The organism is Pseudomonas rustica (genome assembly GCF_018336155.1).
GTDB lineage: Bacteria > Pseudomonadota > Gammaproteobacteria > Pseudomonadales > Pseudomonadaceae > Aquipseudomonas > Aquipseudomonas rustica.
Genome location: NZ_JAGYHF010000001.1, coordinates 169,452 through 227,122, shown reverse-complemented (window position 1 = coordinate 227,122; position 57,671 = coordinate 169,452). Strand labels below are relative to the sequence as shown.

Here is a 57,671-nt window from a genome sequence, read left to right as displayed (position 1 = left end):
CCCGATCTATCTGGGCAACTCCGGTACTTCGATGCGTCTGCTCTCCGGCCTGTTGGCTGCGCAGAACTTCGACAGTACTTTGACTGGCGATGCCTCGCTGTCCAAGCGTCCGATGAATCGCGTGGCCAATCCACTGCGTGAAATGGGCGCCGTGATTGAAACCGCGGCTGAAGGTCGTCCACCGATGACTATTCGTGGCGGTCACAAGCTCAAAGGCCTGACCTACACCATGCCGATGGCCAGTGCTCAGGTGAAATCCTGCCTGCTGCTCGCCGGTCTGTACGCTGAAGGCAAAACCACTGTGACCGAGCCCGCTCCGACTCGCGACCACACCGAGCGCATGCTGCGTGGTTTCGGCTATCCGGTCAGCGTTGAAGGCGCTACGGCTTCGGTTGAATCCGGCGGCAAACTGACGGCGACCCACATTGAAGTCCCGGGCGACATCTCGTCGTCGGCGTTCTTCCTTGTAGCGGCCTCGATTGCTGAAGGTTCGGAGCTGGTGCTTGAGCACGTCGGCATCAACCCGACCCGTACTGGCGTTATCGACATCCTGCGTCTGATGGGCGCGGACATCACTCTGGAGAACCAGCGTGAAGTCGGCGGTGAGCCTGTGGCTGACCTGCGCGTGCGGGCAGCTAAACTCAAAGGCATCGAGATTCCGGAAGCGCTGGTTCCACTGGCGATCGACGAATTCCCGGTGCTGTTCGTGGCAGCCGCCTGTGCCGAAGGGCGCACCGTACTGACCGGCGCTGAAGAGTTGCGGGTCAAGGAATCGGATCGCATTCAGGTCATGGCGGACGGTTTGCTGGCGCTGGGCGTCAAGTGCGAACCGACCCCGGACGGCATCATCATCGACGGCGGCCAGATCGGCGGCGGCGAAGTGCATGGTCACGGCGATCACCGTATTGCCATGGCTTTCAGCGTGGCCTCGCTGCGCGCCACTGCACCGATCCGCATCCATGATTGCGCCAACGTCGCGACATCGTTCCCGAACTTCCTCGCGCTGTGCGGGCAGGTCGGTATTCGTGTGGCACAAGAGGCTCAGTCGTGAACAACATTGCACCGGTCATCACCATTGATGGGCCAAGCGGCTCGGGCAAAGGCACCGTAGCCGGGATTCTGGCCAAGCGTCTGGGCTGGAACCTGCTGGATTCCGGTGCGCTGTACCGTTTGCTGGCATTTGCTGCGCACAACCATGGTGTTGATCTGACCAATGAAGAGCTGCTGAAGAAACTCGCCGCTCATCTGGATGTTCAGTTTATTGCGGCGACCGACGGTCAGTTGCAACGCATCATTCTGGAAGGTGATGAAGTCAGCGATGTCATCCGCACTGAAAGCGTCGGTTCCGGTGCTTCTCAAGTGGCGGCATTGCCGGCCGTACGCGAGGCGCTGCTGCAGCGCCAGCGGGCGTTCCAGGAAGCGCCGGGCCTTGTCGCGGATGGTCGCGACATGGGCACCGTGGTTTTTCCAGGCGCGCCGCTGAAGATTTTCCTGACCGCCAGTGCCGAGGAGAGAGCGCGCCGTCGATATTTGCAGTTGAAGGGCAAAGTCGAGGGTGTTAGTCTGTCGAGTCTGCTAGATGAGATCCGTGCGCGCGACGAGCGTGACACCCAGCGAGCGGTAGCCCCGCTTAAGCCGGCGGCTGACGCCATACAGCTGGATTCCACGGAGTTGTCCATCGATCAGGTGCTTGAACGCATCATGAGCGAGATCGCCATTCGCGATATCGCCGGGTGACCAAGAAGGCCACAGGGGACCAGTCATAGTCCTGCGGCGCTTCTTCTATATGAAACTAACCCACACCGTCTGGGGTGTGGAGATGGGCGTATCCTTCGCCCTCATTTACAGGAATTAAAATGAGCGAAAGCTTTGCGGAACTCTTTGAAGAAAGCCTAAAAACCCTGAACCTTCAGGCAGGCTCCATCATCACCGGTGTTATCGTTGATATCGATTACCAAGCTCGCTGGGTAACCGTTCACGCTGGCCTGAAGTCTGAAGCACTCATCCCGCTTGAGCAGTTCTACAACGACGCTGGCGATCTGACTATCAATGTCGGTGACGAAGTTCACGTTGCTCTGGACTCGGTTGAAGACGGTTTCGGTGAAACCAAGCTGTCCCGTGAAAAAGCCAAGCGCGCTGAGTGCTGGATCGTTCTGGAAGCAGCCTTCGCAGCTGAGGAAGTGGTCAAGGGCGTTATCAACGGTAAGGTTAAAGGCGGCTTCACTGTCGACGTTAACGGCATCCGTGCGTTCCTGCCAGGTTCCCTGGTTGACGTCCGTCCAGTGCGCGACACCACGCACCTGGAAGGCAAAGAGCTGGAATTCAAGGTCATCAAGCTGGACCAGAAGCGCAACAACGTTGTCGTTTCCCGTCGCAGCGTCCTGGAAGCCGAGAACTCCGCCGAGCGTGAAGCTCTGCTGGAATCCTTGCAGGAAGGCCAGCAAGTCAAAGGTATCGTCAAAAACCTCACCGATTACGGCGCATTCGTCGATCTGGGTGGCGTGGACGGCCTGCTGCACATCACCGACATGGCCTGGAAGCGCATCAAGCATCCTTCCGAGATCGTCAACGTTGGTGACGAAATCGACGTTAAGGTTCTGAAATACGATCGCGAACGCAACCGTGTTTCCCTGGGCTTGAAGCAGCTGGGCGAAGATCCATGGGTTGCTATCAAAGCCCGTTACCCAGAAAGCACTCGCGTTACCGCTCGTGTAACCAACCTGACCGACTACGGCTGCTTCGCTGAGCTGGAAGAAGGCGTTGAAGGTCTGGTACACGTTTCGGAAATGGACTGGACCAACAAGAACATCCACCCTTCGAAAGTCGTACAAGTCGGCGACGAAGTGGAAGTTATGGTTCTGGACATCGACGAAGAGCGTCGTCGTATCTCCCTGGGCATCAAGCAGTGCAAATCTAACCCATGGGAAGATTTCTCTGGCCAGTTCAACAAGGGCGATAAAATCTCCGGCACCATCAAGTCGATCACCGATTTCGGTATCTTCATTGGTCTGGACGGCGGCATCGACGGTCTGGTTCACCTGTCCGACATCTCCTGGAACGAAGTTGGCGAAGAAGCTGTTCGTCGTTTCAAGAAGGGCGACGAGCTGGACACCGTTATCCTGTCGGTTGACCCAGAGCGCGAGCGCATCTCCCTGGGTATCAAGCAACTGGAAAGCGATCCGTTCTCCGAGTACGTTCAAGAGAACGACAAAGGCGCCATCGTTAAAGGCACTGTGAAAGAAGTTGACGCCAAAGGCGCCATCATCGTTCTGGCCGACGATATCGAAGCGACTCTGAAAGCCTCCGAAATCAGCCGTGACCGCGTTGAAGACGCGCGCAACGTTCTGAAAGAAGGCCAGGAAGTAGAAGCCAAGATCATCAGCGTTGATCGCAAGAGCCGCGTAATCCAGCTCTCCATCAAGTCGAAAGACGATGCTGAAGAGAAAGAAGCTATCCAAAGCCTGAAGGCTGAAGAAGCTCCTACTGGCGACACCACCATGGCGGCACTGCTGCGCCAGGCAATGGCCAAACAGAACTAAGTTCTGCTTGATCATTAAAAAGGGCGACTTCGGTCGCCCTTTTTTGTGCCTGCGATTTGGTGGAGAGGCACCTCTCGCGTGAAACCAATCTTGTTACTCAATTGTCTGTTTCTTTATTCGGATCAATCGTCTATTCGCGACTAGGCTTAGGCTGAAGATCGCAGTAGTCGGGCAGATTGCCTGGCATAAGGAAGTGAATGAACAAGTTTATCGTGTTGGTCGGTGTGCTGATGTTGGCGGGCTGCGCTACGAGCGCCAAGACGCATGTGGTGCGCGGCGTCAGCGGCATCGAGGTTGATTGCTCGGGGTTGGGCTCGAGTTGGGAGAAGTGTCAAAAGCGCGCCACAAAAGAATGCAAAGGCGCAGGCTACAAGGTTATTACCAGATCGGATGATGCCAAGGATGATGATCAGTATCCTTTTGGCTTCAATCCTGCGGGCTACCTGACGCGCACGATGTTGGTGATGTGTCGATAGGGTGGATGTTTATAGAGCTTCTGCCCTGAAAACGGGCGTTTCAATGCGCAGGAAGATATGTCAATCCCTGGGCTGTTCAAAATCTTCCGGGCGTGCTAAAACCTTTCAAGCGCTGATCTAGCTGCTTGAAAAAGAAGGGAAAAATATGACGAAGTCGGAGTTGATCGAACGAATTGTCACCCATCAAGGGCTGCTCTCATCCAAGGATGTAGAGCTGGCCATCAAGACCATGCTTGAACAAATGTCTCAATGTCTGGCCACCGGTGATCGAATCGAGATCCGCGGTTTTGGCAGCTTCTCCTTGCACTACCGCGCGCCGCGCGTTGGGCGTAATCCTAAAACCGGTCAGTCTGTGAGTCTGGACGGAAAATTCGTTCCGCATTTCAAGCCAGGCAAGGAATTGCGTGATCGGGTGAATGAAGAAGAGGAGGAGGGGGTTTGATCTTCGCGAAAGAAGTCCGAGGAGGCGCTAATGCGTAATCTCAAGCGCATGTTGCTTGGTGTGTTTATTCTGATGCTGGCGCTGATTATCCTGGCATTCATTCTTGAAAACCAACAATCGGTAGCGCTGTTGTTTTTTGGGTGGTCTGGGCCTCAACTTCCAGTATCGCTCGTTGTGGTTGTAGCGCTTCTTGCGGGAATGTTAATTGGCCCGGTACTCGGTTGGTTTTTGGGGCGCTCGTCCAGGTCAGCGCGCAAACGTCTCGTGTAAGAAGCATTCCGTGAGAGGCGCTCAGTGTTTTGCATCGCTGTTTGTCTATATCCATTAGTAAATCGTTCATTAAGCTGTAAAATGCAGCCCTTGTTCGGTAGTGGCAAATTCCCACATCGTTTCAGATAGGCTCTGCCAGAGGCCTGATGTTCGGTGGTTTTTTTGCATTCATGGATTGGACGGTGCTCGTTGGTGACACTGTCAGCAACTCAAGGGTATGGTTTCGCGTGAAAATTCTAGTTACCGGCGGCGCCGGTTTTATCGGCTCGGCAGTCATCCGTCACATCATCTCCAATACTCTCGACTCGGTCGTTAACGTCGACAAATTGACTTATGCCGGTAATCTTGAGTCCTTGGCTGACGTGAGTCAGAGCTCGCGTTATGCATTTGAACGCGTTGATATCTGCGACCGTGAACAAATCGATCGCGTGCTGCGTGAGCACCAACCGGATGCGATCATGCATTTGGCTGCCGAATCTCACGTTGACCGTTCTATTAGTGGTCCGTCCGAGTTCATCCAGACCAATATTATAGGCACTTACACCCTGCTGGAGGCTTCGCGCCACTACTGGGCGGCCATGGATGATGCACGCAAGGCCAACTTCCGCTTCCACCATATTTCCACTGACGAAGTTTATGGTGATCTCGAAGGCCCGGAAGATCTCTTCACTGAAACCACTCCATATCAACCAAGCTCGCCGTACTCGGCGAGTAAGGCGAGTTCCGACCACTTGGTTCGTGCTTGGGCGCGCACTTACGGTCTGCCGACATTGGTCACCAACTGCTCGAATAACTATGGCCCTTGCCACTTCCCTGAGAAATTGATTCCACTGATCATTCTCAATGCACTGGAAGGCAAGCCGTTGCCGGTTTACGGGAAGGGCGATCAGATTCGCGATTGGTTGTATGTCGAAGATCACGCACGTGCTTTGTACAAAGTCGTTACCGAGGGTGTCCTGGGTGAGACTTACAACATCGGCGGTCATAACGAAAAGCAAAACATCGAAGTGGTGCACACGCTTTGTGCACTGCTGGATGAGCTGCGTCCTGATTCCGCTAACCGCCCGCATGCAAGCTTGATTACTTACGTTCAGGATCGCCCGGGTCACGACCTGCGTTACGCGATCGACGCGAGCAAGATTGAGCGTGAACTTGGCTGGACGCCGGAAGAAACTTTCGAAACCGGTATTCGCAAGACAGTTGAGTGGTATCTGACCAACACTGAGTGGGTTGAGCACATAAAGAGCGGCAGCTATCAGCAGTGGATCGACCAGAATTACGCCGATCGTTCGAATAAGGCATGAAAATCCTTCTTCTGGGAAAAAGCGGTCAAGTGGGCTGGGAGCTGCAACGCTCGCTTGCACCGCTAGGCGACCTGGTCGCACTGGATCGCCATTCGGCCAATGGCTTGAGTGGAGATTTGTCGGATCTGGAAGCATTGCGTGCGACTATTCGCCGGGTCAAGCCTGACTTCATAGTCAATGCAGCGGCTTATACAGCGGTCGATAAAGCTGAGGCCGAAACCGAGCTGGCTGACCGTGTCAACGGCCAGGCCAGTCAAGTGATGGCCGAAGAGGCTTCGGCACTGGGGGCGTGGCTGATCCACTACTCCACTGACTACGTTTTTGATGGTAAAGGGCTGGCACCATGGTTGGAAACAGCTGCAGTTTCTCCTGTGAATCACTACGGTGCGAGCAAGCTGGCGGGCGAGCGGGCGATCATTGCTTCGAAATGTAAGTACCTGATTTTCCGAACGAGTTGGGTCTATGGTTCACGGGGCAATAATTTTGCCAAGACGATGTTGCGCCTAGCCAAAGATCGCGAGACCCTCAGCGTAATCGCCGATCAGATTGGTGCTCCGACCGGGGCGGATCTGATTGCGGATGTGACCGCATTGGCTATTCGGCAGGTTCAGCACCAGCCCGAGTTGGCTGGCGTGTACCACTTGGCGGCGGCAGGCGAAGTGTCTTGGCACGGGTATGCTACGCATGTCATTGATTTCGCCAAGGCGAACGGTGAGGAACTGGCTGTTACGGTTATAAACCCAATCGATACCTCCGCCTACCCGACGCCAGCACGACGCCCGCTGAACTCACGGTTGGACACTCAGAAGCTGCGTAATAATTTTTCTCTACACTTGCCGGATTGGCAGAGTGGTGTAACCCGAATGCTTAGGGAAGTTCTGAACAAATGACCACGACAAATCGTAAAGGCATCATTCTCGCTGGTGGATCGGGCACTCGCCTTCATCCGCTGACTCTAGGTGTGTCTAAGCAGATGTTGCCTATTTACGACAAACCTATGATCTTCTATCCACTTTCGGTGTTGATGCTTGCAGGGATGCGCGAAGTTTTGATCATTTCAACTCCTGAAGACTTGCCTAGTTTTCGCAAGCTTCTCGGTGATGGTGATCAGTACGGTATAAAGCTATCGTACGCTGTACAACCTAGCCCAGACGGACTTGCGCAAGCTTTCATTCTTGGAGAGGAGTTCATAGGAAATGACCCTTGTTGCCTCATTCTTGGAGACAACATTTTCTATGGTCAGCATTTTTCAGATAATTTGCGCTCGGCTAGCGCGCAAGAGCAAGGTGCCACGGTTTTCGGCTATCGCGTTTCTGATCCAGAACGTTTTGGTGTTGTTGAGTTTGACTCGGCCGGTCGAGCCTTGAGCATCGAAGAGAAACCGCTCATTCCAAAGTCTAACTACGCTGTGACCGGCCTATACTTCTATGACAACAGCGTTGTCGAGATCGCCAAGAGTATCAAGCCTTCATCGCGAGGTGAGCTTGAGATTACTGACGTGAATCGTGCTTACCTCGACCAGAAAACACTCCATGTTGAAATGCTCGGCCGTGGTTTTGCATGGCTGGATACTGGCACCCACGATTCACTACTTGAAGCAAGCCACTTTGTGCATACCATTGAGCAAAGACAAGGGCTGAAAATCGCTTGCCTAGAAGAAATTGCTTATAACAATGGATGGATTAATACAGAACAATTGGCAGCTCAGGCGGAATCAATGAAAAAAACGGGTTATGGACAATATCTGAAACGACTGTTGGATTCCAACGCGCACTGATATTGATGTTTATTTTCGCTCCTAAGTAGGCAATTTGCAGGATTAAAATGTCGGTTAGATCCCGAAAAGTCGCAGTCTTGTTAGCTGCCTACAATGGAATGGAATGGATAGAGGCGCAGCTGACCTCTATCCTCCATCAGTCGCTCGTGGATGTTACCGTTTACATAAGTGTTGATCCGTCCTCTGATGGAACGGAGTCATGGTGTGCACACTACGCGAAAATGCATCCTGAGATAGTCGTTCTTCCAGAGCATGGAAAATTTGGAAGTGCTTCACGGAATTTTTTCCGGTTAATTCGTGATGTGGATTTCGATACTTACGACTTCCTTGCGTTTGCTGATCAAGATGATTTATGGCACATCGATAAACTGTCGCGGGCAATTGAAGCCATTTGCGAGAAAAAAGTAGATGCTTACTCCAGTAATGTAACAGCGTTCTGGTCAGATGGTAGAACTCATCTACTGGATAAAGCACAACCCCAGGTTGCGTGGGACTACTTGTTCGAAGCGGCTGGCCCTGGTTGTACATACGTCATGACGAATGAACTTGCCACCTCCATGAAACATGCGGTTTGCCAGAACTGGATCAAGATACAAGATGTCAGCCTGCATGACTGGTATTGTTATGCCTTTGCTCGTAGCAATGGCTTTACCTGGTACATTGATCCAAGGCCGTCTATGGACTACCGGCAACACGCACGTAATCAGGTAGGTGCAAATAAGGGGTGGAAACCCTTACTGGCACGCTACAGTATGATTAATGACGGTTGGTGGTTCGGTCAAATCAAAATTTTATCACAACTTTTTGGGCGTGCTGCCTCACCAATAACTCATGATTGTTTGCGCTTGGGATGTCCGCAGTTAATACGTCTATCTTTTAAAGCGTGGCAATGTCGTCGCAGGAAACGCGATAAAATTTTATTTTTTATAATCTGTTGGGTCGGTGCATTTTCAGTGAGTAAGTTGAAATGACTGCATCGAGAGTATTGGTGACTGGAGCAAGAGGGCTGGTCGGCGAGGCATTAGTTTTTCGATTGATGGTGGACCAGAAGCATATACCCGTCGCAGCGGTCCGGGGTGTGACAAGATTAAGTGGCCTCTGCTCAGTATTGCCGCTGGAATTGACAGCTCCTGCAGATCTGCCTGATTTTACTCATATAGATGTAGTGGTGCATGCGGCGGCCCGCGTGCATGTGATGCGTGAAAACGTGACCGACGTCATGGAAGCATTTCGCAAGGTAAATGTAGAGGGAACCGTTCGTCTTGCACTCACTGCTGCAGCTGCAGGAGTGAAACGTTTCATTTTTATCAGTTCTATAAAAGTCAACGGTGAAAGCACATTGGCGGGCAAAGCTTTCCAGGCGGATGATTTACCTTACCCCGAAGATGCGTATGCCATTTCCAAATATGAGGCGGAGCAGAGGTTAAGACAAATAGGACAGGAAACGGGCATGGAGATTGTAATTATCAGGCCTCCGCTAGTCTACGGTCCCGGCGTAAAAGCTAATTTCCTGACGATGTTGAAATTCGTTGGGAAAAATATTCCTTTGCCGTTAGGAATGATAAAAAATAGAAAGAGTTTTGTTTCGATCTATAATCTTACTGATTTTATTGTGACGTGCATTGATCACCCAGGTGCAGCTAACAATACTTTCCTTGTCAGCGACGATTGCGATGTTTCAACAACAAAATTAATGCGGCTTTTGGCGTCCGCGATGAAGAAAAAGTCTCGGCTGGTGCCAGTCCCTAGTGTATTGCTCAAGACAGTCGGCATGCTGCTCTGCAAACGCGCGGTAGTGCATCGTGTTTGTGACTCATTACAAGTTGATATTAATAAGAATCGAATATTGTTAGGTTGGAGTCCACCGGTAAATATTGAGGTGGCGATACAGCGTACTGTGCACTTTTATCAGGAAAAAAGATAAAATGATGCTTTCTTTATTGCTGGCTGTATTGCTGGGGTCATGGGTATTAACATTTTTGATGATGCGCTATGCATTAGCCAAAAAAATGATCGATGTACCCAATGAGCGCAGTTCGCACACGACTCCGACCCCGAGGGGCGGAGGCGTTGCTATTGTAGTTGCCTTCAACTTGGCTCTACCGTGTCTTTCTCTACTGAATGTTTTAAGTCTGAACGCACTTTATGGGTTGTGGGGTGCGGGTATTGCGGTGGCGGTAATAGGATTCGCTGATGATCACGGACATATCCCTGCTCGCTGGCGCTTGCTAGGGCATTTTTCCGCCGCCTCTTGGGCGTTATATTGGATGAACGGGTTCGCACCACTGACTATCTATGATGCTCCAGTTGATCTAGGAGTGATGGGGACATTGTTAGGAATGTTTTATCTGGTGTGGTTACTTAATCTTTATAACTTCATGGATGGTATTGACGGACTGGCAAGCATTGAAGCCATTACTACTTGTTTAGGGTTGGCGCTTGTTTATTGGTGTAGCGGTTATTCAGATCAAATTTGGTTGGCTCTTCTGTTGGCGGCATCCGTTCTGGGTTTTTTATATTGGAACTTTTCTCCGGCGCGCATCTTTATGGGTGATGCAGGCAGTGGTTTTCTGGGTGTTTCATTAGCAGTCATTATTTTGTACGGTGCTTGGTTGTCTCCAGAATTATTTTGGAGTGGCCTTATATTGCTTGGTGCGTTCATCGTTGATGCAACATGGACGCTCATCGTCCGACTTGTAAACGGCGAAAAAGTACACGTTGCTCACAGTAATCACGCTTATCAGCACGCTGCGCGATACTTCGCCAGCCATAAACTCGTGACTCTTGGTGTTATCAGTATAAATATTGTATGGCTCCTGCCTTTGTCTCTGATGGTTGGATTGAAGATGCTGAGTGGGATAGTAGGTTTAATGATTGCGTATATCCCTATATGTATCTTGGTTTGGAAATTTAAAGGTGGGAGGCCGGCCTGATGGGAAGTAATACTAATCGAAAACTTGATGGTGCATGGCGCCAAATTATGGATAACACTCTAATTAAATTTTTGCTGACAGGTGGGCTCGCGACCTTGCTTCAGTATTTCATACTGTGGTGTGGAGTCGAATTTTTAGGACTGCTTGCTGCTACGGCATCCGGAATAGGGTACATGGCCGGCTCCATCGTTAGTTACTTTGTTAACTATTACTACACGTTTAACAGCACTCAGTCTCATACGGGAGCAGCAGCCAGATTTTACATCATGGTGTGTATTGGCTGGCTTATGAATACTGTGATTGTCGGCTTGCTGGCTGATTTTATGAACTGGAATAAATGGATTGCACAAGGAATCGCTACGGCGATCGTTTTGATTTGGAACTTTTGTTCCTCTCGCTACTGGGTTTTTAAATCGGTGTGACATGAAAAAATTAATATCTGTTGTGGTGCCCGCTTATAACGAAGAAGAAGTAATCGAGCTTTTTCATAGTCGCATGAGTGAAGTCTTTGAACAGTTGTCAAACTATAATTGTGAGATGATTTTTGTTAATGACGGAAGCACTGATAAAACACAATTTTTAATGAATCAGTTGGCGAATCGAGATGATCGTGTCAGTACGGTCAATTTATCAAGAAATTTTGGTAAAGAAGCCGCTATGAGCGCCGGTCTGGATGTGGCGAAAGGAGACGCAGTCGCTATATTTGACGCGGACTTGCAAGACCAGCCAGAGTTGTTGCTAGCGTTTGTTGATAAGTGGGAAGAAGGTTTTGACGTAGCTTATGCCAAACGCACTCACCGCGACGGTGAATCTTGGTTAAAAAAATTTACGGCTTCAATTTTCTATAAGTTAATGCTGAAGATATCCAGGGTGAATATTCCGCAGGATACAGGTGATTGCCGCCTCATGAGCCGGCGTGTAGTTGATGCCTTGATCTCACTGAGGGAGCATCACCGCTTCATGAAAGGCCTGTTTGCTTGGGTGGGCTTTCCTTCGGTAGCGGTAGAGTATCGCAGAGATTCGCGAGCAGCCGGTGTTACCAAGTTTAACTATTGGAAATTGTGGAATTTTGCATTGGAAGGCATCACATCCTTCACAATTGCACCATTGAAAATAGCGAGCTATCTCGGTTTTATCGTCGCTTTGACCGCTTTTCTATTCGGTATTTTTATTATCTTGAAGACGTTATTCCTGGGCGATGTGGTCCGAGGGTACCCAACATTGATGGTGACAGTGCTATTTATAGGTGGTATCCAATTGTTTTTTATTGGCGTCCTTGGCGAGTATATCGGTAGGGTGTTTGGTGAAACCAAAGCAAGACCGCTGTACCTCATAGCAGAGCATAAGATTTCCCGTATTGCTTCAACGGCGAACGAGGTTGGCGATGAAAAATGATACGCTCGGGGAACTGTTTAAGAACAAAACTAACAATTTGAATTTAATGAGGTTGATTGCTGCTCTTGCCGTAATTTATGGTCATGCCTCAGCGGTTACTGGCAAAGGCCCTGCCGATATATTTTTACAATGGGTGGGTTATAAGTTTATCGGAGGCGTCGCCGTTGATGTCTTTTTTGTAATCAGTGGCTATTTGATCACCCAAAGTGCGTTGAGTAAAAATGGATTAATTTATTACTGTGCTTCAAGGATTCTTCGAATTTACCCTGGCTTGATAATGTGCGTGTTTTTCACAGTTTTCATTTTAGGTTTGAGTCTGACGAAAGCTCCCGATTATTTGCATTCCCAACAGGTGTGGGAATATTTTTTTGTGAATATCAGTGCTTTTAATACTGCATATTTTTTGCCGGGGGTGTTTGAAAATCTACATGACAAAGCCATAAACGGTTCTTTATGGTCTCTCGTGGTAGAAGTTCGACTGTACATTATCGTACTGGCGCTGGCGGTTTTGGGTGTTCTGAAAAAACGTTCAGTTTTCAATTTTCTGTTCTTTTTTAGTATTATCGCTGGTTACTTAAATCCCGAGTTCTGGAAGTTTCTGTTCCTCTATGAAAATCACCAGCATGTTGCCTTGATGTTTCTGATAGGTAGTTTTTGCCTTATCAATAAAGACGTCATTTATATCGGCCCGGGCGTTTTGCTGCTGCTGATGTTCTTCGCGGCGTCACAACACGGTACCCCCTCTTTCGGTGTTGCTTATACAATACTAATACCTTATTTGGTATTCTATTTGGCTTTCGCGCCAGGCTTTGGATGGTTTAACAAGTTTGGAGACTACTCTTATGGTGTTTACCTATACGGTTGGATATGCCAGCAACTTGTGGTCATGTGGTTACCTGAATCTACCAATTTTTCGTTGACCATACTAAGCAGTTTGCTGGCGTTCTCTTTTGCCTTTGCGTCTTGGCACCTGGTGGAAAAACCTTCGATCAACTGCCGTAAGTACTTTAAACCATCCTTTTCTAAACCTGCCTTGACTACTGAAGTTTAGAATCTTTTTGGGGAGTGGAATGCAATGAATTTGTTCCGTGAAAGAAATATTGATTATTTGATAATATTTAGTTTTGCAATAGTTGCTTTATTGCTGCTCATTGCTAACCCTGGTTATTTTAATCATGATGAGTTGCAGAAACTTGATCATATAAAAGCGAGCGGGCTTATAAGTTATCTCGAAACATATGTTGCATTACAGCAAGGAAGCAATTTTGGCGTTCCCGTACGTCCGTTCTCCTTTTTGATTCAGGGACTATTGGCTTTGTTCATGGAACGATTGCCAGTCGTAGTGCATCTATTTGCCGTTCTTACCCATGCTGCGGTTGGCTGTCTTATTTATAGTGCATGCAAGCAGTTAAACGTTAAGCGAACCTTGGCATTAACGATCTCTTTGATTTTCATCATCAACCCTCTGGGTATATTGGCAACAGGCTGGTCAGCTGCATTGATGGATCGGTGGTATATTCTGTTCGGTATTGCAGCCTTTATCTGCGCTGATCAGTACGTACGCTTGGGAAACAACTTATTCAGATTGTTATTGGTCTTTCTTTTTTCAGGCCTTTCAATGCTGTCTAAAGAAACTGCGGTTATTCTACCTGCGTTAATGGGTATTATCATTCTGGCAGACCCGCAGGTCATCAAAACAAAACGGTTTTGGCAAGCGGCTATTGTTTGGTGTTTGCCAGTTTTGTTGTTCATGCTCTATCGATTGCCGGCGCTGATTGCATCGTTTGGTAGTCCTGATGTTAGTGCTTATAAAGCATCTATACATAACGTGCCTGAGGGCGTTTTTGTATATTTGGCCTACCCGTTTCTTATCCTGACTGGTGAAGCAGGAAATTGGGTTTTTGTTTCAACGGTTAATATGTACGCGGCAATTGCCCTACACGCGCTGGTATGCCTGGCGCTTGTGCGTGTTTACGGGTTGAAAGCTTTTTTCATATATGTATGTGGTTATTTTTTATTCCTCGCACCTGTTCTTCTAATTCCAATCAAGGCTGCGCATTATCTTTATGGCTCATCAATAATTTTGAGCGTTGGTGTGGGGGTTCTTATTATTCAGAACTGGAAAGAGTATCCAATTCCAAAAATAATAGGACTGAGCGCGCTTGCAGTTCTTTTTAGTCATACTATCTTTAATCAAGCATTTGTATATTCCATTGGCCAGTGCATGAACACTGCTCAAATTTCGACTGAGTCCGCCTATGCATCGAGTAATCGACCTGCTCGTGTTGATTTTCAAGCGGACGCCGGTGCTCCAGAGCACGTGCTTTATAGAATGGTGACCGGAAGGAATCGCATTGGCGATAGTTCCTCGTTGGAACTCAGTGTATCGAAGTCAGGCGCAGAGCTTCCAGACAACACTTTGGGTTTAAGAATGAATTCTCAATGCGTTGTATATTCCCCAATTAAGTAGAGAATTACTTATAGAGGGTTGGCTAAAATAGGCCCTTTGGAAAACGCTTATACAATTTGTTGGAACACTTATGTTAAACCGGCCCCTCATTTAGGGCCGGTTTGAATTGCAGGTGATGTGCATGCGGTACAGTCGTCTGGTTGCGTCTTGGTCAAGTGTATTCATACTCAGCGTAACGCTATGGGCATTAATTTGGTGGTTTGACCGTATTTCGCTTGGATTAGAGCCGGGCGTATACTTGTTTACATGGGGAAGTGTTGGTAACTTTTTGCCTTTTTTTATAATTTTCATATCCCTTTTGTTGCTAATTAATAGATTAGTTGCTCCTTTTTTGATCGCGTTAGCGTCGGGGGCTTTATTCTATTTTGCGAGTTTCAAAAAGAATGAATATCTTGGCCGACCCTTGTCAAGTGAAGATATTCTTTTTGTCCGATATTTGGATCGTGGGGCGATTGATTTATTCAAAAGTTATATCGATATAAAATGGCTAGTGTTGTCGATTGTGATGGCGCTTATATTTGTATTTGTATTCATTTTTGTTGAAAGTAGGGTGTTTAGAAAGAGATCCATTGCAAGGCTTTTAGTTTCGTGTGTTTTTACCGGTATGTTGGCTATTGCGGGTTATTTTGGTTTTCCTGATAAATTTTACGATTTCAGACTGATGCGCTTTTCGTGGAACGATCAAACCAGTGTTTTGCACGCAGGTGTGATTAGCAAGATTATTTATAATTTTATTAAAGATAAGGCTGCCAACGATGAACCAGTGAATTATCGGGATGTTGATTATATCGTTGACAAATATGGTTCGGATCAAGGTGTATCTGCTTCTGTTTCCGACCAAGAGAATATGCCCGATATTATTATCGTACAGAGTGAAGCATTTTCCGATCCGGCTCTTTTTAAGGGGGCGGATGAACTGCGCGCTGCCGTACCTGTTTACGCTGCCGCGGTTGAACAAGGGAGGGCAGGCTATATGAAGGTTCCTACGTTCGGTGGTGGCACTATACGGACGGAATATGAAGTTCTTTCAGGCTGCCCTTTATTGGCTTATCCAAAAATCGAGTTTCCTTACATGCAACTCGATTCTACTGATGTTGACGGACTCGCAGCTCAGGCAAAAAAAACGGGATATTCTACACTCGCGATTCACGGTAACACCGGCAGTTTTTGGAACAGAACCGAGTTTTTCAAGAAAGCACATTTCGATAAATTTCTAACTATCACCGATTTTTTGGAAGATTCGAAAAAAAACGGTTTCTTTATGTCGGATCAGAGTTTGACAGATTTGATTATTCATCAGTTTGATAATCATAACGAAAGGAAATTTGTTTTCGCTGTGAGCATAGAAGCGCATGGTCCTTATTCTTCAAAAGACTCCACCTTAGATAAGTATGGCAATAGCGGTATTCTTCGATCGTTAAGTCCAGAAGCACAATCTGAGTTGCAGACCTATTTGGGGCACATACATAACGCAGATGCACAATTGGGTAGGCTTCATGATTATCTAGAGAAACGAAATAAGCCTTATATACTGGCTTTTTATGGTGATCATCTCCCTTCATTTGTTTCTGTATACAACGAACTATCGTTCAAGAATGGTCTTCCTGCAAAGTCACAACAGGTTCCATGGGTGGTATTCACAAATGTACCTGGTGAAGCTTTCAATATTCAGACTTCTTGGGCCCTTGGCGCAGCGATATTTAATAGGGCCGGAATAAGGTCGTCTCAATATTTAAATTTACTGAATGCTTTTGCACGAACGGAAGGGGCAGTGCTTCAGAATCTGAACTTCAGGCACTGCATTCAGTGGTTAGATTACAAGTGCAGGGAAAGTTTTCCGAATATATTAACCAAAGAGTATTGGGTAAGTGAAACTCAAACTTATTTTACTTGTATTTTTGATTTTTGTGGCTTGTTACAAGTTTGCAGGTCGGGATGTAAATTTTGATGTGCAACCGCATCGTTTTGACTCATGCACCCAACCCGCTAATATTTCAGAGTTAAGCTGGGCTATTACTAAACCGGGCGTGACGTCTGTAGCTGTCTATGTGACGAAAGTCGGGGAGCCAGAGACGTTGTGGAGTTCTGGACCACTTATTAGAACGCTTAAAACGGGTGCATGGGTATCTGATGGGCTAACTTTTGTACTGAGGGATCAGAATAATAATTTCTTGGCTAGACGAACCGTAGATACCACGCGCTGCGTGGGCGCTGAATTCGGCGAATGATGAGAGTCATGATGGGTTAACTCAGGGGATATACAGCCTGCTAGATCATTTCGAATAACTCCGCAGCGTCGAACCTTGCATCCCAGTCATTCGCAACTCTGAACACTTCAGATTCTGCAGCGGTGGTTGTGTAATTTAGTGCGGATGAAATTGCTTCATCCATTTCAAGTCTGTGATCGCAGAGGTATACACCTTTTTCACTGCAATGCTGGTTCATTTCACCAAAGCGAGTTGAAATTATCGGCAAACCTAACGCTTTGTATTCATAATATTTTATAGGATCAACGGAGGCAGTTAACTCATTTCGTAAAAAAGGAATTATTGCAATGTCAAATGACAGCATTCTTACCAAAGCATCTTGATGGCTGCAAGGAGCGAAAATTTTCAGGTTCTCAGGGAGTCTTATGCTCGAACGGTTAAATACCGGTCCTATAACATGAACTAAATCATTTGGGCGCGATTCAGCAAGATCAATAACCCACTGCCAGTCAAACCAAGCACCGATTGTGCCTAAGTAGCCGAATACCTTGGGCGAGACTGTACTCATTGTGCTCAACTTCGCCGGCAATAAAGATGAGTCAAGGCCATTAGGTACTAACTTTACATTGTTATGTTGTTTGCTCCACTTTGTTTTTAACTGCGTCGAAGATGCCATGACGACATCAGCAGTCTTTGCTATCCGCAACTCACGACGAGCCATAGCTGATCTTGAGAGCCCCTTGAAAAAAGTCGGGAAGTCATCCATTGCATCGTAAACTGATTTGCAGTTCTTAAGTTCTTTGAGGATTTGCAATGCTAGTACGGTGGGTTTGCCAACAACCAGCAAAGTTTCTTGCTGGTTAGAAAATTTTTTTATTTCTTGTATAAGTTCGGACCAATATAGCGTTCTGTTGAGCAGTCCAGATGCCGGAAGTGGTTCTAACGGTAGCGCTCGAGGTTTGAGCACGCTTAACCAAGGCTCTGAATGCTCGCCGTCAATTTTGTCGTTTACCCCAATTTTTTTGAAGTCGGCCAAACAAGGAAAACGACTTGGATAAGGTTCAACCCACAAAACATCGCCGCCGGTTTTCTTGTGAAACCAGCGGGCGAATTTTTGCGGTCTTTGCGCGAAACTAGTCCAGGCGACCGGTGACAGGTAAACCAGCCTTGTCAAGCGCAGAACTCTTTGAGAACTTCAACGATACGCTGAGCGCCCTTACCATCACCGTAAGGCGAAACGCCCCGTGCCATTGCCTTATAGGCTTGAGGGTCGTCTAGCAACCTTTGGGCTTCATTTAGAATAAGATCGTAATTTGGGCCTACGAGTTTTACTACGCCCATATCAACCGCTTCTGGTCGCTCAGTCTCGTCGCGAAGTACAAGTACCGGAATTCCCAGTGCTGGCGCCTCTTCCTGTACACCACCGGAGTCACTGATAATCAGGTAGGATTTTTTCATTGCGGCAATGAATGGCGAGTAATCCAGTGGGTCGCACAGAATGATGTTCGGCACCTCCGATAGCATCTCGTAGGCGATGTCTTTCACATTTGGATTAGGGTGAACTGGATACAAAATCTGCACATCCTGATTTCGCTCGGCGAGTGTTTTCAGGGCACGGCAAATATTTTTGAAAGGGGCGCCAAAGTTTTCACGACGGTGCGAAGTCACCAGTATCAATCGTTTGCTGTCGTCAAGTTCGATTCCCAGGGTGAGATCTTTTGCAGCTGTCATTAACAATGCATCGATGACGGTGTTACCCGTCACGGTAATATCCTGATTAGCGATACCTTCACGCAGCAGATTGTTTTTTGAACTTTGGGTCGGGGCAAAATGCCATTTTGTCAAGCGCCCCGCCAACACGCGATTGGCTTCTTCCGGAAACGGGTTCTGCATATCCCACGTGCGGAGGCCAGCCTCCACGTGACCAAACGGTATACGGCGATAGAAGCAAGCGAGAGACATCGCGAAAACTGTCGTCGTATCACCTTGGGCGAGAACAACGTCAGGTTTTTCTTCAAGTAATACCTTATCCAGCTCCAACAGCAACCTGGCCGTCAGCTCGGTAAGTGTCTGGTTAGGCTTCATGATGTTCAGATCAATGTCGGGAACGATCCCGAAGAAACTCATCACTTGATCGAGCATGTGACGATGCTGTGCTGTTGCCAGCACCCGAACTTCGGCCCAAGACTGTTCCTTGAGGGCGAGGATCACGGGTGCCATCTTGATCGCTTCTGGCCGGGTGCCAACAGTGCACATAATTTTCATACAAACGTTCCTATGTAGATTTTATTAAATGACGAGCCATCTTGCTCGACGCATTGAATATCGAGTTAGCTGTTAGTTTCGTCATTTTTGTAGGCGTGTGGAGTCCAAGTGCCCCACTTTGCTTCATACGTAGCTTTATTTTGATCGAATAACGCCTGACGATCGGCACTTTTAAGCTTATTGAATGAAGCTGAAAGATGGTGATGGATAAATACGTCTTCAGCACAAGCAATCGTTAAGCCAAGTTGTTCGATTCGGCGGCAGTAGTCGTCATCTTCAAAAAAACCTCGCCCGAACGCTTCATCCAGTGGTCCTACATCCTCATAAACTTTGCGTGGAAACATGACGCAGAAAAATGCGACCGTTTGAATGGGCTGTAATTTTCCGATGTGGCTAAGTGTGTATTTAGCTGCTTCAACCTGCATTTCTTCCATGTTTTGGTATGCAATCTGGATTTTTGCTTCATTGCCTATGTTGTTGGTAACTGGACCAACAATACCGACTGATTTGTTACGCTCCAGGTGGCGGTACATCGTACGAATCCAGCCAGGGGTGACAAATGTATCGTTATTCAGAAGAACCAGAAACTCACCGTCAGCAATGGCCAAGCCTTGGTTATTCGCTGCGGCGAAACCGCGATTATCATCGTTCAGAATGATTTTACGATTTTCACCCTGAGACACCCAGTCCGTGAGGAGAGCGGGGGTTCCGTCAGCGGAAGCGTTGTCGACGACAATGATCTGAAGATTTTCGTGATTGGAGTACTCGACGATACTGGCCAAGCAGGCTTTGGTGAGTTCGATGTTGTTGTACGTCACTACAACCACGCTCACTCGGGGTACGCACCGTTCTTGCTCAATGCGCTTGATCATCTGTACCGCGCGATGTCCCCATGTCTGATTTCTGGCAAATGCCTGGCGCGCAGGAATGCGCTCGGATGCATTTGGTGCCTCCAACTCTTCACTGATTGCACGAATGAAATCCTGAGTGGTCGGGCATGCATGTACCAGATTTTCGAATTGTTTTATCTCTGGCAAATCTACGGATACCACTGGTTTTCCGGCGCTAAGATACTCATAGACCTTGACTGGGTTGGTTGCAAGAGTCAGAGGAATCACTTGAAAGGGAAGTAAGCAGACGTCAAATGCGTGAACGTATTTTGGTAATTCGCCATAAGGCATTTCGCCTGTAAAAATCACGTTGTCCAGATGAGCAAGCTTTTCGCGAGCGCCAACAGTATCTGCACCAATCATCAGAATGCAATGTTGTGGAAACGCCCTGGCGACGTTCTCCATCAGCGTTACGTCGAACCACTCGGCAATTGCACCGTAATAACCGATGATCTTACGTTGCTGCGGATCGGTGTAAACGTTGCCAGGACGGTTGGCAAAATGGTCGTATTCTCCAGCGTTTCGGATCAGAACCCTGTTCTGTGTGTGTTTTGAAACAATTTCATCAAGCCACGTAGAGGTTGTAATCGTAATGTCTGCGTTGCGCATCAAAGCGCGTTCAATAGACAACACTTCTTCGGATACATTACCAAACCCTTCGTGGTGATCCATGCAGTCATAAACTACTTCGCTATCAGGAAGCATGTTGCAGGTTTCGTACCAGAACGGATGTTGAATCATTGAAACGATTTGGCGGGTGCCTGCCCAGTTCAGTACCTGTCCGATCGAACCTCTGAGTTGCTCTGAAATGTCGAAACTTGGCGCGGTGGTGTAGATTACCGGAGAGCCCTTAGCGTAAAGATTGATTTGGAACAGGCGGCCGTGCGTATCCAGCTGCTCAACATGGAAGCCAGGTCTCGGGTCGTCAATCAAATTTACGGAAACATAAAAGACCCTGCGACCTGCGCCTGCCAGTGCTTGAGCTAGTTGTTGTGGTCGTTGATGACGGAAGTGCCAGTCAATTACCCCCCAAAATATATAGTCGGCAAGACCTTCCTGTTGGGGAGCGGGACGCAGGGAGGGTAGCTCAAATAAATTAACGCTCATCAGCTGCGTTTTTACGGCGGAAATCGGAGCTTCAACAATCGTGGAGTATGAATGACGAACAGTTTTTTTCACTGCTGTCGAAAGCGGAAGCCTATGGTAGACACCACGCAGTTTGTTTTTTAACGAGCGTTTGTCTCCTGCAGTTATACCGTGGCGCGCGATGCGCATGGCGAGCCGCAGGGGCTTGGTCAGCATCCAGGACTTACTTTCGATGACCTTCGTATATTGAGCCTCAATAATATGAAGGTGTTCAACCTCGCTATTCAGCTTCTTGGCATCGGCGTAGAGCTGCTCAACAGTATTGTTAAGCTGTTCAACTTGGTTATGCAATTTCTCAGCTTCACTGTGAAGTTGTTCAGCTTTGCTATTAAGCTGGTCGACTACGAGGTTGTGAGCTTCGGCAGTGATGCGCTGCGTTTCTTCGCTCGCTTTTAATGCTGCTTGCGTTTCAGCATGTATCAGCAACAGCTCTGTCTGGCGTGCCTCAAGGCTTTCGCGAACCTTTTCAAATTCGTCATATTGTGTTTTCAGTAGTTGGCGGTGCAGGTCCATCTTGTCCCTTAACTGGCTGTTTGGTTCGATATTCAAATTTTTTAGATAAAGCTTCGTAGCTTCGTGGTTGTCCAAGTTGGAGTAAACGAGAAGTATTTGCTCGCCTGGCCAATAATTCGGCTGATCCTGGGAGGTATCTGTAATACTGCTATGTGTCAGTGCCCAAGTCCCGAAGCTCGCAGGTATGTTATCGAAGTCAAACGAATAAAAATGCTCGTCGATCAGGTCTTTCTCTCTGAACGGTAGCAGGAGAGCGATGAATTTTTTCGCCTTTGTGCGCACCTTGTCCAGTACGTCCCATGGTTCAGCGAAATGCTCGAGCGTGTTGGATGAAAACAACACGTCCCATGCAGGACTGGAGCTTTCCCCGAGGAAGTCGTCACAGATAAACAGATTTTTGGGGTAAGCAGCGCGCGCTTTGGCGATTGCCTCGGGAGAGAAATCGACGCCAACGAGTTCTGGTAGTTGTAAACGGTTGGCGAGGTTTTGTGTTCCGTCTCCTTGCGCGCAGCCCCAATCGCACATCGTGAGCTGTTGATCTTTTATCTGATCTGTCAGCCAAGCCGGAAAACCGTTGACGGCAACTTCGCTGAAAAAAATGCTTTGCTCGCGGCCAAAATTTTCTTCCCAATCATTTGAGAACCGATAGTCCCAGTAAGTCTTGGAGTTAACTTCACCAGCCGGCTTTTTATCATCTGTCGTTTTTTTCATGGTGTAAGTGTTCCTGTTCTCACGGAATCATTTGAAATGACCATCGAGATTCTCGGCATGAATTGCCCGGAAGCGTTACCTATAAATGAAGAAGAAAAGTACTGTGCCCCTTCCACGTACTCATAGTAATGAATCGCTGCTGATGATCGGTTTTCAATGGCTGCAACCAGAAGATAGTCACCGGAGCACAAGTAATTATCAACTTCAAAGCAAACTTCCTGAGTGTTACCATTATCAGCGGTGAAACTTAGTTTTTGATTCCAGGTGCTGCCAACGATAAGATCGCTACCTGCGAGATTTTTAAATGAGAACGAAACAGACAGTCCCTCAATTGTATTTAACGATTGAGTTTTAAATTTTATCTTGATGATCATCTTTTCGTGATCAGTGTAAAGATTCTTTTGGACACCTTCAGCATCGTAGACGCCAGCGCTCTGGATAATTCCAATGTGCGAACCCCATTGATTGATCGGTTGAAGTACCTCTCGTTTTTGGGGCTTGGCTTCGGGTGAAGAAATGTCAGGGGCTTTCTCGGGCTTGCGGTCGAAAAGATGTTCGGTGTATTGCGCGGTAACAGGAAATACTTCACCGATGGCCCGAACAGTTCCTTTATCAAGCCACAGAGCACGGTCACATAGAGTCCGGACGGCTGCAACATCATGCGATACGAATAAAATGCTGACGCCGGACTCCTTCATCTGCTTAATGCGATCCAGGCATTTCGCCTGGAAGCGCGCATCGCCCACAGAAAGGGCTTCGTCAACGACTAGAATACTTGGTTTGGTATGCACGGCGACTGAAAACGCGAGGCGCACATACATCCCGGAGGAATAGGTTTTTACAGGCTGATCGATGAACTCGCCGATCTCTGCAAAAGCTTCTATGTCAGCGTACGCCGCTTCAATTTCCGCAAGCGTTAACCCTAGAATAGCGGCATTGAGATAAACGTTTTCCTTTCCGGTAAATTCGGGGTTGAAACCGGCACCTAGCTCAAGCAGCGCAGCGATACGTCCGCGTACGTGGATCTCGCCGCCACTCGGATTCAACGTGCCGCAGAGCATTTGTAATAGCGTGGATTTTCCGGAGCCGTTGCTTCCAATTATACCTACCGTTTCGCCGGCTCTAACTTTGAATGAAGCATTTTTAAGAGCCCAGAATTCGTTGAAGTACTTTCGCTTTCCACGGAAGAGCATTTGTAGCAACCGCTGGTGCGGCTTGTTATACACTTCATAACACTTGCTCAGATTTTCGACGCTGATTACTGGATCAGAGTACATCGGCAAACCCCTTGCGCGTTTTTTGAAACCAGGCAAAACCACACCAAGCGACGACTCCGCCGATCACTAACATTATGCTCCAAGTAAGAAGGTCTGGTACTTGACCGAAAATGAGCACGTTACGACTTTGCTCAATAATGTACGCCAGCGGGTTGATGCGTATCCAGACCTGATATTTCTCTGGAAGCGCTGTAATAGGAAAAAACACAGCGGACATAAACAACATGACTGTCGTAAACATTACTGTTATTTGGGTAATGTCTCGAAGGTAAACGCCAAGCGAAGCAAAAAGCCAACTAAGTCCCATGATGCTGAGGAACAGTGGGAGTAAGACAAAGGGGAGTAGTATCGCTGTCCATGGAATGCTGTGTTTGAACACAAGCTGTGCCAGTAATAATACGACTAGACTGATCGCGGCGTGAAACAGCGCCGACATAAAAGCAACCCATGAAAGAACCTCGACCGGAAAAACTACCTTTTTCACATAGCTGACGTTTGAAGTTATTAGTCCGGGGGCTTTGTTTATGCACTCTGCGAATAAGCCATGGATGAGTAGTCCTACGAATAGAATGATTGCAAAGTCAGTTTTGCTTTCGTCGGCAGATACACCCCAGCGTGCTTTGAATACGACCGAAAATACGAAGGTGTATATAACAAGCATCAAAATCGGGTTGAAAAAAGACCATGATAGACCCAGCGTCGAACCGCGGTAGCGTCCGAGGACTTCGCGTTTGCTCAATTGCATTATCAAACGCTTGTTGCACCAAAAACTATTTATCATTTCTAACGGGCTAGCTGAATAATTTTTCATCAGTGTTTGACTCGATTTCTAATGCAGAGGCTTTGCGGCATTCAATTTTGGCAGTGATGAAATGCTACCCGTTTATTGAGCAAGACGGAAAAAGCTCAAATTGTTGGTACGAATCCATGCGTATATTGCCTTGAAAAAAGGAGCGACAGGTCGCTCAAGGGCTCGCCCGGTTCGGTGAGCTCAGGGTTACGTTCGAGACGCGCATGGTATCGTATCAGGCTATGGAATTTCACCCTGTAATCGCCGTTTTTGATGTATTTAAAGTAGGCTCAGAACCCCCACGAGAATTTGGCGCTAAAGCCGTTCGGGCGTAGATAAACGCGGGCCATGGGAGAACGATGTCCTGTAATTTCGACGAAGGGTAGGCCTTTTGCGTGGGCTGGCAGTAGGCCGTATCAAAGGAAGCAGGGCTATGGACGAACAAATTCGATGAGTTTTTGAGTTTTTTCCCGACCCTACGTAAGGTTTTGAAGGCTCTGGCTACATTTTTTTTCCCGACGCTCACACATTTTAAAGTCGGAAGCTCTGGAAGTGACGCTGGCATATTGCCTTCTTTCAGGTGTCGCTGGGGGGCTCCCCCCCTCGAAGCCCAGTCGCCGCTGTTCGCGAGCCGCGTGGGGCACTTATTTCGTGTAATACTACATTTGATTCTGCAAAGAAAAATTCGATGAGGTGAGGGGAGCGCCAGACTTATGGATAAATTCAGGGTTTTCTTGCTGAGTCTGCCTCGACGGCAAAAACGGCTGCTGCAAGTGACGACGGACTGCTTGCTTGTTTGGTTAGCGCTGTGGCTCGCCTTTATCGTCCGCCTCGGCATAGACGATATGTACAATCCTTTTCGGGTTCACTTTTGGCTATTTCTCTGCGCTCCCTTGGTCGCCATTCCATTGTTTATACGATTTGGCATGTACCGGGCGGTAATGCGTTATTTCGGTAATGATGCGTTAGTTGTCATCATTAAGGCGGTGAGTCTTTCGTCTTTGATTCTGGCATTGGTGGTCTATTGGTACAGCAACCATGAAGCGGTGATTCCGCGTTCCATTATTTTCAATTACTGGTGGCTGAGCCTCGTGATTATCGGCGGATTACGCTTATGTATGCGTCAATATTTCATGGGTGACTGGTTCATTGCTGCCCAGCACGTACCCTTTACCAGTCGGGATGACGGCCTCACCAAGGTCGCAATTTACGGAGCCGGTGTTGCGGGTAATCAACTGGTTGCTGCGCTTCGAATGGGGCGCACCATGCGCCCGGTGGCTTTTGTTGATGATGATGCCAGTATCGCCGAACGTTCTATTTCCGGACTTCAGGTCTACAAGCCCAGACACATCCAGCAGATGATCGACGTGACCGGGGCTGAGGAAATACTTCTGGCGCTGCCGTCTTCTACCCGCGCTAGACGTCGCGAAATCCTTAATTTATTGGAGGGCTTTCCCCTTCATGTCCGAAGCGTACCTAATTTTACTGACCTGGCCAGTGGCCGAGTTAAAGTCGATGATATACAGGAAGTTGACATCGCCGATCTTCTTGGGCGAGATGCGGTGCCAGCGCAGCCTGACCTTCTAGCGCGCTGCATTACGGGAAAAACTGTCATGGTCACGGGCGCAGGGGGATCTATAGGATCCGAACTGTGCCGTCAAATTTTTTCACTCAGCCCGACAACGCTGTTGTTGTTTGAACACAGTGAGTTCAATTTATACAGTATTCTTTCTGAACTTGAGCAGCGTGGATGTCGGGAAGCTGTCGCCGTGCGAGTGCTGCCTATTCTTGGCTCAATCCGCCATGTAGAAAAGTTGCACGACATCATGCAAACGTGGAGGGTTGATACTGTCTATCATGCGGCAGCCTATAAGCACGTACCCATGGTTGAGCATAATATCGCTGAGGGCGTTCTTAATAATGTCATCGGCACGCTCAATACAGCACAAGCGGCATTGCAGTCAGGTGTTTCTAACTTTGTTCTTATCTCGACCGACAAAGCCGTCAGGCCAACCAATGTAATGGGAAGCACTAAGCGGCTTGCAGAGTTGATTTTACAAGCGCTCAGCAGGGAAATTGCTCCGGTCATGTTCGGCGATAAGGCGAATGTCTCACAGGTCAACAAAACCCGCTTCACAATGGTGCGTTTCGGCAATGTGCTAGGCTCGTCCGGCTCGGTGATTCCGTTATTTCACAGTCAGATCAAGTCTGGTGGGCCACTGACAGTTACACACCCGAAAATCACTCGTTACTTCATGACTATTCCAGAGGCCGCGCAACTGGTTATTCAGGCCGGTTCAATGGGACAAGGTGGCGACGTCTTCGTACTGGACATGGGCGAGCCGGTCAAAATTGTCGAACTTGCCGAGAAAATGATTCACCTGTCCGGCTTGAGTATTCGCTCTGATCGTAATCCGCATGGTGACATTTCTATTGATTTCACCGGATTGCGCCCCGGAGAAAAGCTCTACGAGGAGCTTTTGATCGGGGATAACGTCGCAGCGACTTCTCACCCGATGATCATGACGGCCAACGAAGATCATTTGCCTTGGGATGTTTTGAAGGGACGCTTGAACGAGCTGTTGGTTGCTGTCGAGAAGGATGACTACACCCGCGTCCGCCAACTCCTACGCGAAACCGTGAGCGGCTACACCCCCGACGGCGAGATCGTCGACTGGATCTACCAGCAACGCCGCCTCGAGCCCTGATTGTTTCACATCCTGTAACGCTCGCATTTTTGACATGTACTCACCATGACCTAGGGTTGAAGAGCAGCTTGGGAAAAGCTGCTTCTCAATTCGATGACATGGAGCTTCAACTATGCGTACCGGTTACTTTTATTCTCTGATTTTTGCACTGTTCACCAGCGTCTCGATCGCCGCAGTTGCTGCGCCTGCGACGCCCACAGAGTCTCTAAAAGCGCCTCACTCAATTGAAGTGTCAGCAGCGCCAGAGCATGCAAAACTCGATCTCAATGACGCTGATGCGGCGACGCTGCAGAAGGAGCTGTCCGGCGTCGGCGAAGCCAAGGCTAAAGCTATTGTTACTTACCGTGAAACAAATGGCCCGTTTGCATCGATTGATGAGTTGCTCGAAGTGAAAGGTATCGGCAAGGCGATCCTTGATCGCAACCGTGAAAAGCTGGAAGTGAACTAAGCTGATTGTTCAACGCCAAGGGGCCGGTCATTGACCGGCCTTTCTGTTTTCTGGCGGGCAGATCCAGCAGGGGATTTCGCGAGCGTTCGTCGGACAGCTAAAAATTACGGCTATCATATTGCGTTTAAATTATGCCTATAATAATTTCGCGATCAATGATCGAAACCCATTTTCCCTTTGTGAATTTCAGGAGTACCGTCATGAATGCTGTCAAGCCCCAAGGTACCGCTCTCGTCACCGGCGCATCGTCCGGCATTGGTGCGATTTACGCAGAAAGGTTGGCTACCCGCGGGTTCGATTTGCTGCTGGTGGCGCGTGACAAGGAGCGTCTGGAAACCACCGCGAGTCATTTGCGCAATGCCCACGGCATTCAGGTTGAAGTGCTCAAAGCGGATCTGACGGACAAGGACGAAGTGCTCAAACTTGAGCAGCGCCTGCGCAGCGACTCAAGCATCAGCCTGTTGGTGAACAATGCCGGGGTTGCCGCTGATGGTCTGTTGGCCAATGCCGATATGGATAAGCTCGAGCGTCTGATTCAGCTTAACGTCACCACAGTGACTCGTTTGGCTTCGGCTGCGGCAGCGAGTTTTGCCAAAGCCGGACGCGGCACGATTATTAATATCGCCTCGGTAGTGGCGCTGTTCCCCGAGCGTTTCAACGCCACGTACAGTGCGAGCAAGGCTTATGTTTTGAGCCTGACTCAATCGCTGCACGCTGAACTCGACGGCACGGGCGTCAAGATTCAAGCCGTGCTGCCTGGCGTGACCCGAACCGAAATCTGGGAACGCTCCGGCATCGATGCCAGTGGCATTCCTGCAGAAATGGTCATGGAAGCGGGCGAGATGGTCGATGCTGCGTTGGCGGGCCTGGATCAGGGCGAGTTAATCACCATTCCATCCTTGCCTGATGCGGGCGAGTGGCAAGCCTTCGTTGCGGCCCGGCATGTCATGGCGCCGAACCTGTCCCGCAGTGCTGCGGCCAGTCGTTATAAGTAAGTCCCTTGCAAGTTGGTCAGAGGAAAGCGCGGTATGAATCAGCGTCGAATTGTAGTTACCGGGATGGGTCTGGTTTCGCCTTTGGGCAGTGATGTCGAAGTCGTTTGGCAGCGGTTACTGGGCGCGCGATCTGGTTTGCGCACTCTACCGGAAGCGGTGAGCGCCGATTTGCCCACCCGCGTCGGCGGCATAGTGCCAACGCTGGCGGAGGACGCCGAAGGCGGTTTCGATCCCGATCGCGCCACGCCGCCGAAAGAACAGAAGAAGATGGATCGCTTCATTCTGTTCGCCATGGAGGCGGCGCGGCAGGCGTTGGAGCAGGCAGGATGGCATCCGACCGACGCTGCGGGTCAGGAGCGTACGGCGACGATCATCGGTTCCGGCGTAGGTGGCTTCGGTGCGATCGCCGATGCAGTACGCACCACGGACAGCCGTGGCCCGCGACGTTTGTCGCCGTTCACCATTCCGTCATTTCTGGTCAATCTGGCGGCGGGTCATGTGTCGATCCAGCATGGTTTGAAAGGCCCGTTGGGCGCACCGGTCACGGCATGTGCTGCTGGTGTTCAGGCAATCGGCGATGCGGCGCGCATGATTCGTGCGGGCGAAGCGGACATTGCTGTGTGCGGCGGGGCGGAGGCGGCGATTGATCGGGTCAGCCTCGCTGGTTTTGCGGCAGCCCGAGCCCTGTCCAGCGGCTACAACGACACGCCGGAACGTGCCTCGCGTCCATTCGACAGTGGTCGTGACGGTTTTGTGATGGGCGAGGGCGCCGGGCTGCTGGTCATTGAGTCACTGGAGCATGCGCTCGCGCGCGGGGCAAAACCGCTGGCCGAATTGGTCGGTTACGGTACCAGCGCTGATGCGTATCACCTGACTGCCGGGCCTGAAGACGGCAGCGGTGCGCGACGGGCGATGGAGCTGGCACTGGCTCAGGCCGGCATTAAAGCCTCTGATGTGCAGCATCTCAACGCCCACGCCACTTCAACGCCAGTCGGGGATCTGGGCGAGTTGGCGGCGATCAAGAGTGTGTTCGGCGCAGAAAACAAAATCCCCGTGACCTCGACCAAATCGGCAACCGGACATCTACTCGGTGCGGCAGGCGGCCTGGAGGCAATCTTTACGTTGCTGGCAATCCGTGATCAGGTGGTGCCACCGACACTCAACTTCGACAACCCCGATCCGGCGAGCGAAGGTGTCGACATCGTGCATGGTGAGGCACGTTCAATGCCAATCGAATATGCGTTGTCCAACGGCTTCGGCTTTGGCGGCGTCAATGCCAGCGTGCTGTTCAAACGCTGGAAAGACTAGTCCTGCTGATTTTTCAGATGCGCGCGCGTAACGCCGAGAATGCGCTGGGCCAGCTCAGGATCTTCGACGCTACGCGCAAGTACCAATGCTCCCAACAGAGTGGCCATGATCACGATGCTGCGATCAGCGGCACTCTCGCCACCGAGGGTGTTCTGCACTTGCTCGAGTCGCGCATTGAGCACCGCGTCGGTGGTCGGGCTTGGTTGTCCGCGCAAACCGAGCTCCGAAGACATGGTCGGCAACGGGCAACCTTCATGGGGCGAGGTGTAGTGCCATTCGGACAGGTAACTGTCGATGAAGGCTTCCAAAGGTTGCTCTTCAGAAAACAACATGGCGCAGTGCGCATCGAGCTGAGCGCCGGCTTCTTGCAGGGCCTTCTCCACCAATTCGTCCTTGGATTTGAAGTGCGAGTAGAAGCCACCGTGGGTCAACCCCAGTGCCTTCATCAAGGGTTGCAAGCCTGTGGCGCCGATTCCGTCCTTGCGAAATCGTGCCGAGGCTTCCTTGATGATGCGCTGATGGGTCTGGGCTTTATGGTCCTGCGAGTAACGCATCTGAAACTCTCTCCGCAACAATGCCCACATCTTAACCACACAAAATTAAATGGTGACTGTACTTCTACTTCTAAAAAGCATGCAGATAAGTCCAAAGCGCGTAAAAAACACAAACCCCGCCGATTGGGCGGGGTCTGGTTCAGCGGTCTTGCGCTTCTTTGGCGTCCGCTTCGGCGTTGCGTGCAGCCACGCGTTTGCGTTCTTCATCGGTCAGTTCGACCTTGTTGGCGGTGTCTCGCAACATCATCAAACCGCCAACGATCGAGCCGATTGCAACGACCAGAATCAACCAGGCATACCAGGGCATAACGGCTCTCCTTAATGGCAGATCGATCGACGAGGATTTCGCCGTGCGACGCTGCTTACCACTTTTGAGCGAAGCGACTTCGCAGTGGTTCCATTCTAGGCCTGATATCCCCGCAGCACCTTAATTCCCTGTAGGAGCTGCCGAAGGCTGCGATCTGTTGATCTTTTGTTTTTAACAAGCAAAGTCAAAAGATCGCAGCGTGCCGCAGCTCCTACAGGGGGCTTATTGGCCCGTGAGCATGGCGTCGGCCGGCGCATTGGCGCGCAACTGGCCGGTGAGCAGGAAGTAGCCGAAGCCCACGGCCATGAAGCCGAGGAAAATCAGCCCGATCAACGCGTTGAACCACGCCATCGCCACCAGGCACACCACCGCCAAAACCAGCGCGATCATCGGGATCAGCGGATAGCACGGCGCGCGGAAAGTGCGTTCCAGGTTCGGCTCCGATTTGCGCAGTTTGAACAGGCTGAGCATGCTCATGATGTACATGACGATCGCGCCGAATACCGCCATGGTGATCATCGCGGCGGTGAGGGTCATGCCGCCGAGATTGATCAGGCCGTCGCTGTAGATCGCCGCGATGCCAATGATGCCGCCGACAATGATCGCGCGGTGCGGTGTCTGGAAGCGCGAGAGTTTTGCCAGCGAAGCGGGCAGGTAACCGGCGCGGGCGAGGGCGAAGAACTGCCGCGAGTAGCCGAGGATGATCCCGTGGAAACTCGCCACCAACCCGAACAGGCCGATCCAGACCAGCATGTGCAGCCAGCCCGAATTGTCGCCGACCACGGTTTTCATGGCTTGCGGCAGTGGATCGTTGATGTTGGCCAAGGTGCGCCAGTCACCGACGCCGCCGGCAAAGAACATCACGCCCATCGCCAATAAAACCAGAGTGAGAATGCCGCTGATATAGGCCTTGGGAATCGTGCGTTTCGGATCCTTGGCTTCTTCGGCGGCCATCGCCGCGCCTTCGATGGCGAGGAAAAACCAGATCGCAAACGGAATCGCCGCGAACATGCCGGCAATCGCTGGCGCACCGAATACGTCGGAACCGGCCCAGCCATTCAGAGCGAAATTGCTGAAGCTGAAGGCCGGCGCGACCACGCCCATGAACACCAGCAACTCGGCGACGGCCAGCACGCAGACAATCAATTCAAACGTCGCCGCCAGTTTCACCCCGAGAATGTTCAAGCCCATAAAGACGATATACGCGCCGACCGCTGCGTGTTTCGGATCAAGTGCCGGAAACTGCACATTCAAATAAGCGCCGATGGCCAGCGCAATCGCCGGTGGCGCGAAGACGAATTCGATCAGCGTCGCCAACCCTGCGATCAGTCCTCCTTTCTCACCGAAGGCGCGACGGCTGTAGGCAAACGGCCCGCCAGCATGGGGAATCGCGGTGGTCAGTTCGGTGAAGCTGAAGATAAAGCAGGTGTACATGGTCGCGACCATGAACGAAGTCACCAGAAAGCCCAGCGTGCCAGCGACGCCCCAGCCGTAACTCCAGCCGAAATATTCCCCGGAAATCACCAGGCCGACGGCGATGCCCCACAGGTGCAACGTGCCCAGCGTGGGTTTGAGTTGTGTGTTCATGCGCTTGCTCCCTGAACGGTTTGGAAAGCTCGGGGGAGGGCGCGTGCAGTGGGCGTGCCATTGCGGTGAAACAAGTCGTAATAAGTTGAATGGGGTCGTATCGGGGATGGTTGCAGTGGGATAGCTGCATTTTGTGCGCCAGTTGAGTGCGATGTTGGCGGTTATGCCGTCTTCGCGAGCAGGCTCGCTCACAGGAGAATGCATTGTTAGGGCGAGCGCATTTCAAAATGTGGGAGCGAGCTTGCTCGCGAAGAGGCCTGGCCTGACGACGCAAATGCCTGCTGTAACGCCCGCATAAACCCACTCTTTACGCTTTCTTTATGCCCAGCCAACCCCCTCGGTCTCGTTCCTTTACAGCCTCCTTTCCGACAATCACCCCACACGCGGCAATACGCCGTAACACGGAGATCTTCCATGAGCGTTCTGGACGGGGTGTCACTGCTACTGGCAGTGGGGCTGTTCATTTATCTGTTGGTTGCGCTGTTGCGCGCGGATCGGAACTAGGAGCGGCTATGCACAGTTATGACTATTGGCTGATCCTCGCGTTTTTTGCGTTGGTCTTGCTGCCGGCGCCGTTCCTCGGGCGCTTCTACTACAAAGTGATGGAAGGTCAGCGCACCTGGCTGACGCCGATTCTTGGCCCGGTCGAGCGCGGTTGCTATCGCATCTCCGGTGTCGATCCCGAGGCTGAACAGAGCTGGCAGAAGTACACGCTGGCGCTGCTGGCGTTCAACCTTGCCGGTTTCCTGCTGCTGTTCGCGATTCTGTTGTTCCAGGATCACTTGCCGCTGAATCCGCAGAACCTGCCGGGCCAGGAATGGACGCAGGCGTTCAACACCGCGATCAGTTTCATGACCAACACCAACTGGCAGTCCTACAGCGGCGAAGCGACCCTCAGCTACCTGAGCCAGATGGTCGGCCTGACCGTGCAGAACTTCGTCAGCGCCGCCACCGGCCTCGCCGTACTGGTCGCGCTGTGCCGTGGCATCGGCCGTAAATCGACGAAAACCCTCGGCAACTTCTGGGTCGACATGACTCGCGCCACCCTTTATGGCCTGCTGCCGCTGTGCCTCCTGCTGGCGCTGTATCTGGTCTGGCAAGGAGTGCCGCAAACCTTCGCGCAGTATGTGCATGCGGTGACGATGCAGGGCGTTGATCAAGTGATTCCGCTGGGTCCGGCCGCCAGTCAGATTGCGATCAAGCAACTGGGCACCAACGGTGGCGGCTTCTTCGGCGTCAACTCGGCGCATCCGTTCGAGAACCCGACCGCGTGGAGCAACCTGTTCGAAGTCACCTCGATCATTCTGATCCCGGTGGCGCTGGTGTTCACCTTCGGCCATTACGTCAAAGACCTGCGTCAGAGCCGCGCGATCATCGCCTGTATGTTGGCGCTGTTCTTGATCGGCGGCGCGACCTCGTTGTGGGCTGAATATCAACCGAACCCGACCCTGAACAATGCCGCCGTTGAACAGACTGCACCGCTGGAAGGCAAGGAAGCACGTTTCGGCACAACCGCTACCGTGCTCTGGTCGGTGACCACCACGGCCGCGTCGAACGGTTCGGTCAACGGCATGCACGACAGCCTCAACCCGCTCAGCGGCATGGTCGCGCTGGTCAACATGATGGTCGGTGAAGTGATCTTCGGCGGCGTCGGTGCCGGACTCTACGGCATGTTGCTCAACGTGCTGATCGCAGTGTTCCTCGCCGGTTTGATGATCGGCCGAACCCCGGAATACCTCGGGAAAAAACTCCAGGCGCGGGAAGTGCAATTGCTGGTGGTGACCTTGCTGGTGATGCCGGTCGGCGTGCTGGTGCTCGGTGCGATTGCCGCAGCGGTGCCCAGTGCTGCGGCGACCATCAGCAACCCTGGCCCGCACGGTTTCAGCCAGTTGCTCTACGCCTACACCTCGGCGAGTGCCAACAACGGTTCGGCGTTCGGTGGCCTGAGCGCGAACACGCCGTTCCACAACTTGATGTTGGGTCTGGGCATGTTGATCGGGCGTTTCGGTTACATCCTCCCGGTTCTAGCCTTGGCTGGCAGTCTGGCGATGAAGAAAACCGCACCGATCGGCCAGAACAGCTTCCCGACCCATGGCCCGCTGTTCGTGACCCTGTTGACCGTGACCATTTTGCTGGTGGGCGGCCTGACCTTCCTGCCGACTCTGGCTTTGGGCCCAATCGCTGAACATCTGAGCATGGGCTTCTGAGGACTTATCGATGAATATGCCCGCAATCAAACCCGCTGCCGTCAAGGCGCCGGAACAAGCGAAAACCGCGATCTCGGCCCTGTGGCGCCCGGCGCTGGTGCAAGCTTTCGTCAAACTCGACCCTCGGCAGCTGAAGCGTTCGCCGGTGATGCTGGTGGTCGAACTGACGGCGATTTTCACCACCGTGCTGTGCTTCCTCCCGGATGCCGACGTGCCGACCTTTGTCGCCGCACAAATCGCCCTGTGGCTGTGGTTCACCGTGCTGTTCGCCAACTTCGCCGAGGCCTTGGCCGAAGGTCGCGGCAAGGCCCGCGCCGACAGTCTCAAGGCTGGCAGCGAAGGCCTCAGCGCTCGACGCAAACAAGCCAATGGCAGCTTTCAAGTGGTGCCTGCGGCAAGTCTGCGCAAGGGCGATGTGGTGCGCGTCGAAGCCGGGGAAATGATCCCCGGTGACGGCGAAGTCATCGAAGGCATCGCGGCGGTCAACGAAGCGGCGATCACCGGTGAATCCGCGCCAGTGATTCGCGAGTCCGGTGGCGACCGTTCGGCCGTCACCGGCAACACCCGACTGGTGTCCGACTGGTTGCTGGTGAAGATCACCGTCAACCCGGGCGAGTCGACCCTCGATCGCATGATCGCCCTGGTCGAAGGCGCCAAACGCCAGAAAACCCCGAACGAAGTGGCGCTGGATATTCTGCTGATCGGCCTGACGTTGATCTTCCTGTTGGTCGTGGTGACCCTGCAACCGTTCGCCCATTTCGCTAACGGCAGCTTGCCGCTGGTGTTTCTGGTGGCGCTGCTGGTCACGCTGATTCCGACCACCATCGGCGGTCTGCTTTCGGCCATCGGTATTGCCGGGATGGATCGTCTGGTGCGCCTCAACGTCATCGCCAAGTCTGGCCGTGCGGTAGAAGCGGCGGGCGACGTGCACGTGCTGCTGCTCGACAAGACCGGCACCATCACTTTCGGTAACCGTCGCTGCAGCGCGGTGTATGCCGCGCCGGGTGTGAATGGTCGTGAGTTGGCCGAGGGCGCGCTGTTCGCCTCGCTGGCCGACGACACCGCTGAAGGCAAGTCGATCGTCGAATACCTGCGCGGTCTGCATCCGCAAGCTGAACCGGCGCCGGAAACGCTGACGGGCGTGCCGTTCAGCGCCGAGACTCGTTTATCCGGCGTCGACTATCAGGGCCGTGTGTATCGCAAAGGCGCGGTGGATTCGCTGCTGAGTTTCCTCGGTCAGAAACGCGCGGATCTGGCCCCGGCGCTGGCGCGGGAAATCGACAAGATCGCGCAGAGCGGTGGCACGCCGTTGCTGGTTTGCGCGGACGGTAAATTGCTCGGCGCGATCCACCTCAAGGACGTGGTCAAACCGGGGATTCGTGAGCGTTTTGCAGAGCTGCGCAAACTCGGGATTCGCACCGTGATGGTCACTGGCGACAACCCGCTGACCGCTGCTGCGATTGCTGCTGAAGCAGGTGTCGATGATGTGCTCGCCGAAGCCACGCCAGAGAAAAAACTCGCGCGTATTCGTCACGAGCAAAACGACGGTCGTCTGGTTGCGATGTGCGGCGACGGCGCTAACGATGCCCCGGCGCTGGCCCAGGCTGACGTTGGTATGGCGATGAACGACGGCACACAAGCGGCGCGTGAAGCGGCGAACATGGTCGATCTCGACAGCGACCCGACCAAGCTGCTCGACGTGGTGCAGATCGGCAAGGAATTGCTGGTGACCCGTGGTGCGCTGACGACCTTTTCCATCGCCAACGACGTGGCCAAATACTTCGCCATTCTGCCAGCGCTGTTTGCCTCGATTTATCCGCAACTGGGGGTGCTGAACATCATGCAGTTGACCAGCCCGCAGAGCGCGATTCTCTCGGCGATTGTGTTTAACGCATTGATCATCGTTGTGCTGATTCCGCTGGCATTGCGCGGCGTGCGCGTGCAGGCAGCGAGTGCGGCGGCGTTGTTGCGGCGCAATCTGTTGATCTATGGATTGGGCGGGATTCTGGTGCCGTTTGTGGGGATCAAGGCGATCGACATGCTGCTCACGGCGTTGCATTTGGTTTGAGGCTGGAAGAGCCCCTCACCCTAGCCCTCTCCCGGAGGGAGAGGGGACTGACCGAGGTGTTTTTGAGAGGTACACCGACTTGAGATACCGAGCTGAACGCAGGTTTTGAAAAGCACAGCGATCGGCTCCCTCACCCTAGCCCTCTCCCGGAGGGAGAGGGGACTGATTGAGGGTGTTATTGAGAGCTGCACCGACCTGAGCTATCGAGTCGAACTCAGGTTTTGAAAAGCACAGCGATCGGCTCCCTCACCCTAGCCCTCTCCCGGGGGGAGAGGGGACTGACCGAGTGGTTTGTGAGAGCTGCACCGACCTGAGCTATCGAGTCGAACTCAGGTTTTGAAAAGCACAACGATCGGCTCCCTTTCCCCTCGCCCCCTTGGGGGAGAGGGCTGGGGTGAGGGGGAAGCGATCCCCCTGACACCCCACAAAAAATCTGCCCAACGAATTCGAGGATTTTGAAATGTCCACAATGATACGTCCCGCCCTCAGCCTGCTGGTACTGATGACCCTGGTCACCGGCGTCGCTTACCCGCTGGTGGTCACTGGCATCGCCCAGGTCGCTTTCCCCGAGCAAGCCAACGGCAGCCTCGTCCACGATGCCGCCGGCAAAGTCCGCGGCTCATCCCTGATCGCTCAGGATTTCGTCGGCGATGCCTGGTTCCATCCACGTCCTTCCGCCGGCGCTTTCGCCACGGTTTCCAGCAGCGCCAGCAACCTCGCGCCGAGCAACCCGGCACTCGCCACGCGGGTGATCGACGACGCCAACAAATTGCAGGTGCCAGGCCAGGGCCCGGTGCCGTTGGCGCTGTTGACCACCTCCGGCAGCGGCCTCGATCCGCACTTGCCACCGGCGGCAATTGCCTATCAACTGGCGCGAGTCGCGGCAGCGCGCAACCTGCCGGTCGCGACCGTGCAGCAACTGCTCGATGCGCACATCGAACAGCCGCTGGTGGGGCCGCCGGTGGTCAATGTGCTGGAGCTGAACATGGCACTGGAAAAGCTGTAGAGATGATCGTTCCCACGCTCTGCGTGGGAATGCATCAATGGACGCTCCGCGTCCGCTTTGGTGGGACGCAGAGCGTCCCGGGCTGCATTCCCACGCAGAGCGTGGGAACGATCATCAGGAAGAGAGAGCATCAAGCATGAGCGACTCCGGCCGCGCCGACGCACTGTTAGCAGACCTGCCCCGCGATGGCCGTGGCCGGCTCAAGGTTTTCCTCGGCGCCGCCCCCGGTGTCGGCAAAACCTACGCCATGCTTCAGGCCGCGCACACGCAACTCCGTCAGGGCGTAAAAGTCCTCGCCGGCGTCGTCGAAACCCATGGCCGCGCCGAAACCGAAGCGCTCCTTGGCGGCTTACCGCAGCAACCGCTGCTGCGCTCGGAATACCGTGGCGTGATGCTCGAAGAAATGGATCTCGACGGCATCCTCGCGGCCAGACCGAAACTGGTGCTGGTCGACGAACTGGCCCACAGCAACGCCCCCGGCAGTCGCCACGACAAACGCTGGCAAGACATTCAGGAATTGCTCGCCGCCGGCATCGACGTGTTCACCACGGTCAACGTCCAGCACCTTGAAAGTCTTAACGATCAGGTACGCGGCATCACCGGTGTGCAGGTGCGCGAAACCCTGCCGGACTGGGTGCTGCAAGAAGCCTACGAACTGCTGCTGATCGACCTGCCGCCGCGCGAATTGCTCGAGCGTCTGCGCGAAGGCAAGGTCTATGTGCCGGAACAGGCGCGCGCGGCGATCGATGCGTTTTTCACCCAGACCAACCTCACTGCATTGCGCGAACTGGCGATGCAAACCGCCGCCGCGCAAGTCGATAACGATCTCGCCCAAGGCTATCGCCAACTCGGTCAAGCCGCGCCGGCGGTGCGTGGCAGATTGTTGGTCGGAGTCGATGGCGACGCGCAGGCCGAACGCCTTGTGCGCCACGCCAGCCGTGTCGCGCAGCGTCGGCATTTGCCGTGGAGTCTGGTGCACGTCGACAACGGCAGTGTGCGCGACGAGCAATCGCGGCTGCGCCTGCAAAGCGCTCAGCAGTTGGCCGAGCGCCTCGGTGGTGAAGTGGTTTTATTGCGCGCCGGTGAGGTGGCGAAAACCCTGATTCAGCACGCCGCTGAACGTCGGGCGAGTCTGGTGCTGGTCGGCCAGTCGCGACCGCGTTTGCGTCGTCGACTGTTCGGTGGTGGTCTCGCAGCGCGTTTGCTGCGCCAGGCCCACGGTCTGGAAATCAACGTCCTCGACAGCGATCACCAACAGCATCAACCGCGCCAACGCAATCCGCTGACGCTGGTGTGGTTCGATTACGCGCTGGCATTGGTCGCCACGCTGTTGGCCAGTGCTTTGGCGTGGGCGGTGTCGAGTGTGTTGCCGCTGCCGAACATCTCGCTGGTGTTCCTCGCGGCGGTGTTGCTGGTGGCGGTGCGCAGCAGCCTCGGCCCGGCGCTGGCCTGTGCCGCGCTGTCGTTTCTGACTTACGATTTTCTGTTCATTCCGCCGAATTTTTCCTTCAGCATCCAGCGCGAAGAAGACGTGCTGACCCTGCTGTTTTTCCTGTTGATGGCGGCGCTCACCGGCAACCTTGCGGCGCGTCAGCGTCGACAATTGCAGGCGTTGCGCGACACCCAGGAAGAGACCACCGAGCTGCTCGATCTGTCACGCAAACTGACGGCCGCAACTGATCGTCAAGCCGTGGTCAGCGCCGCCGCGCAACACCTCAACGGCTGGAGCGATCTGCAACTCTGCCTGCTCAATCGTGACGGCCAGGGCGGCTGGAAAATCGAGACCGGCGGGCCGCTGCAATTCACTGAATCCGAACGCGCCGCCGCCGATTGGGCCTGGCAACACGATCAACCGGCGGGCATGGGCACCGGCACGTTGCCGTTCGGGCGTTGGTGGTGGTGGCCATTGTCGGTCGAGGATGGGCCGCTGGCGCTGCTCGGCGTCTGCGCCAAAGAAGGCCAGACCTTGAGCGGCCAGCGCCGACGTCTGCTGACCGCGTTGAGCCAGCCGCTGGCGCAGGCACTGGCCCGCGCGCAACTGGCCGACGATCTCGAAGCCGCACGCCTGCATGGCGAAACCGAGCAATTGCGCAGTGCGCTACTGGCCTCGGTTTCACATGATTTGCGCACGCCGTTGACCGCCATGCGCGGTAGCATCGACAGCCTGTTGGCGCTCGGCGAAGCAATCCCGTTGGAGGATCGCCGCGAGCTGCTTGAAGGCACTCGTGATGAAGCCGAACGCCTTGACCGCTATATCCAGAATCTGCTCGACATGACCCGCCTCGGCCACGGCGCGTTGAAGCTGGCGCGGGACTGGGTGTCACCGGCGGACATCGTCGGCAGTTCGCTCAATCGTCTGCGCGCGGTGCTGGCGCCGTTGCAGGTCAGCACCGAGGTGCCGGCCGAGTTGCCGTTGCTGTTCGTGCATGCAGCGCTGATCGAGCAGGCGTTGGTCAACGTGATGGAAAACGCCGCACGGTTTTCGCCAAACCACGGTCGTCTGGAGTTACGCGCCGGCGCCGATGACAGCGAGATTTTCTTCTCGGTCAGTGACGAAGGCCCGGGGATTCCCGAAGACGAGCGCGCGAAGATTTTCGATATGTTCTACACCGCCGCACGCGGTGATCGCGGCGGGCAGGGCACCGGTCTCGGGCTGGCGATCTGTCAGGGCATGGTCGGTGCGCATGGCGGACGAATCACCGTCGCTGACGGCATCGAAGGTCGCGGCACTTGCATCGCTCTGCACCTGCCGTTGCAGGCGCAACCGGGGATGGACAATGAAGCCTGATGCCGACTGCGCTACTCTCTTGCCCATCTTTTCTGTTGATGTGAATTCATGAGCCAGACCGCGACCATTTTGGTCATCGACGACGAACCGCAGATCCGTAAATTCCTGCGCATCAGCCTCGCCTCACAAGGCTACAAAGTGCTCGAGGCTGGCACCGGCGCCGAGGGCCTGGCGCAAGCGGCGCTGAATAAACCGGACTTGCTGGTGCTCGACCTCGGCCTGCCGGACATGGACGGCCAGCAAGTGCTCCGTGAGTTTCGCGAATGGGCCACGGCGCCGGTGCTTGTGTTGTCGGTGCGTGCCAGTGAAGGGCAGAAGGTCGAGGCACTGGATGGCGGCGCCAACGACTACGTGACCAAGCCGTTCGGCATTCAGGAATTTCTTGCGCGGGTGCGGGCGTTGTTGCGTCAGGCGCCGGCGGGGGAGGCGCAACAAGCGGCGTTGAGTTTTGGCCCGCTGACCGTGGATCTGGCCTATCGGCGGGTGCTGCTCGACGGCGTTGAAGTGGCGCTGACTCGCAAGGAATACGCGGTGCTGGCGCAACTGGCGCGGCATCCGGGAAGGGTCATCACCCAACAGCAATTGCTTAAGGATATCTGGGGGCCGACGCACACCGAGGACAGTCATTATCTGCGGATCGTAGTGGGGCATTTGCGGCAGAAACTGGCGGATGATCCGACGCGACCACGGTTTATTGTGACGGAGGCGGGGGTTGGGTATCGGCTGTTGAGTGAGGTTGGCTGAGCGCCTCATCGCGAGCAAGCTTTGCTCCTACGGGTACGGAATCATGCAAAACCTGTAGGAGCAAAGCTTGCTCGCGATAAGGCCCTAAAATCCTCACAAAGCAATCAGCTCCGATCTCCCTGCTCACTCTCATACCGATCCATCGTATCCCGCGCAATCTCCCTGCCCAGCGCGATCAATTCCGGCGCTTTGTAAAACTCGAAAAACCGGCAAACCCGCTTCGGCACGTTGATCAAAATATCCGGCGGATACCCGGCAATCTTGTACTGCGCCAACGAAGTCTGCATCACCTCGAAACTCTGGTTGATCAGATCCAGCAATGACGCCGGCCCGACGTTATCGATGATGAACGAACCCGTCGCCGATTTCGGTGCGCCTTCACGCTCAGGCGCGGCGGCCGGTTGCTGATTATCGGGGTCGGCGCCTTCCAGCCACGGATTGATATCCGCCGCTTCCGCACGCAACGCTTCCTGTTCCAGCTTCAACAACTGTTCAGCCTGGGTGCGGCGAAACGGCATCTTCGAGCCCAACGAACTGATCAGACTGTCGAAACGCGAACGAAACGCCGGCGGACGCTGGATCACCGGCAGTTTGTAATGCCGCTGGTTGGTCGAGTTGAGATTGACCGCGATGATCAAATCACAGTGGCTGGACACCACCGGCACGATCGGCAGCGGGTTGAGAATGCCGCCATCGACCAGCATGCGATTGCCTTGCATCACGGGCGTGAACAGGCTGGGAATCGCCGCTGAAGCGCGCATGGCCTGGTGCAGACAGCCTTCCTGAAACCAGATTTCCTGTTGATTGGTGAGGTCGGCGGCGACGGCGGTGTAGGGGATGCGCAGGTCTTCGATATTGATCTCGCCGACGATTTTGCGGATCTGCCCGAAAACTTTTTCACCGCGAATTGCGCCGAGGCGGAAGCTGACATCGACCAGGCGCAGCACGTCGAGATAGTCGAGGCTTTCGATCCAGTTGCGGTATTCATCGAGTTTGCCGGCGGCGTAGATACCGCCAACCACCGCGCCCATCGAACAACCGGCAATGCAGGCGATTTCGTAACCGCGTTTTTCGATTTCTTCAATGACTCCGATATGGGCATAGCCCCGGGCGCCACCGGAGCCCAGTACCAGCGCGACACGCTTTTTCATCCAGCTTCCTCCCGACAAGGTTGCACAATGCACCCATCGGGCAAGCGGCTCAATCGCTGAGGTCGCTCAGCGGCGCAGTCGCGTCGTTTTTTCGATACTTCATGGCCGCGCGGGGCTATCCTTTTCGCCACCGCAGAATCACGGCCGCACAAGGCACTTTTTCGCCGCCGAACCGTCTTACCTGCACGACTGTTGACCTATTTTTGAGGTGTAAGTGATGAAAGCCTGGATCTGTGTGCCCTTGATCGCCCTGGCATTGGCCGGTTGCGCCGGCAAGACTGCGTACCGCGACAGTTGCGGCAGCCAACTCGACACGGCGTGGCATGAGCTGGATCTGGCCAAGGCCGAAGGCTTTGCCGGCACCGTCAGTTATTCCAAAGCGCTGTCGTTGCTGACGGCGGCCAAAACCCAGCAGCAATTCGAAGGTTTCGAAGGTTGTGCGAGCAAGGCCGAGAAGGCGCGTTTCTACATTCGCGAATCCCGCGCCGGCCGTTAAGCGGCTGACCTGAAGCAAGGATGCTGCGCTGACGAAGCGCCAGACTCCTCCCCAAGACGTTCTGAAGGAGCAAGTGATGTCTGCGTTGGTTGATCGGTTGGTGGCTCATATCCTGAGCATTGAAGTGCGATTGCTCAGTTGCCAGGCGCGGCTGACGGCGCGTACTGATCCTGAAGCGCTGCACGATCTGCGCACTACGGTGCGCCGCTTGCGCAGCTTGTTGCGGCCATTGCGCGGCTTGCCCGGGGTTGAGCAACTGGAAGACGCGGCCTCGGCAGTCGGCCAATTGACCACGCCGTGGCGCGATCGTGAAGTGCTCGCGGCTTACTTGCTCGAACACGATCAACCGCTAGCAGCGCAGCGGCGCATGGCGCAGATGGCGGAGGCTTACCCGGCACTGGCGGCGAGTGCCGAAGTGGCTTCGCTGCTGATGATTCTCGACGCTTTTCCGCGATTTATTCGTGCGTCTCAGCGTCAGGGCTTGCTCAAAGGCCTGGCTAAACGCATCGAAAAACGCCTCGGCAAACAATGGAAGAATCTCGATCAGGCGCTGCACGATCCGGCGCATGACCGCCATCGTCTGCGTCTGTTGATCAAGCGTGTGCGTTACGGCATCGAGGCGTATCCAGAACTGGATCGTCTGCCGGAAGCGGCGCTGCCACGCTTGAAGTCTGCGCAAGGGGCTCTGGGCGATTGGCACGATTGCTGGCAGTGGCTGGCGAAAGCCGAACTGGAAACCGATCTGCAACCGTGTGTCGCCACCTGGCAGGCAGGTTTGATCAAAGCCGAGGCCAAGGCTGATCGTGTGCTCGAAAAACTCAGCCGCACCTGCTTCAAATCCTGAAGACACCGCATCACCCCCTGTAGGAGCTGCCGCAGGCTGCGATCTTTTGATCTTGTTTTTCAACATCAAAAGATCGCAGCCTGCGGCAGCTCCTACAGGGAGTGGTGTCTGATCTGTCAGCGCATTTGACCGGAATAGACGCTGCGGTGCTCTCCGGCTGTGGTTAAGATCCCTGCATTCATTTTCGTTTCTGAGGTTGCCATGCGCTTTTGTGATCTGCTCGATGCGGTGCGCCGCCAGCCGGAACTGTCGATCCCCGCCGAATGGGCTCAGGGCCGCGCCAGTTTTGGTGGCCTCGTCGCCGCGCTGCAATACGAAGCCATGCGCGCCAAGGTGCCGGCGGATCGACCAGTGCGTTCGCTGGCGATCACCTTCGTCGGCCCGGTCGAGCCGGAAGTCCCGGTGAGTTTTGAAGTGGATGTGCTGCGTGAAGGCAAAGCCGTCAGCCAGGTGCTGGGCCGGGCGATGCAGAACGGTCAGGTGGTCACGCTGGTGCAAGGCAGTTTTGGCGCCTCGCGTCCTTCGGAAGTGGCGATTGCCGCTGAGCCTGCGCCGGACATGAAGCACTGGGACGAATGTCAGGAACTGCCGTACATCAAAGGTGTGCTGCCGGAATTCATGCGCCACCTGGCGATGCGCTGGACGATCGGCGGTTTGCCGTTCACCGGTAATTCTTCGCGGGACATGGGCGGTTGGGTGCGTTTGCGTGGCGACGTGAAGGAAGAGCCAGTGACCGAGGCGCACATTCTCGCGCTGGTCGACGCCTGGCCGCCGTCGCTGCTGCCGCATCTGAAGAAACCGGCCATGGGCAGCACGCTGACCTGGACCATCGAATTCGTCCAGCCGTTACGTGAATTGAGCACGCTGGACTGGTGCAAGTACCGCGTGGAAACCGAGTACGCCGCCGACGGCTACGGGCATGCCGCCGCCAAGCTGTGGAGCGCGGAGGGCGAGTTGATTGCCATGAGTCGGCAGACCGTCACGATCTTCGCCTGACTCAATGCCGACGGTGACGCTCTCGCCAGGCGCGCCACCAGCCGCCGCTGAGAAAGAACCGTGGAAAAGTCAGAAACTGCTCGACCAGCAAACGTGAAATCGCGTCTTTGCGATCACTGAATGGCTCGGAGGCTTGCGCCTCCAAGCGGTGACCGTGGCGCTGCAAGCCCAGCGCCGCGACGATGCCAATCACGCCGATGGCGACACTGGCCAGGCTCAGACTGAACACGCCAGAGACGATCAACAAAAACGCCACGATGAACAACGGCACGGCAATCAGGTGCAACACCAGATTGGTCGGGTGCTGATGATTGCCCGGGTACGCGCGCCATTGCCACGCGGGAAGGTTGGGGTGACGTTTGCCCATGATGTGGCTACTCCTCGATCCATGTTGATTGCATGGATGAAGAATAGGCCGGGCCGGGAAGGGCGGCGAATCGAGGTTGGCTATTGAAGTGATAGGCGTCATGTTCGGATTCGATGTCTGCCCATCTGACGCCTTCGCGAGCAAGCCCGCTCCCACAGTGATCTCCAGTGAACACCCATTTTGTGAACTCCAGTGAAACCTGTGGGAGCGGGCTTGCTCGCGAAAAGGCCCTCAGAGTTTCAACTGCCCAATCGCCTTGCTCAATTCCCCAGCCAACGTCGCCAACTCATTACTGGTTGTCGCCGAATCCACCGTCTGCTGCACGGTGTTCTCGGTCACATCGCGAATGCTCACCACCGCCCGATTCATCTCCTCGGCAACCTGACTCTGCTGCTCAGCCGCCACGGCAATCTGCGTATTGCTCTCGCGCATCTGCGCCACTGCGCCGGTGATCTCGGCCAGCGCCGCGCCAGCCTCCTGCGCCTGCTGCACACAATCGTCTGCCTTATACGAACTCTCCTGCATGAAATCCACCGCGTCGCGCGTGCCGGCCTGCAGCGCCGAGACCATCGTGGTGATCTCATCAGTCGAAGCCTGCACACGTTTCGCGAGGTGGCGCACTTCATCAGCGACCACCGCAAAACCACGGCCCATTTCCCCGGCACGCGCGGCCTCGATGGCAGCATTGAGAGCAAGCAGATTGGTCTGCTCGGCGATGCTGTGAATCACGCTGACCACACCGTTGATCTTCTGACTGTCTTCAGCCAAGCGTTGAATCATTTCGGCCGTCTGCTGCACGCCGCTGGACAGACCGGCGATCGATTGCTGCACCCGCGCCACCACTTGCTGACCACTGCCGGCCAGACCGTCAGCGGTCTGCGACAAATCGCGGGTGGCGCCCGCGTGCTGGGCGATGTGATAGACCGTGGCGGTCATTTCATTGATCGCCGTGGCCGCTTGATCGGTTTCACTCTGCTGGCCGAGCATGCCGTGACGCACTTCGTCCATGCTCGCCGCCAGCCGCGCCGCGCCGACATCCAATTGCCGCGCGGTGTTGGCGACAGTGGTGACCACACGCTGATAACCCGCCTGCATCGCGTTGAACGCACTGGCCATCTGCCCGACTTCATCTGTGCAGGCCAATGGCACGCGGGCCGAGAGGTCGCCGCTTTTCTCGACGTGCAGCATCACGTCTTTCAGGGTGTTGAGTTGGCTGAGCAGGAAGCGGATCAATAGTTGTGAGGCGCCGAGCATGGCCAGCATCAGGATCAAGACGGCCACGGCGAAGTTGGCGAAACGCTCATCGAATACCTGCGCCAGGCTCGGGCCATAAGCGATCACGGCGACGCGTTGACCGTCGGCACGGCTGAACACCTCGGCGCCCATCAACGGGTTTTTGCCGAACAATGGCATCGGGTTGATCTCGATCCAGCCGTTGCTGTCGGCGATTTCCAATAACGGTTGATCGTTGAGGCGCGGTGCTTCACCGCGTTTGAAGGTCAGCACTTGATCGGCTTTGGGCAGCGCTTGCCCGACCGGCCAGGCCTTGAGCAACTGCGCCTGAGCCTGCGCGGAGGCCTTTGATGCATGACTGCGCGCCTGTTGTTCGAGGTGTACGGCGTACAACACCAGCAGCAGGGTTGTAACGAAGGCGACCGCGTTGACCGCCCAGAATTTATATTTCAGCGAGATATTGCTAAGCCAGGCACCCATGGAGGTCTTCTCTGATAGCGGAAACAGCATTGGCAAGGTGCCAGTATTGTGCCGCTATGCAGATCTGCAGAACTTGATGTACATCAAAAGACCACACAGTCCCCTGTGGGAGCGGGCTTGCTCGCGAATGCGGTGTGTCATTTAAATCATTTTTGCCTGACACAGCGCTTTCGCGAGCAAGCCCGCTCCCACAGGAGGAATTTGGTGGGTCAGGGGAGGGTGGGGAGATTGAAGAATGCGCGGGCGCACGCGGTGGTGTGTGCAGCCAGGTCTTCCTCAGTTTCCCCGCGATGCAGCGCCACTTCGCGCAACACCTCCGTCAGATACGCCGGCTCATTACGCCCGTTCTTCGGTTTCGGTCGCAACGTACGCGGCAACAAATAAGGCGCATCGCTTTCCAGCATCAGCCTTCCGCGTTTGATCTCTTTTACCAGCGGATGCAGATGCGTGCCCCGACGCTCGTCGCAGATCCAGCCGGTAATGCCGATGTGCAGATCCATGTCGAGATAACTGAACAGCGCTTTTTGCTCACCGGTAAAGCAATGCACCACCGCAGCAGGCAACTGATCGCGGAAGCCTTTCAGTATCTCCAGTAGTCGCTGACTGGCATCGCGCTCGTGCAAAAACACCGGCAACTGCAGCTCAACGGCCAGCGCCAGATGTTCTTCCAACACCTTCTCCTGCTGCGGGCGCGGGGAGAAATCGCGATTGAAATCCAGCCCGCATTCGCCCACCGCGACCACGTTCGATTCCTTCAGCAAACTGCGCAAACGCCCCGCGCTGTCAGCGCTCCAGTCACTGGCCGAATGTGGGTGAATGCCGGCGGTGGCGAACAGCCGTTGACCGCTCTCATCCAGTTGCTGACACAGTTCCAGCGCCTGTTCGCTGCCCTCGACGCTGGTGCCGGTCAGCACCAGTTGGCAGACCCCGGCGGCGTATGCGCGGTCGAGTACGGCCTGGTGTTTGTCGGCGAAACTTGGGTTGGTCAGGTTGACGCCGATATCGATGAGTTGCATGGTTGCTACCTCGGGCCGAAGGCCGGAAAGCATACCAGAGCTGTAGATTCATAAGAAAAGCCAAGAACTACAACGAGTTAAAGCTGTCTTTTGATGCCGCGAGACCCGTCTGATTGGCAGCAATGCCAACGCTGTGCCAGTCTCTCGCACCTTGCCAGCGCTCCAGGCGCTCTGTTTTCGTCGGTGATTTCGACCGTTCAGCGGTGAAATTGCCCCGTATTCTTTCCGGAGAGTGGATGGTTCGTCCCTCGGTTTTGTTGCTGTTGTGTGGATCGCTGCTGCTGCCGATGACGGCGGTTGCGCGCCTGCCCGGGCCGCTGCAAGCCGTGCCGGCCACCAAAGTGCGCGATCTCTCGGAGATCCGCAGCAGTCGCGTGCTGCGGGTGTTGGTTAATCAGAGCCGCAACAGCTCCGGCGAAGTCCAGGGGCAGGCCATCGGCGTCGAATACCATCGCTTGCGCGCCTTCGAGCAATACCTCAACGGTCACGCCCGTGACGGTCAGGAAATCACCCTCAAGATCATCCCCAAATCCAAGGATCAATTGCTCGGCGCCTTACAGCGTGGCGAAGGTGATCTGGTGGCGCCGGGAGAATTGCTCGACCTGCAACCGGGTCACGCGGTGGCCAGCAGCGAACCGATCGCCAGCAACGTCCCGCTGATCCTGGTCGGCATCAAGGGCGAGCGACGCTACACCAAGGTTGAACAGCTCTCCGGTAAAACCCTCGCCTTGCCGACTGGCAGCGCAGCGGGGGAGGCCGTCAGCCAGCTGAATCAGAAACTGGCGCTGCACAAACTCGCGCCGATCAAGATCGAATGGGTCGACCCGACACTGGCGGTCGAAGATGTGCTGGAAATGGTGCAGGGCGGGATTTTCCACCTGACCATCGTCGAGCAACCCATCGCCGAGCGTTGGGGCAAGATCCTGCCGAAATTGCGTTTCGACCGACAGTTGATGATCAGCGAACCGGGCGAGGAGTACTGGTTCGTCCGCCGCGACGCGTCAATGTTGCGGGCAAGCATCGATCGCTTCCTGACCGGCTACAAAAAGCCGTCCAACGAAGATGCGGCGTTTCTGCGCATCTACCGTCGCCTCTATCAAGTTCACTATCCGTTGGCCAAGGCTGATCGCCAGCGTCTGGAAAAACTGCGCCCGACCCTGCAAAAACACGCTGACGCGCAAAAAATGGATTGGCTGAACCTGGCGGCGCTGGCGTTCAAGGAGTCCGCGCTGCAACCCAATGCGCGCAGCGGCAGTGGCCCGACCGGGCTGATGCAGATCACCCCGTCCGCCGCGCAACGCGTCGGCGTCGACAATATTCAGAATCTCGATGCGAACGTGCAGGCCGGGGCCAAATACCTCGCGATGATCCGGCGCAAGTTCTTCAACAGTCCCAAGCTAAACGAGCGCGAGCGCATGGCCTTCACGCTCGCGGCTTACAACATCGGCCCGGAGCGGGTGCAAGGCATGCGCGCCGAAGCGCGGCGGCGTGGCTTGAACCCCAATCAATGGTTCTTCCAGGTCGAGCGCATTGCCATGGAGCAGGTGGGAATGGGGCCGGTCAGCTATGTTAATAGTGTGAACAAGTACTACTTGGCGTTCGACCGGGAGCGGGAGTCGTTGGAGCCCGGAGGACAAAAAGTAGCCTCACGCAAATGATCTAATAATTTGATTGTTATGGCGGAATAATTGCGCTTTTATCATGAAATTAACTGATTAATATAGCGGCCAACCAACACACACTTCTCGCAAAACAAGGAATGCTTCCATGAGCTCACTGATCAACAAAGTCCTGTTCACCCGCGCCGGTTACGGTCTGACCATCCTGCGCATCGCTGTCGGTGTGATCTTCGCGGCTCACGGTTCGCAAAAGCTGTTTGGACTGTTCGGTGGTTACGGTTTGTCCGGCACTGCGCAATACATGGACAGCATCGGTCTGCACCCGGGTTACCTGATGGCGACGCTGGCGGGTGGTACCGAGTTCTTCGCCGGTCTGGCGCTGATCATCGGTTTGCTGGTTCGTCCGGCGGCGCTGGGTTTGACCTTCCTGTCGCTGGTGGCGATCTTCACCGTACACATCAGCAACGGTTTGTTCATGGCCAACAACGGTTACGAATTTGCCCTGGCCCTGCTCGGTGGCAGCCTCGCAGTACTGATCGAAGGCGCCGGCAAACTCTCGGTGGATCGCGCCATCGCTGGCTGATCGCAAAACCCGGACAAAAAAAGGCCCGTATCGTGAGATACGGGCCTTTTTGTTTGTTACTGCGACTGGCTTGCTGCGCCGGATTTAACCGCGACGGCGCAGGGCGTCGATACGCTCTTCCAGCGGCGGGTGGCTCATGAACATGCGCGCGAAGCCCTGCTTGATGCCACCGTTGATGCCGAAGGCATTCAGGGTGTCCGGCATATGCACCGGCAGACCTTGTTCGGCGCGCAGACGCTGCAGGGCACCGATCATGGCGCTGGTACCGGCCAGACGTGCACCGGCTTCGTCAGCACGGAATTCGCGTTTACGCGAGAACCACATGACGATCGAGCTGGCCAGAATGCCCAGCACCAGTTCGGCGAAAATGGTCGCCACGTAGTAGGCGATGCCTTGGCCTTCTTCGTTTTTAAAGATCACTTTGTCGACGAAGTTGCCGATGATCCGTGCAAAGAACATCACGAAGGTGTTCACCACGCCCTGGATCAACGCCAGCGTGACCATGTCACCGTTGGCCACGTGGCCGATTTCGTGAGCCAGTACCGCCTTCACTTCATCGGGCGAAAAACGCTCAAGCAGGCCCTGACTGACCGCGACCAGCGCGTCGTTCTTGTTCCAGCCGGTGGCGAAGGCGTTCGCCTCGTAGGCCGGGAAAATACCGACTTCGGGCATCTTGATCCCGGCTTCGCGGGACAATTGCTCGACGGTTTGCAGCAGCCATTGCTCATGCCGGGTGCGTGGCTGGCTGATGATCTGGGTGCTGGTGCTCATCTTCGCCATCCACTTGGAGATGAACAGCGAGAACAGCGAACCGGCAAAACCAAAGACCGCACAGAAAACCAGCAGCTGACTAAGGTTGAGATCAACCCCGTTGGCCGCCATGAACCCGTTGAAGCCGAACAGGCTCAGGGTGATGCTGGCTATCAGCACGACCGCCAGGTTAGTGGCCAAAAACAGCAGGATGCGCATCATGGTTGTAGAAATCTCCTCAAGCTAAAGATGTAGCGTACTGCGGGGTATATAAGGTGCTGCAGCGGGCTATTCAACTGAGTGACTATTTCAAACTGTGTCCTACAGTGAATTCTTCGGTGCAAGGTTCATTTCCCACAACGTAAACCGACAGGGATGACAAACAGCCGCGACCCGTCGCGACTACGTCAGACGCACGTGATCGGTACGAGTCGCAAGTGTAGAAGGCGTACGCAAAGGGTGGGGCGCAGAAGTGTTGCCGAATCAGACAGTGCGCAACGTTCGGGGCGTTGCGCACTGCTGGCCTATTACTGGCGGTAAGACTTGAGGAAGTTGCCGATGCGGCCGATGGCCATTTCCAGATCATCGACGCGCGGCAGGGTGACCACACGGAAGTGATCCGGCCACGGCCAGTTGAACGCCGTGCCTTGCACCACCAGCAGCTTCTCGGAGAGCAGCAGATCGAGAACGAATTTTTCGTCGTTATGGATCGGACAGACTTTCGGATCGATTTTCGGGAACGCGTACAGCGCGCCCATCGGCTTGACGCAACTCACGCCCGGAATGTCGTTGAGCAATTCCCACGTACGGTTGCGTTGTTCCAGCAGACGCCCTTGCGGCAGCACCAGATCATTGATGCTCTGATAGCCGCCCAGCGCGGTCTGGATGGCATGCTGGCTCGGCACGTTGGCGCACAGACGCATGTTCGCCAGCATGTCGATGCCTTCGATGTAGCTCTGCGCGTTGTGTTTCGGCCCGGAGATGGCGATCCAGCCCGAACGGAAACCGGCCACGCGGTAGGACTTCGACAGACCATTGAAGGTCAGGCACAGCAGATCCGGGGCCAGCGACGCGGTGCAGATGTGCACGGCGTCGTCATACAGGATCTTGTCGTAGATTTCGTCGGAGAACACCACCAGGTTGTGTGCGCGGGCGATTTCCAGCATGCCCAGCAACACTTCCTTGGAATACACCGCGCCGGTCGGGTTATTCGGGTTGATGATCACCATCGCTTTGGTGTTCGGGGTGATTTTGGCCTTGATGTCGGCCAGATCCGGGAACCAGTCGGCGCCTTCGTCGCACAGATAATGCACGGCGTTACCACCCGCCAGGCTCACGGCCGCGGTCCACAGCGGATAGTCCGGGGCCGGCACCAGCACTTCGTCGCCGTTGTTGAGCAGCGCCTGCAGCGACATCACGATCAGCTCGGACACGCCGTTGCCCAGGTAGATGTCTTCGATGCCGACACCTTCAACCTGCTTCTGCTGGTAGTACTGCATCACCGCTTTGCGCGCGCTGAACAGGCCTTTGGAATCGCTGTAGCCTTGCGCGGTCGGCAGGTTGCGGATCACATCCTGAAGAATTTCGTCCGGCGCCTCGAAACCAAACGGTGCCGGGTTGCCGATATTCAGCTTGAGGATGCGCTGGCCTTCCTCTTCCAGACGTTTGGCGTGCTTGAGCACCGGGCCGCGAATGTCGTAGCAGACGTTGGCGAGCTTGTTCGATTTGCTGAACTGCATGGCGATGTGATCCCGAAAATGAACGATCCAGACGCTGTATGAACTACCGTACTGGGATTCCTGCGTTTGCATGCCAACCGGGTGCCGGAACGTGACGCTGCAAAAAATCCGTTTGAGTGCATGTAACGCGGCTGCCAGACTGGCATCAAATGAGGCGCAATCATACGTGCCGCTCGATCCGTGGAAAAGGTACAGATCGGGCTTTTTCAGCCGCTGAGGTGTGATGATGGAAAAGTTGGAAAAAACCCTGGAAGAATGGCGTGAGATGCTCGACCCCGAGCAGTACAACGTTTGCCGTCTCAGTGCGACCGAACGACCGTTCTCCGGCAAGTACAATGCGACCAAAACCGACGGTGTTTATCATTGCGTGTGCTGCAATGAGCCACTGTTCGATTCCAAGACCAAATTCGACTCCGGCTGCGGCTGGCCGAGCTTCTACGCGCCCATCGGCGAAAGCGCGATGACCGAAATACGTGACACCACTCACGGCATGATTCGCACTGAAGTGAAATGCGCTCGCTGCGACGCACACCTGGGCCACGTGTTCCCGGACGGCCCGCCGCCGACCGGTCTGCGTTATTGCATCAATTCGGTGTGCCTGAACCTCGAACCACGCGAGTAACCTCACGATAAAACCCCTGTAGGAGCTGCCGAAGGCTGCGATCCTTTGATCTTGCTTTAAAAAACAACGTCAAAAGATCGCAGCCTTCGGCAGCTCCTACAGGGGGGAATCCGATAAATTAAATTGCACACAATTTAATTGCTCGCTATGTTTGCCCTTTGCCACTTCCTGCGGAGCCCGACCCATGAGCGACAACCTGCTGAATATCCCGTGCACCACCATCAAGGGTGAGCAAAAGACCCTCGCCGACTACGCCGGTAAAGCGGTGCTGGTGGTCAATACAGCGAGCAAGTGCGGTTTCACCCCGCAATACACAGGCCTCGAAGAACTGTGGCAGACCTACAAGGATCAAGGCCTGGTGGTGCTGGGTTTTCCGTGCAATCAGTTCGGCAAGCAGGAGCCGGGCAACGAGGGCGCGATCAGTGAGTTCTGCGAGCTCAACTTCGGCGTGAGTTTCCCGCTGTTCAAGAAGATTGATGTCAACGGTGCCGATGCACATCCGCTGTTCGTGCAATTGAAAAAGCGCGCGCCGGGTCTGCTGGGTTCGCAGGGCATCAAGTGGAATTTCACCAAGTTCCTGATCGGCAAGGATGGTCAACTGGTCAAGCGTTTCGCCCCGACCACCAAACCACAGGATCTGAACGGCGAGATCGAAGCGCTGCTGAAATGAACAGCCTGTCCGTCGATTCGATGCAGCTCGACAACCAGTTGTGTTTCAAGCTGTACGCCGCATCCCGCGCAGTGATTCGCGCCTACAAGCCGATGCTCGATCAGCTCGGCCTGACCTACCCGCAATATCTGGTGATGCTGGTGTTGTGGGAGTGGCAGGAAAACGCTCCGGAGCAACCGACGGTGAAAGCGCTGGGCGAACGTCTGGCACTGGATTCCGGGACGCTGACGCCGTTGCTCAAGCGTCTGGAGCAAATGCACTGGGTGCAGCGCCAGCGTTCGGCTCGCGATGAGCGTGAGGTGCATTTGAGCCTGACGCCCGCCGGGCAAGCATTGCGCGAGCAGGTCGGGCCGCTCAAAGCAAAATTGTTGTGCGACAGCGGCGTGGATCTTGATCGGCTCAACGAATTGCGCAACGGCCTCGATCACTTGCTCGGGCAGATCAAGGCTTTGGCGTAATCGGCACCCATAGATCAAGCAGCGCTGCCAGTTCTTCGCGGCGAAACGGTTTGGCCAGATAGTCGCTCATGCCCGCCGCGCGGCAGCGTTCTCGTTCTTCGGACATGGCGTTGGCGGTCAGGGCGACGATCGGCAATTGCGGCCAGCGCCCGCTCTGGCGAATCTGCCGACTCGCTTCGTAGCCGTCCATCACCGGCATGTTGCAGTCCATCAGCACCATGTCGAAATCATGGAATTCCAGTTGATCCAACGCCTCGGCACCGTGAGCCGCGACCACCACTTCGCAACCAAGCTTGCCGAGCATGCCTTTGGCCACCAGTTGATTGACCGGGTTGTTCTCGACCAACAGAACCCGAGCGCGCCGAAGCGAGGGTGCAGCCTCCAGAGGTGTATCACCGACATCGGTGATGTCCGCTTGCAAGGTTCTGCGCAGATTCTGATACAGCGCGTTGCGAGCCAGCGGTCGCGCCTGCTGCTGCAGTGGCGCCAGCGCCGCGGCTTCTTCGCTGGGCAGAAAACTGCCATAAGCGGTGACCAGTAAAATCGGCGCCTTAATGGTGGGGCGCAGGCCGAACAGGCATTCCGGGCAATCGGTGATCAATACGTCAGGCGTGCGGCCCAGCAATGAATCATCAATCGTGCACTGGTCGTATTCGATGCCCCAGCCCGGCAGCAAACTTTTCAGCAGTTCTGCCAGGCCACTACTGCCAGCGGTGATGGCGAGGACTTTGCCATGCAGCGGTGCCGGAGCGATCGCGCGGGTATGGCTGGGCAACGGCAATTCGGCACAGAACTGGCTGCCGAAACCGGCCTCCGAACTGATCGTCAGACGGCCCTGCATGGCTTCGCACAGGTTGTAGGTCAGCGCCAGACCAAGCCCGGTGCCGCCATATTGCCGAGTGATGCCAGCGCCAGCCTGAGTAAACGGCTGGAAGATTTTCACCTGCGCTTCCTGCGCGATGCCGATCCCGGTGTCACAGACTTCGATGCGCACGCCATCCTTATAGGCCGACAAGCGCACATCGACGCGACCGAAACGGGTGAACTTCAGCGCGTTCGACAGCAGGTTGCTGACGATCTGCCGAACCCGGGTCGGGTCGCCGAGTACCAGCGCGGGGAAGTGCGGATCGATCAGGCAGGTCAGTTCGACGCTCGGCGCAGCATTCTGCGAGAGCAGATTGGCGGTGTCCTCGACCAGCGCACCGAGGTCGAACGGAATGTGTTCGAGCTCCAGTTGCCCGGCATCGAATTTCGACAGATCGAGAATATCGTTGAGCAATTCCACCAGCACTTTGCCCGAGTCGTGGGCGATCGCCAGTTGTTGTTGCTGTTCGGCATTCAACGGGCCGTCCAGCGATAGCGCGATCATCCCCAGCAAGCCGTTGAGCGGCGTGCGAATTTCATGACTCATGTTGGCGAGAAACGCCGAGCGTGCCTCGGCCATGTCCAAAGCGGTGCTGCGGGCGACTTCGAGTTCCTGATTGGATTGGCTGAGCCGCGTGTTGATCGCCTTGAGTTCAGCGGTGCGCGAGGAAACGATGGTTTCCAGTTGGCTGAGGTAATCGGTCAGGCGGTTTTCCGCGTTGCGGCGCTGCTGAATTTCCGTGGCGATGTTTTCGAATTGCTGATTGGCGACTTTGACCAGTACACCAATTTCGTCATTGGCATGCCCGGCGGGGCATTCCAGAGTTGTCGGTTCTGCGCTGCGCGGATCGCGACTGCTGAGTTCGCGAATCACCCGCACCAGTGGCTTGGTCAGCATCACGTAGAACAACGCCAGCAGAATGCCGGTAAGAATCAGGCTGCGGGCGAAACCGTTGAGCAAGGTGATTTCCGCCCGGCGCAGAAAGCGGCTGCCGAACGCGTAAGTGTCGACTTCAAGGCTTAGCACCCCTAGCGATTCGGTGGGCAGGTGGTCGAGGTAGAGGCGGTCTTCGAACTGGCGTTTGGCGCCGAACAGGGCATCGCTGATCATCCGGTAGCCGCTTTGCAGCTCGGGACGTTTGACGCTGGCCAGCACCGTATCGTTGTTATCGGTCAGTTGCGCGGAAATGATGGCCGGCGAACGCAGCAGGCCGAGGGTGAGTTCCTGGGCCAGTTCGGCGTCGATGTTGTAAGCGATGCGAGACGCCGGATTGTGGCTGATTTCCAGCAAAGACAGGATTTCACGGTTGATGGAAGCGTCTTCACTGGCATAATCGATGCCGATTTGCAGCAGGCTGAGCAGCGTGCCCAGAATGAACCCGACCAGCACAGTAAGCTTGGCTTGCTTGTACGACAGCCGTTGGGTGAATTTGATATCCATGGGGTGTTGAACCACTTCCGTTTCCCTTCGCTGCTCAAGCATAGTCGATCATGTATGGATACCGAGGTTCCCGAATCGCCTTGTAACAAGGCTGGGTGCGGGACTTTAAGTCTGTGTGTCGTGGCTGGATCGCCATCATCACTGTGAACGAGCCCGAGGAAAAGACGTGGATTCCCGATTGAATGCTTTTCTTGAACGCGCCGAGTCGGTTCTGGCGCGGATCGAACCCTTGTTGCCGGCACCGCGTCCGGTGATCGACTGGAACACTTGCCTGGCCGCGCGCTGGCAGCGTGACGGGCGCAGCGGTTATTTGCTGCCGCTGGAAGTCCGCCTCGACATGCGTCTGTCCGACCTGATCGGCGTCGACCGTCAGCTCGAACAACTGGGCCGCAACACCCAGCAATTCCTCGACGGCATGCCGGCCAACCACGCCTTGCTGTGGGGCTCGCGCGGTACCGGTAAATCCTCGCTGGTGCGTGCGTTGCTGGCCGAACACGCCGCCGCCGGCCTGCGTTTGATCGAGATCGAACGCGATCATCTGGCCGACCTGCCGCGCGTGGTCGAGCAGATCGGCAAACTGCCACAGCGCTTTGTGTTGTTCTGCGATGACTTGTCGTTCGAGTCCGGCGAAGGAGATTACCGCGTGCTGAAAAGCGTGCTGGACGGCTCGCTGGAACAGGCGCCGGACAACGTCTTGCTGTACGCCACCTCCAACCGTCGCCACCTGGTGCCGGAGAAGGAAAGCGACAACGAAAACTGGAAACGCGTCGACGGCGAGTTGCACCCAAGCGAAGCGGTGGAGGACAAGATTGCTCTGTCGGATCGCTTTGGACTGTGGCTGTCGTTCTACCCATTCACCCAAGAACACTTCCTCGACGTCGTTGAACACTGGATCGGCCAGTTGGCAGCCAAGGCCAATCTGAGCTGGCAGCGCGACGAAGAGCTGGACATCCTCGCCGTGCGTTGGGCCACTGGCCGCGGCAATCGCAACGGACGTTGCGCGTACCAATTCGCCCGCTACTGGGTGGGACTGAAATTGTTGGAGCACAAGGCATGATTGATTTGCAACAAAGCGGCCAGGGTCTCGAAGGCTATGGCATGTTGGCCGCGCAACTGGAATCGCTGCTGGCGGACGAACGCGATTTCATCGCCAACGCCGCGCAGTTTTCGGCGTTCCTGTTTAACCAGCTCGATGACCTGAACTGGGCGGGTTTCTA

At 54.4% G+C, this 57,671-nt stretch carries 52 protein-coding genes (2 of these 52 cut by a window edge); 37 read left to right on the top strand and 15 right to left on the bottom strand.

The window, feature by feature from the left end; genetic code table 11:
- From KFS80_RS01025 to KFS80_RS00945, 17 genes are all read left to right on the top strand, one after another.
- Positions 1 to 1,051: the end of a bifunctional prephenate dehydrogenase/3-phosphoshikimate 1-carboxyvinyltransferase gene (locus KFS80_RS01025; protein ID WP_246541539.1), read on the top strand. It extends 1,157 nt beyond the left edge of the window; the window shows 1,051 of its 2,208 coding nt (coding positions 1,158-2,208); its start codon lies beyond the left edge, outside the window; it ends in the stop codon at positions 1,049 to 1,051.
- Complete coding sequence (cmk, locus tag KFS80_RS01020; RefSeq protein WP_053122460.1) at positions 1,048 to 1,737, top strand: (d)CMP kinase; 690 nt, start codon at positions 1,048 to 1,050, stop codon at positions 1,735 to 1,737. Before KFS80_RS01025 ends, cmk begins: the two co-directional genes overlap by 4 nt.
- 119 nt (positions 1,738 to 1,856) lie before the next feature.
- Positions 1,857 to 3,539, top strand: a complete 1,683-nt coding sequence (gene rpsA / locus KFS80_RS01015) for a 30S ribosomal protein S1 (RefSeq protein ID WP_053122458.1) — start codon at positions 1,857 to 1,859, stop codon at positions 3,537 to 3,539.
- Between the two features lie 197 nt (positions 3,540 to 3,736).
- Complete coding sequence (locus KFS80_RS01010; protein ID WP_212543750.1) at positions 3,737 to 4,015, top strand: hypothetical protein; 279 nt, start codon at positions 3,737 to 3,739, stop codon at positions 4,013 to 4,015.
- 145 nt (positions 4,016 to 4,160) lie between these two features.
- On the top strand, positions 4,161 to 4,457 hold the full coding sequence (gene ihfB / locus KFS80_RS01005; protein ID WP_003189779.1) for an integration host factor subunit beta: 297 nt from the start codon (positions 4,161 to 4,163) through the stop codon (positions 4,455 to 4,457).
- Positions 4,458 to 4,487: 30 nt separating this feature from the next.
- Positions 4,488 to 4,727 (top strand): lipopolysaccharide assembly protein LapA domain-containing protein, encoded by a 240-nt coding sequence (locus KFS80_RS01000; protein WP_212543749.1) that lies wholly within the window; start codon positions 4,488 to 4,490, stop codon positions 4,725 to 4,727.
- A 227-nt stretch (positions 4,728 to 4,954) separates the two neighbouring features.
- On the top strand, positions 4,955 to 6,031 hold the full coding sequence (gene rfbB / locus KFS80_RS00995) for a dTDP-glucose 4,6-dehydratase (RefSeq protein ID WP_212543748.1): 1,077 nt from the start codon (positions 4,955 to 4,957) through the stop codon (positions 6,029 to 6,031).
- Complete coding sequence (gene rfbD, locus KFS80_RS00990; RefSeq protein WP_212543747.1) at positions 6,028 to 6,921, top strand: dTDP-4-dehydrorhamnose reductase; 894 nt, start codon at positions 6,028 to 6,030, stop codon at positions 6,919 to 6,921. Before rfbB ends, rfbD begins: the two co-directional genes overlap by 4 nt.
- The gene (gene rfbA, locus KFS80_RS00985; RefSeq protein ID WP_212543746.1) at positions 6,918 to 7,808 is read left to right on the top strand and encodes a glucose-1-phosphate thymidylyltransferase RfbA; all 891 of its coding nucleotides are present in this window, start codon (positions 6,918 to 6,920) and stop codon (positions 7,806 to 7,808) included. The genes rfbD and rfbA overlap by 4 nt, the downstream gene beginning before the upstream one ends.
- A 47-nt stretch (positions 7,809 to 7,855) precedes the next feature.
- Positions 7,856 to 8,779 carry a glycosyltransferase gene (locus KFS80_RS00980; RefSeq protein WP_212543745.1) on the top strand — a complete coding sequence of 308 codons (924 nt, stop codon included), beginning with the start codon at positions 7,856 to 7,858 and terminating at the stop codon, positions 8,777 to 8,779.
- On the top strand, positions 8,776 to 9,732 hold the full coding sequence (locus tag KFS80_RS00975; protein WP_212543744.1) for an NAD-dependent epimerase/dehydratase family protein: 957 nt from the start codon (positions 8,776 to 8,778) through the stop codon (positions 9,730 to 9,732). Before KFS80_RS00980 ends, KFS80_RS00975 begins: the two co-directional genes overlap by 4 nt.
- Position 9,733: 1 nt before the next feature.
- Positions 9,734 to 10,741, top strand: a complete 1,008-nt coding sequence (locus KFS80_RS00970; protein WP_212543743.1) for an MraY family glycosyltransferase — start codon at positions 9,734 to 9,736, stop codon at positions 10,739 to 10,741.
- The gene (locus KFS80_RS00965) at positions 10,741 to 11,163 is read left to right on the top strand and encodes a GtrA family protein (protein ID WP_212543742.1); all 423 of its coding nucleotides are present in this window, start codon (positions 10,741 to 10,743) and stop codon (positions 11,161 to 11,163) included. The genes KFS80_RS00970 and KFS80_RS00965 overlap by 1 nt, the downstream gene beginning before the upstream one ends.
- A 1-nt stretch (position 11,164) precedes the next feature.
- The gene (locus KFS80_RS00960; RefSeq protein ID WP_212543741.1) at positions 11,165 to 12,136 is read left to right on the top strand and encodes a glycosyltransferase family 2 protein; all 972 of its coding nucleotides are present in this window, start codon (positions 11,165 to 11,167) and stop codon (positions 12,134 to 12,136) included.
- A complete protein-coding gene (locus KFS80_RS00955) occupies positions 12,126 to 13,187 on the top strand; it encodes an acyltransferase family protein (protein ID WP_212543740.1) in 1,062 nt (353 codons plus the stop codon). Before KFS80_RS00960 ends, KFS80_RS00955 begins: the two co-directional genes overlap by 11 nt.
- Before the next feature lie 24 nt (positions 13,188 to 13,211).
- Positions 13,212 to 14,606, top strand: coding sequence for a hypothetical protein (locus KFS80_RS00950; RefSeq protein ID WP_212543739.1), 1,395 nt, complete (start codon positions 13,212 to 13,214; stop codon positions 14,604 to 14,606).
- A 121-nt stretch (positions 14,607 to 14,727) separates the two neighbouring features.
- Positions 14,728 to 16,554, top strand: a complete 1,827-nt coding sequence (locus tag KFS80_RS00945) for an LTA synthase family protein (RefSeq protein ID WP_212543738.1) — start codon at positions 14,728 to 14,730, stop codon at positions 16,552 to 16,554.
- Positions 16,555 to 16,874: 320 nt separating this feature from the next.
- Here KFS80_RS00945 and KFS80_RS00940 read toward each other — a convergent pair whose 3' ends face one another.
- The 5 genes from KFS80_RS00940 to KFS80_RS00920 all read right to left on the bottom strand — a co-directional run bounded on the left by KFS80_RS00940 (position 16,875) and on the right by KFS80_RS00920 (position 24,426).
- Positions 16,875 to 17,987 (bottom strand): glycosyltransferase family protein, encoded by a 1,113-nt coding sequence (locus tag KFS80_RS00940; RefSeq protein ID WP_212543737.1) that lies wholly within the window; start codon positions 17,985 to 17,987, stop codon positions 16,875 to 16,877.
- A complete protein-coding gene (wecB, locus tag KFS80_RS00935) occupies positions 17,984 to 19,078 on the bottom strand; it encodes a non-hydrolyzing UDP-N-acetylglucosamine 2-epimerase (protein WP_212543736.1) in 1,095 nt (364 codons plus the stop codon). The genes KFS80_RS00940 and wecB overlap by 4 nt, the downstream gene beginning before the upstream one ends.
- A 65-nt stretch (positions 19,079 to 19,143) precedes the next feature.
- Positions 19,144 to 22,338, bottom strand: a complete 3,195-nt coding sequence (locus tag KFS80_RS00930) for a glycosyltransferase (protein ID WP_212543735.1) — start codon at positions 22,336 to 22,338, stop codon at positions 19,144 to 19,146.
- A complete protein-coding gene (locus KFS80_RS00925; RefSeq protein ID WP_212543734.1) occupies positions 22,335 to 23,615 on the bottom strand; it encodes an ABC transporter ATP-binding protein in 1,281 nt (426 codons plus the stop codon). The genes KFS80_RS00930 and KFS80_RS00925 overlap by 4 nt, the downstream gene beginning before the upstream one ends.
- Positions 23,605 to 24,426 carry an ABC transporter permease gene (locus KFS80_RS00920; protein WP_212543733.1) on the bottom strand — a complete coding sequence of 274 codons (822 nt, stop codon included), beginning with the start codon at positions 24,424 to 24,426 and terminating at the stop codon, positions 23,605 to 23,607. The genes KFS80_RS00925 and KFS80_RS00920 overlap by 11 nt, the downstream gene beginning before the upstream one ends.
- 692 nt (positions 24,427 to 25,118) lie before the next feature.
- Here KFS80_RS00920 and KFS80_RS00915 point away from each other — a divergent pair.
- From KFS80_RS00915 to fabF, 4 genes are all read left to right on the top strand, one after another.
- Positions 25,119 to 27,113, top strand: coding sequence for a polysaccharide biosynthesis protein (locus KFS80_RS00915; protein ID WP_212543732.1), 1,995 nt, complete (start codon positions 25,119 to 25,121; stop codon positions 27,111 to 27,113).
- A gap of 112 nt (positions 27,114 to 27,225) precedes the next feature.
- A complete protein-coding gene (locus KFS80_RS00910; RefSeq protein ID WP_212543731.1) occupies positions 27,226 to 27,561 on the top strand; it encodes a ComEA family DNA-binding protein in 336 nt (111 codons plus the stop codon).
- Between the two features lie 200 nt (positions 27,562 to 27,761).
- Positions 27,762 to 28,556, top strand: a complete 795-nt coding sequence (locus tag KFS80_RS00905) for an SDR family NAD(P)-dependent oxidoreductase (RefSeq protein ID WP_212543730.1) — start codon at positions 27,762 to 27,764, stop codon at positions 28,554 to 28,556.
- Positions 28,557 to 28,589: 33 nt separating this feature from the next.
- Positions 28,590 to 29,864, top strand: coding sequence for a beta-ketoacyl-ACP synthase II (gene fabF / locus KFS80_RS00900; RefSeq protein ID WP_212543729.1), 1,275 nt, complete (start codon positions 28,590 to 28,592; stop codon positions 29,862 to 29,864).
- Here fabF and KFS80_RS00895 read toward each other — a convergent pair.
- The 3 genes from KFS80_RS00895 to eat all read right to left on the bottom strand — a co-directional run bounded on the left by KFS80_RS00895 (position 29,861) and on the right by eat (position 32,312).
- Positions 29,861 to 30,418 (bottom strand): TetR/AcrR family transcriptional regulator, encoded by a 558-nt coding sequence (locus tag KFS80_RS00895; protein WP_212543728.1) that lies wholly within the window; start codon positions 30,416 to 30,418, stop codon positions 29,861 to 29,863. The genes fabF and KFS80_RS00895 overlap by 4 nt on opposite strands.
- Positions 30,419 to 30,557: 139 nt before the next feature.
- The gene (locus KFS80_RS00890) at positions 30,558 to 30,725 is read right to left on the bottom strand and encodes a DUF2897 family protein (protein ID WP_080896048.1); all 168 of its coding nucleotides are present in this window, start codon (positions 30,723 to 30,725) and stop codon (positions 30,558 to 30,560) included.
- A gap of 222 nt (positions 30,726 to 30,947) precedes the next feature.
- Positions 30,948 to 32,312, bottom strand: coding sequence for an ethanolamine permease (gene eat, locus KFS80_RS00885; protein ID WP_053122419.1), 1,365 nt, complete (start codon positions 32,310 to 32,312; stop codon positions 30,948 to 30,950).
- Between the two features lie 414 nt (positions 32,313 to 32,726).
- Between eat and kdpF the strand changes: the two genes are divergently transcribed.
- From kdpF to KFS80_RS00855, 6 genes are all read left to right on the top strand, one after another.
- Positions 32,727 to 32,816, top strand: coding sequence for a K(+)-transporting ATPase subunit F (gene kdpF, locus KFS80_RS00880; protein WP_007899818.1), 90 nt, complete (start codon positions 32,727 to 32,729; stop codon positions 32,814 to 32,816).
- Between the two features lie 8 nt (positions 32,817 to 32,824).
- Positions 32,825 to 34,519: a potassium-transporting ATPase subunit KdpA gene (gene kdpA / locus KFS80_RS00875; RefSeq protein WP_159811558.1), complete on the top strand. Its 1,695-nt coding sequence runs from the start codon at positions 32,825 to 32,827 to the stop codon at positions 34,517 to 34,519.
- A gap of 10 nt (positions 34,520 to 34,529) precedes the next feature.
- Positions 34,530 to 36,587, top strand: a complete 2,058-nt coding sequence (gene kdpB / locus KFS80_RS00870) for a potassium-transporting ATPase subunit KdpB (RefSeq protein WP_212543727.1) — start codon at positions 34,530 to 34,532, stop codon at positions 36,585 to 36,587.
- Between the two features lie 460 nt (positions 36,588 to 37,047).
- Positions 37,048 to 37,593, top strand: coding sequence for a potassium-transporting ATPase subunit KdpC (gene kdpC, locus KFS80_RS00865; RefSeq protein WP_212543726.1), 546 nt, complete (start codon positions 37,048 to 37,050; stop codon positions 37,591 to 37,593).
- 136 nt (positions 37,594 to 37,729) lie between these two features.
- The gene (locus KFS80_RS00860; RefSeq protein WP_212543725.1) at positions 37,730 to 40,381 is read left to right on the top strand and encodes a sensor histidine kinase; all 2,652 of its coding nucleotides are present in this window, start codon (positions 37,730 to 37,732) and stop codon (positions 40,379 to 40,381) included.
- Positions 40,382 to 40,429: 48 nt separating this feature from the next.
- Positions 40,430 to 41,125, top strand: a complete 696-nt coding sequence (locus KFS80_RS00855) for a response regulator (protein WP_212543724.1) — start codon at positions 40,430 to 40,432, stop codon at positions 41,123 to 41,125.
- A 104-nt stretch (positions 41,126 to 41,229) separates the two neighbouring features.
- Here the strand turns inward: KFS80_RS00855 and KFS80_RS00850 are convergent, their stop codons facing one another.
- Positions 41,230 to 42,276: a patatin-like phospholipase family protein gene (locus KFS80_RS00850; protein WP_212543723.1), complete on the bottom strand. Its 1,047-nt coding sequence runs from the start codon at positions 42,274 to 42,276 to the stop codon at positions 41,230 to 41,232.
- Between the two features lie 217 nt (positions 42,277 to 42,493).
- Here KFS80_RS00850 and KFS80_RS00845 point away from each other — a divergent pair, with 217 nt between their 5' ends.
- From KFS80_RS00845 to KFS80_RS00835, 3 genes are all read left to right on the top strand, one after another.
- Positions 42,494 to 42,772: a hypothetical protein gene (locus tag KFS80_RS00845; RefSeq protein ID WP_053122404.1), complete on the top strand. Its 279-nt coding sequence runs from the start codon at positions 42,494 to 42,496 to the stop codon at positions 42,770 to 42,772.
- A gap of 76 nt (positions 42,773 to 42,848) precedes the next feature.
- The gene (locus KFS80_RS00840; RefSeq protein WP_053122403.1) at positions 42,849 to 43,616 is read left to right on the top strand and encodes a CHAD domain-containing protein; all 768 of its coding nucleotides are present in this window, start codon (positions 42,849 to 42,851) and stop codon (positions 43,614 to 43,616) included.
- Between the two features lie 201 nt (positions 43,617 to 43,817).
- Positions 43,818 to 44,612, top strand: coding sequence for an acyl-CoA thioesterase (locus KFS80_RS00835; protein ID WP_053122383.1), 795 nt, complete (start codon positions 43,818 to 43,820; stop codon positions 44,610 to 44,612).
- A gap of 1 nt (position 44,613) precedes the next feature.
- Here KFS80_RS00835 and KFS80_RS00830 read toward each other — a convergent pair whose 3' ends face one another.
- The 3 genes from KFS80_RS00830 to KFS80_RS00820 form a co-directional block, all read right to left on the bottom strand.
- Positions 44,614 to 44,979, bottom strand: a complete 366-nt coding sequence (locus tag KFS80_RS00830) for a DUF962 domain-containing protein (RefSeq protein WP_053122382.1) — start codon at positions 44,977 to 44,979, stop codon at positions 44,614 to 44,616.
- Positions 44,980 to 45,210: 231 nt separating this feature from the next.
- Positions 45,211 to 46,692, bottom strand: coding sequence for a methyl-accepting chemotaxis protein (locus KFS80_RS00825; RefSeq protein ID WP_212543722.1), 1,482 nt, complete (start codon positions 46,690 to 46,692; stop codon positions 45,211 to 45,213).
- Between the two features lie 209 nt (positions 46,693 to 46,901).
- Positions 46,902 to 47,708: a TatD family hydrolase gene (locus tag KFS80_RS00820; RefSeq protein WP_212543721.1), complete on the bottom strand. Its 807-nt coding sequence runs from the start codon at positions 47,706 to 47,708 to the stop codon at positions 46,902 to 46,904.
- A 236-nt stretch (positions 47,709 to 47,944) separates the two neighbouring features.
- Between KFS80_RS00820 and KFS80_RS00815 the strand changes: the two genes are divergently transcribed.
- Positions 47,945 to 49,366 (top strand): MltF family protein, encoded by a 1,422-nt coding sequence (locus tag KFS80_RS00815; protein WP_212543720.1) that lies wholly within the window; start codon positions 47,945 to 47,947, stop codon positions 49,364 to 49,366.
- Positions 49,367 to 49,475: 109 nt separating this feature from the next.
- Positions 49,476 to 49,910: a DoxX family protein gene (locus tag KFS80_RS00810; RefSeq protein ID WP_053122374.1), complete on the top strand. Its 435-nt coding sequence runs from the start codon at positions 49,476 to 49,478 to the stop codon at positions 49,908 to 49,910.
- An 84-nt stretch (positions 49,911 to 49,994) separates the two neighbouring features.
- On the opposite strand, the gene htpX is transcribed toward KFS80_RS00810, so the two are convergent.
- A complete protein-coding gene (gene htpX / locus KFS80_RS00805) occupies positions 49,995 to 50,882 on the bottom strand; it encodes a protease HtpX (protein ID WP_053122372.1) in 888 nt (295 codons plus the stop codon).
- Positions 50,883 to 51,187: 305 nt separating this feature from the next.
- Entirely contained in the window at positions 51,188 to 52,399 is a 1,212-nt protein-coding gene (locus tag KFS80_RS00800) for a pyridoxal phosphate-dependent aminotransferase (RefSeq protein WP_016770856.1), read from the bottom strand.
- A 226-nt stretch (positions 52,400 to 52,625) separates the two neighbouring features.
- Between KFS80_RS00800 and msrB the strand changes: the two genes are divergently transcribed.
- From msrB to KFS80_RS00785, 3 genes are all read left to right on the top strand, one after another.
- A complete protein-coding gene (gene msrB, locus KFS80_RS00795) occupies positions 52,626 to 53,021 on the top strand; it encodes a peptide-methionine (R)-S-oxide reductase MsrB (protein WP_053122371.1) in 396 nt (131 codons plus the stop codon).
- Positions 53,022 to 53,205: 184 nt separating this feature from the next.
- Positions 53,206 to 53,691 (top strand): glutathione peroxidase, encoded by a 486-nt coding sequence (locus tag KFS80_RS00790; protein WP_212543719.1) that lies wholly within the window; start codon positions 53,206 to 53,208, stop codon positions 53,689 to 53,691.
- Positions 53,688 to 54,149: a MarR family winged helix-turn-helix transcriptional regulator gene (locus KFS80_RS00785; RefSeq protein WP_212543718.1), complete on the top strand. Its 462-nt coding sequence runs from the start codon at positions 53,688 to 53,690 to the stop codon at positions 54,147 to 54,149. Before KFS80_RS00790 ends, KFS80_RS00785 begins: the two co-directional genes overlap by 4 nt.
- Here the strand turns inward: KFS80_RS00785 and KFS80_RS00780 are convergent.
- Complete coding sequence (locus KFS80_RS00780; protein WP_212543717.1) at positions 54,133 to 56,454, bottom strand: hybrid sensor histidine kinase/response regulator; 2,322 nt, start codon at positions 56,452 to 56,454, stop codon at positions 54,133 to 54,135. The two genes, KFS80_RS00785 and KFS80_RS00780, sit on opposite strands and share 17 nt — an antisense overlap.
- Positions 56,455 to 56,620: 166 nt before the next feature.
- On the opposite strand from KFS80_RS00780, the gene KFS80_RS00775 reads away from it, so the two are divergent.
- Positions 56,621 to 57,511, top strand: coding sequence for an ATP-binding protein (locus tag KFS80_RS00775; RefSeq protein ID WP_212543716.1), 891 nt, complete (start codon positions 56,621 to 56,623; stop codon positions 57,509 to 57,511).
- A protein-coding gene (locus KFS80_RS00770) for a GAF domain-containing protein (protein WP_159811571.1) crosses the window boundary here: on the top strand, positions 57,508 to 57,671 show its beginning. 319 nt of this gene lie beyond the right edge of the window; the window shows 164 of its 483 coding nt (coding positions 1-164); the start codon lies at positions 57,508 to 57,510; the stop codon falls past the right edge of the window. The genes KFS80_RS00775 and KFS80_RS00770 overlap by 4 nt, the downstream gene beginning before the upstream one ends.

Excerpts from the sequence above, each read along its gene's own strand:
- rpsA (WP_053122458.1), top strand. The coding sequence starts at position 1,857 with ATGAGCGAAAGCTTTGCGGAACTCTTTGAAGAAAGCCTAAAAACCCTG.
- KFS80_RS01010 (WP_212543750.1), top strand. The coding sequence starts at position 3,737 with ATGAACAAGTTTATCGTGTTGGTCGGTGTGCTGATGTTGGCGGGCTGC.
- ihfB (WP_003189779.1), top strand. The coding sequence starts at position 4,161 with ATGACGAAGTCGGAGTTGATCGAACGAATTGTCACCCATCAAGGGCTG.
- KFS80_RS01000 (WP_212543749.1), top strand. The coding sequence starts at position 4,488 with ATGCGTAATCTCAAGCGCATGTTGCTTGGTGTGTTTATTCTGATGCTG.
- rfbD (WP_212543747.1), top strand. The coding sequence starts at position 6,028 with ATGAAAATCCTTCTTCTGGGAAAAAGCGGTCAAGTGGGCTGGGAGCTG.
- rfbA (WP_212543746.1), top strand. The coding sequence starts at position 6,918 with ATGACCACGACAAATCGTAAAGGCATCATTCTCGCTGGTGGATCGGGC.
- KFS80_RS00980 (WP_212543745.1), top strand. The coding sequence starts at position 7,856 with ATGTCGGTTAGATCCCGAAAAGTCGCAGTCTTGTTAGCTGCCTACAAT.
- KFS80_RS00975 (WP_212543744.1), top strand. The coding sequence starts at position 8,776 with ATGACTGCATCGAGAGTATTGGTGACTGGAGCAAGAGGGCTGGTCGGC.
- KFS80_RS00970 (WP_212543743.1), top strand. The coding sequence starts at position 9,734 with ATGATGCTTTCTTTATTGCTGGCTGTATTGCTGGGGTCATGGGTATTA.
- KFS80_RS00965 (WP_212543742.1), top strand. The coding sequence starts at position 10,741 with ATGGGAAGTAATACTAATCGAAAACTTGATGGTGCATGGCGCCAAATT.
- KFS80_RS00960 (WP_212543741.1), top strand. The coding sequence starts at position 11,165 with ATGAAAAAATTAATATCTGTTGTGGTGCCCGCTTATAACGAAGAAGAA.
- KFS80_RS00955 (WP_212543740.1), top strand. The coding sequence starts at position 12,126 with ATGAAAAATGATACGCTCGGGGAACTGTTTAAGAACAAAACTAACAAT.
- KFS80_RS00950 (WP_212543739.1), top strand. The coding sequence starts at position 13,212 with ATGAATTTGTTCCGTGAAAGAAATATTGATTATTTGATAATATTTAGT.
- KFS80_RS00945 (WP_212543738.1), top strand. The coding sequence starts at position 14,728 with ATGCGGTACAGTCGTCTGGTTGCGTCTTGGTCAAGTGTATTCATACTC.
- wecB (WP_212543736.1), bottom strand. The coding sequence starts at position 19,078 with ATGAAAATTATGTGCACTGTTGGCACCCGGCCAGAAGCGATCAAGATG.
- KFS80_RS00930 (WP_212543735.1), bottom strand. The coding sequence starts at position 22,338 with ATGAAAAAAACGACAGATGATAAAAAGCCGGCTGGTGAAGTTAACTCC.
- KFS80_RS00925 (WP_212543734.1), bottom strand. The coding sequence starts at position 23,615 with ATGTACTCTGATCCAGTAATCAGCGTCGAAAATCTGAGCAAGTGTTAT.
- KFS80_RS00920 (WP_212543733.1), bottom strand. The coding sequence starts at position 24,426 with ATGAAAAATTATTCAGCTAGCCCGTTAGAAATGATAAATAGTTTTTGG.
- KFS80_RS00915 (WP_212543732.1), top strand. The coding sequence starts at position 25,119 with ATGGATAAATTCAGGGTTTTCTTGCTGAGTCTGCCTCGACGGCAAAAA.
- KFS80_RS00910 (WP_212543731.1), top strand. The coding sequence starts at position 27,226 with ATGCGTACCGGTTACTTTTATTCTCTGATTTTTGCACTGTTCACCAGC.
- KFS80_RS00905 (WP_212543730.1), top strand. The coding sequence starts at position 27,762 with ATGAATGCTGTCAAGCCCCAAGGTACCGCTCTCGTCACCGGCGCATCG.
- fabF (WP_212543729.1), top strand. The coding sequence starts at position 28,590 with ATGAATCAGCGTCGAATTGTAGTTACCGGGATGGGTCTGGTTTCGCCT.
- KFS80_RS00895 (WP_212543728.1), bottom strand. The coding sequence starts at position 30,418 with ATGCGTTACTCGCAGGACCATAAAGCCCAGACCCATCAGCGCATCATC.
- KFS80_RS00890 (WP_080896048.1), bottom strand. The coding sequence starts at position 30,725 with ATGCCCTGGTATGCCTGGTTGATTCTGGTCGTTGCAATCGGCTCGATC.
- eat (WP_053122419.1), bottom strand. The coding sequence starts at position 32,312 with ATGAACACACAACTCAAACCCACGCTGGGCACGTTGCACCTGTGGGGC.
- kdpF (WP_007899818.1), top strand. The coding sequence starts at position 32,727 with ATGAGCGTTCTGGACGGGGTGTCACTGCTACTGGCAGTGGGGCTGTTC.
- kdpA (WP_159811558.1), top strand. The coding sequence starts at position 32,825 with ATGCACAGTTATGACTATTGGCTGATCCTCGCGTTTTTTGCGTTGGTC.
- kdpB (WP_212543727.1), top strand. The coding sequence starts at position 34,530 with ATGAATATGCCCGCAATCAAACCCGCTGCCGTCAAGGCGCCGGAACAA.
- kdpC (WP_212543726.1), top strand. The coding sequence starts at position 37,048 with ATGTCCACAATGATACGTCCCGCCCTCAGCCTGCTGGTACTGATGACC.
- KFS80_RS00860 (WP_212543725.1), top strand. The coding sequence starts at position 37,730 with ATGAGCGACTCCGGCCGCGCCGACGCACTGTTAGCAGACCTGCCCCGC.
- KFS80_RS00855 (WP_212543724.1), top strand. The coding sequence starts at position 40,430 with ATGAGCCAGACCGCGACCATTTTGGTCATCGACGACGAACCGCAGATC.
- KFS80_RS00850 (WP_212543723.1), bottom strand. The coding sequence starts at position 42,276 with ATGAAAAAGCGTGTCGCGCTGGTACTGGGCTCCGGTGGCGCCCGGGGC.
- KFS80_RS00845 (WP_053122404.1), top strand. The coding sequence starts at position 42,494 with ATGAAAGCCTGGATCTGTGTGCCCTTGATCGCCCTGGCATTGGCCGGT.
- KFS80_RS00840 (WP_053122403.1), top strand. The coding sequence starts at position 42,849 with ATGTCTGCGTTGGTTGATCGGTTGGTGGCTCATATCCTGAGCATTGAA.
- KFS80_RS00835 (WP_053122383.1), top strand. The coding sequence starts at position 43,818 with ATGCGCTTTTGTGATCTGCTCGATGCGGTGCGCCGCCAGCCGGAACTG.
- KFS80_RS00830 (WP_053122382.1), bottom strand. The coding sequence starts at position 44,979 with ATGGGCAAACGTCACCCCAACCTTCCCGCGTGGCAATGGCGCGCGTAC.
- KFS80_RS00825 (WP_212543722.1), bottom strand. The coding sequence starts at position 46,692 with ATGGGTGCCTGGCTTAGCAATATCTCGCTGAAATATAAATTCTGGGCG.
- KFS80_RS00820 (WP_212543721.1), bottom strand. The coding sequence starts at position 47,708 with ATGCAACTCATCGATATCGGCGTCAACCTGACCAACCCAAGTTTCGCC.
- KFS80_RS00815 (WP_212543720.1), top strand. The coding sequence starts at position 47,945 with ATGGTTCGTCCCTCGGTTTTGTTGCTGTTGTGTGGATCGCTGCTGCTG.
- KFS80_RS00810 (WP_053122374.1), top strand. The coding sequence starts at position 49,476 with ATGAGCTCACTGATCAACAAAGTCCTGTTCACCCGCGCCGGTTACGGT.
- htpX (WP_053122372.1), bottom strand. The coding sequence starts at position 50,882 with ATGATGCGCATCCTGCTGTTTTTGGCCACTAACCTGGCGGTCGTGCTG.
- KFS80_RS00800 (WP_016770856.1), bottom strand. The coding sequence starts at position 52,399 with ATGCAGTTCAGCAAATCGAACAAGCTCGCCAACGTCTGCTACGACATT.
- msrB (WP_053122371.1), top strand. The coding sequence starts at position 52,626 with ATGGAAAAGTTGGAAAAAACCCTGGAAGAATGGCGTGAGATGCTCGAC.
- KFS80_RS00790 (WP_212543719.1), top strand. The coding sequence starts at position 53,206 with ATGAGCGACAACCTGCTGAATATCCCGTGCACCACCATCAAGGGTGAG.
- KFS80_RS00785 (WP_212543718.1), top strand. The coding sequence starts at position 53,688 with ATGAACAGCCTGTCCGTCGATTCGATGCAGCTCGACAACCAGTTGTGT.
- KFS80_RS00780 (WP_212543717.1), bottom strand. The coding sequence starts at position 56,454 with ATGGATATCAAATTCACCCAACGGCTGTCGTACAAGCAAGCCAAGCTT.